This is a genomic window from Achromobacter sp. Root170 (assembly GCF_001428165.1).
GTDB lineage: Bacteria > Pseudomonadota > Gammaproteobacteria > Burkholderiales > Burkholderiaceae_B > Achromobacter > Achromobacter mucicolens.
In genome coordinates, this window is sequence record NZ_LMHN01000017.1 from 1 (window position 1) to 56,699 (window position 56,699).

A 56,699-nucleotide genomic window follows, 5' to 3' on the forward strand; every position below is an offset into this window, starting at 1 on the left:
TCGGCTCCCTGCTTGGCGCACCACTGCAGCAGCGTCTGCACGCCCGCTATCGAGTTGGGTACGACCTTGGTCTTGCGTTTGTTGGCATCGCTGCCAAGTAGCGCGCAATCYAGCTTCGCCTTAGAAACGTCAATTCCGAGAAAAAACATAAACCTAAGCTCCCTTGCCAATACCAAAGAAGCCCGCTGCGCCCACTTGCCTTGTACATACAGGGTCCAAAGCCCTAGGCTACCGTCCAGTGTCCAGCCGGCTCAGAGGTGCGGAACCGAGGCGTAATCTGAACSACAAAGTCCAGGCTCTAGGTGTCTGAACACGCTCATCGGTCCGCTTGTAGCGATAGCTAATCACTACAGYGGCCAAGATACAGATACCGTCTTGACCGTCAAGCGTTCAGGCGTAGTCGGGCCGATACGGTGTCCGAGTTTTAAGCACGCCGAAGCACAGATGCACCAGCTTTCTCATGGCCGCGCCTAGCGCGGCCATTTTGCTCTTTCCAGCTGCTAAGAGCCGCGCGTAAAGCGCACCAACGTGTGGGTTGAAGCGCTTGCTGACNGAGGTGCGGAACCGAGGCGTAATCTGAACGACAAAGTCCAGGCTCTAGGTGTCTGAACACGCTCATCGGTCCGCTTGTAGCGATAGCTAATCACTACAGCGGCCAAGATACAAGGTGTCTGACACCCTTCGGAGATGATCGTCAGCTAGTAGCGGCGTCTCAACGGGTGTCAGACACCTGGCTAAGTTGCCGCACAGCCGCCCGTCGACTCGCGCTCGACGATCTGGAAACCCACGTCGATGATGCGCTCCTGCGTGCTCTCGCCGCGGCAGCGCGCCATCAGGATGCGCGCGGCCTGCGCGCCGATGTTCGCGCCGTCGACCTGCACGGTGGTCAGCGACGGCGCCAGATGCGCGGCAAAATCAGCGCCGCCAAACCCGCAGACCGCCAGGTCCTGCGGCACGCGCAGGCCGCGCACGCGCGCTTCGGTCAGCACGCCCTCGGCAAGCGCGTCGGCGCTACAGAAAATGGCCTGCAGGCCGGGCGCCTTGTCCAACAGTTCGGCGGCGGCGCGCCGGCCGGACGCCACATTGCTGGGCGCCGGTACCACGGCCGTGGGCACGTCGTGGCCCAAGGTTTCCAGAAAGCCCGCGCGGCGCACGGCGGCGCGCTGGTCGTCGCCGGTTGCCAGCCCCACGTTGCGCCATCGCTTGGACAGGAAGAATTCGGCCACGGCGTTACCCACCCGCCGGTGCGAAAAACCCACCAGCATGTCGAGCGGGTGGCCGGTCAGGTCCCAGGTCTCGACGACGGGGATGCCGATTTCGCGCAGGCGGTGCGCGGCCGGTATGTCGCTCAGCAGGCCGGCGACGACGACGCCGTCGACCCGGCGTCCCGCCATGGCATTGAGCAAGGCTTCCTCGCGGCCGCGGTCATAGCCCATCTGTCCCAGGATGAGCTGGTAGCCGTCGCGGTCGAGCTCGGCGGTCAAGGCCTCGATGGTGGGCAGGAACTGCGGCACCGAGATGATCGGGACCAGCGCCGCGACGGTGTGGCTGCGCCGCGACTTCAGGCCGCCGGCCAGCAAGTTCGGGATGTAGCCCGTTTCCGTCACGGCCTGCTGGACTTTCGCGATGGTGGCCTCGGAGACGCGCCCCGGGTTGCCGAGCGCGCGCGAAGCGGTGATGAGCGACACGCCAGCGGCGCGGGCGACGTCATGCAGGGTGATGGACTTGGGCTTCATGGGATGGAAGGATAGTACGGGTATGTACGGATCGCGACGCGGCTTGCCGTGAATTTTGGACAACGTTATCATGACCGCCAGCTGCCACGTTCTCATCGCCGCCGCCAGCAAGGCTCCGCATCCCGGCGCTTTTTATTTGGCCCGGAATGACAACGTTGTCCATTGGCTTGGACATCCAAGCGCCTGCTGCCCGCAATGCCCATTCAAGACACCTGGAGACTCCCATGACCGCCCCGATCCCCGCCGACCGCATCGCCTGGATGCGCATCTCGTCCTGCTATCTGCCGCTGGCCACCCCGATCAGCGACGCGAAAGTGCTGACCGGCCGGCAAAAGCCGATGACCGAGGTCGCGATGCTGTTCGTCGAAGTGCAGACCGAAAGCGGCGACGAAGGTATCGGGCTCAGCTACTCCAAGCGCGCCGGCGGGCCGGGCCAGTTTGCCCACGCCAAGGAGATCGCGCCCGTCCTGATCGGCGAAGACCCCAGCGATATCGGCCGGCTCTGGACCAAGCTGTGCTGGGCCGGCGCGTCGGTGGGCCGCAGCGGCCTGTCGACCCAGGCCATCGCCGCGTTCGACGTGGCGCTTTACGACCTGAAGGCCCGCCGCGCCAAGCTGCCGCTTGCCAAGCTGCTGGGCGCCTATCGCGACTCGGTCGCTTGCTACAACACGTCGGGCGGATTTCTGCACACGCCGCTTGAGCAATTGCTTGTGAACGCCAGCGCGTCGCGCGAGCGCGGCATTGGCGGCATCAAGTTGAAGGTCGGTCAGCCCGACCGCCAGCTCGATATCCGCCGCGTCGAAGCCGTGCGCAAGCACCTGGGCGACGACGTGCCGCTGATGGTCGATGCCAACCAGCAATGGGACCGCCCGACGGCCCAGCGCATGTGCCGCATCTTTGAACAATTCAACCTGGTGTGGATCGAAGAGCCGCTGGACGCCTACGACCACGAAGGCCACGCCGCGCTGGCCGCGCAGTTCGACACGCCGATCGCCACCGGCGAAATGCTGACCAGCGCGGCCGAGCACAGCGAGCTGATCCGCCACCGCGCCGCCGACTACGTGCAGCCCGACGCCCCGCGCGTGGGCGGCATCACGCCGTTCCTCATGATTCTTTCGCAGGCCGAGCAGGCCGGCGCGATGCTGGCGCCGCACTTCGCGATGGAGCTGCACGTGCACCTGGCCGCCATCTATCCGACCGAACCGTGGGTCGAGCACTTCGACTGGCTGGAGCCGCTTTTCAACGAGCGGCTGGAGATCCGGGACGGCCGCATGCTGGTGCCCACCCGGCCGGGCCTGGGCATCTCGCTCAGCGATCAGGCGCGCGCCTGGACGCGTGAAAGTGTCGAGGTCGGCAAGCGGATCTGATCCATTTTCCCGTTCCCGCCGCGGGCCTTGCGGCGGGACGCATGCAACACCACCGGCGCGACAGACGCCACCCCAGAGGAGACTCGCATGAAAAAATGGTTCACCACGCTCGCACTTGGCCTGGCCGTCACGGCTTCGGCCCAGGCGCAGAACTGGCCGGCCAAGCCCGTCACGATGATCGTGCCATTCCCGCCAGGCGGTTCGACGGACCTCATCGCCCGCACGGTGGCGCCCAAGCTGCAGGAAAAGTTTGGCTCCACCTTCGTGATCGAGAACAAGCCCGGAGCGGGCGGCACGCTGGGCGCCGGGCAGGCCAAGCGCGCCGCGCCCGACGGCTACACGATCCTGGTGTCGTCGCTTGGGCCCTTCGTGATCGGCCCGCATCTGGTCAAGGATCTCGGCTACGACGCGCTCAAGGATTTTGAATACATCACGGTGGCCGTGCAGGCGCCCAACGTGCTGGTGGTCAATGCCAACTCGCAGTTCCGCGACCTGAAGGGCGTGCTGGCGTACCTGAAGGCCAACCCGGGCCGCATGACGTTCGCCTCGGCGGGCAACGGCACCTCGGACCACCTGACCGCCGAACTGTTCTGGCAGGAGACCGGCACGCAGGCCACGCACGTGCCGTACAAGGGCGGCGCACCCGCCATCGTGGACCTGCTGGGCGGCCAGGTCGACGCCAGCTTCAGCAACATCAACACCAGCCTCACGCACATCCAGTCCGGCAAGCTGCGCGCCCTGGCGGTCACGAGCGCGAAGCGTTCGCCCCTGCTGCCGGACGTGCCGACCATGGACGAGTTGGGCCTGAAGGGCGTGACCGTGACGTCGTGGCAGGCGTTTGCGGGTCCCAAGAACATTCCCGCCGACGTTCGCGACAAGCTGCGCGGCGGCATCGTCGAGGCGCTGAACGACCCGTCGGTCAAACCGCGTTTGCTGGAACTGGGCTTTGAGATCGTCGGCAATACGCCGGCGGAATTCACCAAGTTCCAGGCCGACGAGTTTGCCCGGTGGAAGAAGGTGATCGAAGTAGGCAAGATCACGGCGAATTGATCTGGCCCGGGGTGCAGGAGGCGGTCCCCGAGCGGGTGGTCCGCACCGTGTTCAGGCCTGATCGCTCCCGTTCGCTTCCAGCTCGATATAACCTGAAAAGTATCGGCCTTTGGCCCCGTTCCTCTGAGACGGGGCTTTTTATTTATGCCTTGAAGGTATCAATTCGGATTTTCAAAGTATTGGACGCGCAAAGTCGCCGGCTCTTATAAACGCCGTGTGACCACCTCTTCTACACCGCCGTCCATGCCCGCAGCCTTCATCGAACGCATCGAAACCTCTCTCGTCGACCTTCCTACCATCCGCCCGCACAAACTGTCGGTGGCCACGATGTATGGCCAGACGCTGATGCTGGTGAAGGTGTTCTGCAGCGACGGCGTGGTGGGCATTGGCGAAGGCACCACCATCGCCGGCATGGCGTACGGCCCGGAAAGCCCCGAGGCCATGAAGCTGTCGATCGACGCGTACTTCGCGCCGGCCATGATCGGCCAGGACGCCACGCGCATCCAGACGCTGATGGCGCACCTGGGCAAGCTCGTCAAGGTCAATCACTTTGCCAAGAGCGCGCTGGAGACCGCGCTGCTGGATGCGCAGGGCAAGCGCCTGGGCGTGCCGGTCAGCGAACTGCTGGGCGGCCGCCGCCGGGACCGTCTGCCCGTGGCCTGGACGCTGGCGTCCGGCGACACCACGCGCGACATTGCGGAAGCCGAACAGATGCTGCAAGAGCGCCGCCACCGCATCTTCAAGCTGAAGATCGGCGCGCGCGATCCGAAGACGGATATCGAGCACGTGGCCGCCATCAAGCGCGCGCTGGGCGACCGCGGTTCGGTGCGGGTCGACGTGAACATGGCGTGGAGCGAAACGCAGGCGGCCTGGGCGATTCCGGCCTTGGCGCAGGCGGGCTGCGAACTGGTGGAGCAGCCGGTGGCCAGTGCCGCGGCGCTGGCGCGGCTAATGCGCCGGTTTCCGGTGGCGCTGATGGCCGACGAGGTTTTGCAAGGCCCGGATACCGCGTTCGAGATCGCGCGCCAGCACGGCGCCGATGTCTTCGCCATCAAGATCGAGCAGAACGGCGGCCTTTTTGCGGCGCAGCGCGTGGCGGCGATTGCCGACGCGGCGGGCATCGAACTCTATGGCGGCACGATGCTGGAAGGCGCGGTCAGCACGGTGGCATCGGCCCACCTGTTTGCAAGCTTTGCCCAGCTGCAATGGGGCACGGAGCTCTTTGGCCCCTTGCTGATCACCGAGGAAATCCTGGCGCAGCCGCTGGACTACAGCGACTTCGAGCTGACCGTGCCCGCCGGCCCGGGTCTGGGCATCACGCTGGACGACGACCGCGTCAAGCGCTTCACGCGCGATGGACTGGTCAAGGTCACGAACAAGAAACACTGAACACACCAAACAAACAGATAACCCACTGGAGACAGACATGAGCCTCGACGTATTCAACACGAAGGAAGTGCAGGACCTGCTGAAGGCCGCGACCAATCTGGACGGCAGCGAAGGCAACCCCCGCTTCAAGCAGATTCTGAACCGCCTGTTGAGCGACCTTTTCAAGGCCATCGACGATCTGGACATCACGCCCGATGAAGTGTGGGCGGGCGTCAATTACCTGAATCAGCTGGGCCGCGACGGCGAGGCCGCGCTGCTGGCCGCCGGACTGGGACTGGAGAAGTATCTGGACGTGCGCATGGACCACGAGGACAAGCTGGCCGGCCTTGATGGCGGCACGCCGCGCACCATCGAAGGCCCGCTCTACGTGGCCGGCGCGCCGGTGCGCGATGGCGTGTCGCGCATCGATGCCGATCCGGATGCCAACGCCGGTCCGCTGGTGATCCGCGGCATCGTGCGCGATACCGGCGGCGAGCCGCTGGCCAATGCGGTCGTCGAGTGCTGGCATGCCAATTCCAACGGCTTTTACTCACACTTCGACCCGACGGGCGCGCAGACCGACTTCAACCTGCGCGGCGCGGTGCGTACCGGCCCGGACGGCAAGTACGAGTTCCGCACCCTGATGCCGGTCGGCTATGGCTGTCCGCCCCAGGGCGCCACCCAGCAGCTGCTGGACGCGCTGGGCCGCCACGGCAACCGCCCGGCGCACGTGCACCTTTTTGTCAGCGCGGATCAGCACCGCAAGCTGACGACGCAATTCAATATCGAGGGCGATCCCCTCATCTGGGACGATTTCGCTTACGCCACCCGCGAAGCGTTGATCCCGCCGGTGACCGACAAGACCGGCGGCGCCGAACTGGGCCTGAAGGCAGACGCGTACAAGGAAATCGTCTTCGACGTCGTGCTCACGGGTCTTGTGCAAGGCAAGGACAACCAGATCGTCAATCGCCTGCGCGCGTCCGCCCAGGCCTGATCCCGGCAGGCATCGCCGTGACGCGATGCCGCCACCACCCCATACCTCATACCGATAACGGGCTCCGCGCGGAGCCCGGGGAGACTCTCATGGCCTCAACCCTCTCCATTCCGAGCCTGATCGATCAGGAACGGATGGGCGCCTTTCAATGGCGCGTCCTTGCCCTGTGCTTTCTGATCGCGCTGTTCGATGGCTTTGATACGCAGGCAATGGCGTTCACCGGGCCGGCGATCCTGGCGGCATTCAAGCTGCAGCCCGGCGAACTGGCGCCGATCCTCACGGCGGGCATCGTCGGCATGACGGTGGGCGCCATGACGCTGGGCCTGGTGGGCGACCGGATCGGCCGCCGCCCCGCGGCGCTGATCGGCGTGGCGGTGTTCGGGCTGGCGACGCTTGCGACGGCGGGCGCCACGCAAACGTGGCACATCCTTACGCTTCGGTTCATCGCGGGGCTGGGCATGGGCGGCTGCACGCCGATCGTGCTGGCGCTGGCGGCGGAGTACGCGCCGGCACGCCATCGTGGCTCGGTGATCACCGGCGTGCTGCTGGGCCTGCCCGCGGGCGCCATGCTGGGCGGCCTGCTGGCCGCGCGCATGCTGCCGGTGATCGGTTGGGAGGGCATCTTCATTGTGGGCGGCGTGGCGCCGCTGCTGCTGCTCGGGGCGCTGGTCGTGCTGCTGCCCGAGTCGCTGCAATTCAAGGCCATGCGCGGCGACGCGGCGGGCCAGGGATATGTCGTCCGCATTCTGGCAAAGATCTCGCGCCAGCCGCTGCCGGCCGGCACGCGCTTCACGGTGCCGGAAGACGCGACGATCCGCGCCAGCGTCAAGGCGCTCTTTGCCGACGGCTACGCCCGCAAGACGCTGGCGATCTGGTCGGTGTACCTGCTGAACTGGGTGGCGTGGTTCATGCTGCTGTCGTGGCTGCCCACGGTGCTCAAGGCGGCGGGCTTGCCGGCAGACCAGGCCCCGATGGGCACGTTCACCGTGAACCTCGTGTTCATCGTGTGCGCCTTTCCGCTGTCCTACCTGATGCCGCGCGTGTCGACGCGGTCGCTGCTGATCGCGATGTTCGCGCTGGGCATTGCGGTGGCGCTGGGGCTGGGCTACGCGGGCACGGACTGGACGCTGGTATTCATCCTGATCGGCGCGGCCGGCCTGGGCATCGGCGGCCAGCAGCTGGCGCTGAACTATCTGGTCATCGGCGCGTATCCGACGGCGCTGCGCGCCACCGCGACGGGCTGGTCCATCGGCATCGGCCGCGCCGGCGCCATCATCGGCTCGGCCATCGGCGGCACGTTCCTGGGCTGGTTCGGACCGTCGGGCTTTTTCATGGTGCTGGCCATTCCGCTGGCGGGCGCGCTGCTGGCCGTGCTGGCCGTGGACAACCGGTCGTCACAGCCCGCGCCGGGCGAGTTGTCGCGCGCGCATTGAGGGGGAGTCCGCATGAATCGATTTGAAAATCAGATCGCGCTGGTCACGGGCGCCGCGCAGGGGGTGGGACGCGCCACCGCCAAGCGGCTGGCGGCCGAAGGCGCCACGGTCGTCCTCGTCGATCGCGCCGCCGAACTGGGCGAGACCGTGGCCCGCGAGATCCGCGACGCCGGCGGGCAGGCGTCGTTCATCGACGCTGATCTGGAAACCCATGCGGGCGCGCAGCGGATGGTGCAGTACACGATGGACTCGCATGGCCGGATCGACGTGTCGGTGCACAACGTGGGCGGCACGATCTGGATGAAGCCCTTCTGGGAATACACGCCGGACGAGATGCAACGAGAGGTAACCCGGTCGCTCTGGCCCACGCTGTGGTCGTGCCGCGAGGTGATCCCGGTGATGCGCAATCAGGGCCGGGGCGCCATTGTGAACGTGGGCTCAAACGCCACCCGTGGCATTTACCGCGTGCCGTATTCCGCGTCCAAGGGCGGCGTGCACGCCGCCACCGTCTGCATGGCGCTGGAACTGGCCGAATCCGGCGTGCGCGTGAACGGCGTGGCGCCGGGCGCCCTGGACAATGGCGTGCGGGCCATCCCGCGCAACACCGAAGCCCCTTCGGAGCAGGACCGCATCTGGCAGCGGGAAATGTATACGGATTGTCTGGCCGGAACGCCCATGCATCGCATGGGCAGCATGGAAGAGGTTGCCGCGGCGATCTGCTTTCTGGCGGCGCCCGAGGCGTCGTACATCACGGGTCAGGTGATGTACGTGGCGGGCGGGCACGTGGGGTGAGGACGCCGTTCAGGCGGCGTCATGCCGCCTGAACGAGCCGCTCCAGGCTGGCAGCACCCAAGCGGCTGAAAGAGGCCGTCAGCCGGCCCGAGCCCCCGCGCGCCGGCGACGGCGGCTGCGCCGCCTGCGTCAGGCGGCGCACCGCCTTCAGCACTTCATCCGGGTTGGCCGGCTTGCGCATCAGGACCGCGCGTTCGCCGCAGGCTTCCAGCATTTCATGTTCGGGGCGGCCGCTCAGAACCAGCACGGGCGTGTCGTGCAGGTAGGCGTTTTCCCGCATGGCGGTCAGGAGGGCGCCGCCGTCCATGCCGGGCATGGACAGATCGGTGATGACGAGGTCGGGGCGCAGCGCAATCATCTGCTGCAGCGCGGTGAGTCCGTCGGTATGCGTCGTTACGTCATAGCCTTCGCTGCTCAGGAACTCGCTCATCAGGGCGACCAACGTGGGTTGGTCGTCCACCAAAAGGATTTTCTTCATGATTGTCAGTGCCGCGGACGGCTGGGAATTCGGTTGTCTGCGCCATCGGCTGGCCGCGCGGTCACGCGGGCAGGGCCGGGGCATGCCGGGCTAGGCGGCAGCCGCGAGTAGGGGGGCAGTGCGTGCAGGCGAAATCCTAGGGCATGCCAGGGCCGATAGGGTGTCGTAGTTGTATCCATACGCAACCATCTGGCTTCAAGGACCTGTATAGTTCCACAGTTCGAAGGATTTCTATGGTCTTTTTCAATCCGCATAATCCTTCGGACCCTCGCATTGCGCAATTCGCGCGCCTTTCCTGATTTGGTAAATCGACCTCATGCTGAAATCGCCGCAGCCCGCCAGCCGCCTTGCCTTTCCTCGCACGCTGATGGCCGGATTCGTCTTGGCGGCGGTGGCCACGCTGGTCATCGCCTTCGTCAACGTCCGGTCCGCGGACACCCGTGCGCGCGCCGTCCAGGCCATGGACCGTGCCACCGAGTCGCTGCGCCAGCTCAGCCTGTTCAATTCGGCGCTGAAAGACGCCGAGATCGGGCAGCGAGGCTATCTGCTGACGGGCGACCCGTCTTATCTGGAACCCTACGTGCGCTCCGTGCCGCTGATCGAGCAGCGGTTGGCGGTCGTGAAGGAAGCCGCGAATGACAATACCGCGCAGCGCCGGATCGCCAATGACATCGCCGGTATCACGCAGCAAAAGCTCAGTGAACTGAACAACACCATCGAAATGCGCAAGGCGGGCGACGCCGAGGGCGCGATGGCGGTGGTGCGGACCGATTCGGGCAAGGACGCCATGGACCGGCTGCGCGATCTGGTCGGCGAGCTCTACGCCCTGCAAATGGAGCAGATCCAGCGCGAGCGCAATGCGTGGAACCAGGCCTCGACGATCTCGACTTACTACTCGTGGAGCGGCGCGCTGGTGCTGCTGGCCCTGATCGTGGCCTCGGCCGGCATGACCATCCGCGAATACCGCATCAAGGCGCGGCAGGCGTGGGTGACGACGGGCCTGTCCGGTCTCAGCATGCGGCTGCGGGGCGACCTGCGCCTGGATGAAATCGGCAGGCGGGCGCTGGATTACCTGGCCGAGTACCTGCATGCCAGCGTGGGCGCGGGGTATGTCGTCAATGGTGACGACCTGGAGCTTTTTGGCGGCTACGCGCTGCCGCCCGAGCGGCTGCCGCAAAAGATCCCGCTGGCGCAAGGCCTGGCCGGCCAGTCGGCCACGTCGCGCAAACTGCTGCACGTGCGCAATGTCCCTGCCGGCCATCTGGAAGTGTCGTCGGCCACGGGGCGCTCGGCGCCGACCGAATTGGTGGTGGCGCCGGCCATGCAGTACGAGCGCGTGTATGCCGTCATCGAGCTTGGCTTCAATCATTCGGTCAGCGAGAGCGAGCGCAGCCTGCTCGAAGGCGCGTCGGAAATGCTGGCGTCGGCGATCCGGGCGGGCATGGACCGTTCGCGTCTGGAAGCGCTGCTGGCCGAGACGCAGCGCCAGTCCGAAGAGTTGCAGACCCAGCAGGAAGAGCTGCGCGTCAGCAACGAGGAGCTGGAGCAGCAAAGCCGCATCCTGCAGGAATCGCAGGCGCGCATGGAATTGCAGCAGACCGAGCTTGAGCAGACCAACCTCAACCTGGAATCCCAGACCGAACAGCTTCTGCGCGTGCAAAGCGCGCTGACGGACAAGGCGCGCCTTCTGACGCAGGCCAGCCAGTACAAGAGCGAGTTCCTGGCCAACATGAGCCACGAGCTGCGCACGCCGCTGAATTCGACGCTGATCCTGGCCAAGCTGCTGTCCGACAACAAGACGGGCAACCTGTCGGCCGACCAGGTGAAGTACGCCCAGACCATTCACGCGGCGGGACGCGACCTGCTGGCGCTCATCAACGACATCCTGGATCTGGCCAAGATCGAAGCCGGCCAGGCGACGGTGGAGGTCGAAGAGGTGGCGGTTGCCCCGGCCCTCCAGCGCCTCTTGGAGCCTTTGCAGCCGCTGGCCCAAGAGAAGGGGCTGACGCTGGAGCTGGATATCGCTCGCGACGTGCCCGACACCCTGCGCACGGATCCGCAGCGCCTGGGGCAGGTGCTGAAAAACCTGCTGTCCAACGCCATCAAGTTCACCGACAAGGGGTTCGTGGCGCTACGCGTGGCGCGGGCCCCGGGACGGATGGTGTCCTTTGCGGTGCACGATACCGGCATCGGCGTGCCCGCCGAACAGCACGAACTGATTTTCGAGGCATTCCGCCAGGCCGACGGCAGCACGCACCGCAAGCACGGCGGCACCGGGCTGGGCCTGTCGATTTCGCGCGACCTGGCCAAGCTGCTTGGCGGCACGCTGTCGCTGACCAGCACCCCCGGGCAGGGCAGCGTGTTCACGCTGCTGCTGCCGATGAACCTGCTGGTTGTTTCGCCCGCGCCGGCGGCCAAGGATCGGACCGATGCGCCCGCGATGCCCGCGATCCCGGCGCAACCGGCCCCGGCCACGCACGCCGTTCCCGCCACCGCTCAAGCCGACCCGCAAGCGCCGGCTGAGTCCGCCGAATCGGAACCCGCGCAAACGTATGCCCGCACCATCCTCGTCATCGAGGACGACGAGCGCTTTGCCGGCATCCTGTCCGATCTGGCGCACGAGATGGGCTTTGGCTGCCTGACCGCGCATACCGCAACGGATGGCCTGGCGCTGGCGTCCCAGCGGCGGCCCGACGCGATCGTGCTGGACGTGAACCTGCCCGACTTTTCCGGCCTGGGCGTGCTGGACCAGCTCAAGCGCAACCCGGCCACCCGGCACATCCCGGTGCACATCGTGTCGGTGGCGGACTACGCGCAGGAAGCGCTGGTCCGCGGCGCGGTGGGCTACGCGCTCAAGCCCGTCAAGCGCGAGGAACTGGTGCACGCGCTGCACCGGCTGGAAGCCAAGTTCACGCAGAACGTGCGGCGCGTGCTGGTCGTCGAGGACGATGACCGCCAACGCGACAGCGTGCGCGAACTGCTGGCGCGCGACGACGTCGAGATCGTGCTGGCCGCCACCGCCGGCGATGCGCTGACGCTGCTGCGCGACACCACCTACGACTGCGTGGTCATGGACCTGAACCTGCCCGACATGAGCGGTTACGAACTCCTGCGCGAAATGGCCGAGCAGGACAGCGTGTCGTTCCCGCCGGTGATCGTGTATACCGGCCGCGCGCTGTCGCGCGACGAAGAACAGCAGCTGCGCCGCTTCTCCAAGTCGATCATCATCAAGGACGCGCGCTCGCCCGAGCGCCTGCTGGACGAAGTGACGCTGTTCCTGCACCAGGTGGAAGCCGAACTGCCGCCGCAGCAGCGCCAGATGCTGGAGCTGGCGCGCAGCCGCGACACCACGCTGGAAGGCCGCACCGTGCTGGTGGTGGAAGACGACGTGCGCAACGTGTTCGCGCTGTCCAGCATCCTGGAGCCCACCGGCCTGCACGTGGAGATCGCGCGCAACGGACGCGAGGCGCTGGATGCGCTGGGCCGCGCCGGTGTGAACGGCCACCGCGCGGTCGACCTGGTGCTGATGGACATCATGATGCCGGAGATGGACGGCTACACGGCCATGCGCGAGATCCGCGCGCGGCCCGAGTGGCGCCGGCTGCCCATCATCGCCCTGACGGCCAAGGCCATGAGGGACGATCAGGAGAAATGCCTGGCCGCGGGCGCCAACGACTACATCTCCAAGCCGCTGGACGTCGAGCGCCTCTTGTCGCTGGTGCGCGTCTGGATGCGCAAGTAGGCCGGACCGGATCAGGACACAGCGATCACGCCCATGCCGACACAGAACAAGGCGCACATCGAAGACATCGAGCAGCGGCTGCTGCTCGATGCCATCTATCACCGGTATCACTACGACTTTCGCGAGTATGCGCAGGCCTCGCTGAAACGCCGCCTGCGCACCGCGCTGGGCGAGTTCGATTGCAGGACGCTGTCGCAACTGCAGGATCGCGTGCTGCACGATCCGGCCGTCTTCACGGGCCTTCTGCAATACCTGACGGTGCAGGTCAGCGACATGTTCCGCGACCCCAGCTACTTTCTGGCGCTGCGCCGCGAGGTTTTGCCCATCCTTCGCACCTATCCCTCGATCAAGGTGTGGGTGGCCGGTTGCAGCGCCGGCGAAGAGGTCTATTCGCTGGCCATCCTGCTGCACGAGGAAGGCCTGCTGGAGCGGTCGCTGATCTATGCGACCGATATCAATCCGCACGCGCTGCGCGCGGCCGAGCAGGGCGTCTTCGACCTGGACCGGGCGGCGGCCTTCACGGCCAACCACGCGCAGTCCGGCGGACGCAGCTCGCTGTCGGACTACTACACGGCGCGCTATGGCCGCGTGGTGTTCGACAAGTCGCTGCGCGAACACATGGTGTTCTCCGACCACAGCCTGTCCACGGACAGCGTGTTCGCCGAAGTGCATCTGGTGTCGTGCCGCAACGTGCTCATCTACTTCGAGCGCGACCTGCAGAACCGGGCGCTGGGACTGTTCCACGATGCGCTGGTGCATCGCGGATTCCTGGGACTGGGGTCCCGGGAATCGGTCCGGTTCTCGGCGCAGGCCGACGGCTTTGACGACTTCGTGCTGGCGGACCGCATCTACCGCAAGAAGGCCGACCTGTGACCGCACGCGCACCGGACCCTCGTGCCGATGCGCAGGCCGCGGCCTCCTGGGATGCGATCGTCATCGGCGGATCCTCGGGCGCGATCGACGCCTTGAATGTCTTGCTGCCGGCGCTTCCGGCCGGCCTGCGCGCCGGTGTGGTGGTCGTGCTGCACCTGCCATGCGACCGGCGCAGCCTGTTGCCGGACATTTTTGGCTACCGCTGCGCGTTGACCGTGCTGGAAGCCCAGGACCAGCAGCCGATACAGCCCGGGAATGTGTATTTCGCGCCACCCGGCTACCACCTGCTGGTGGATCGGGGGCCGCGCCTGGCGCTGTCGATCGACCCGCCGGTGAATTTTTCGCGCCCGTCCATTGACGTGCTTTTTCAATCAGCGGCCGATTGTTATGGCGATCGGCTGCTGGGCGTGCTGCTGTCGGGCGCCAACGAGGACGGCGCCGAAGGCCTGGCCGCCATCCAGGCGGCCGGCGGCCGCACGCTGGTGCAGTCGCCTGAGTCGGCCCCCGTGCGCACCATGCCGGACGCCGCGCTGGCGCTGGTTCCGGCGGCGCGGGCCCTGACACCCGACGAGATTGCCGCCGTTTTCGCGCAGTTGCCCACGAGGCGGCTGCCCTGAGACCCAACCGCATTGACACCATGATCCCGACATCAGCCCCTTCCCACGACGACCGCATCAAATGCCTGCTGGTCGACGACATTCCGGAGAATCTGATTGCGCTCGAGGCGCTGCTTGCCAGCGACCGTGTCGAGGTGCTGAAGGCCCAATCCGGCCCGCAGGCGCTGGAGCTGCTGCTGCGCCACAGCGACGTCGCGCTGGCGTTGCTGGACGTGCAGATGCCCGACATGAACGGCTTTGAGCTTGCCGAGCTGATCCGGGGCAGCGAGCGCACGCGCCACATTCCGCTGATCTTCATCACCGCAGGCTCGCGCGAGCAGAACTGGCAGTTCCGCGGCTACGAGAGCGGCGCGGTGGACTTCCTGTACAAGCCGGTGGACCCGTACATGCTGCGCAGCAAGGCGAACGTGTTCTTCGAACTGCACGAGCGCAAGCGTGCACTGGCGCAGCAGCTGGAAGAACGCACCGAGGCGCTGCGGGTGAACGAAATGTTCATGGCGGTGCTGAGCCACGACCTGCGTACGCCGCTGCAGGCCATCATCATGGGCGCCACGGTGTTGCAGCGCCGGGGCGACGACGAGCGCGTGGCCAGCCTGGCGCGGCGCATGCTGCAAAGCAGCGAGCGCATGTCGTGCCTGATCGAAGACCTGCTCGATGTGACGCGCATCCGCCAGGCGGGAGGCCTTGCGCTGTCGCCGGAAGCCCTGCGCATGGATGCGCTGGTCGAGCGCACGCTGGACGAGGTGCGCACGGGCTTTCCCGAGCGCCACGTGGAGTCGTTTAGCCGCGGCGATGCGGCGGGTTCATGGGACGGCGCGCGCATCTCCCAGGTCATCGCCAACCTGGTCGGCAACGCCTTGCATCATGGCAGCAAGAACGCGCCGGTTCGCGTCGAGGTCAATGGCGAGGCCCCGTGCGAGGTGGTCGTGACGGTGTCCAATGGCGGCACCATTCCGCCCGAGCTGCTCCCGCACCTGTTCAACCCGTTCCGCAGCGGCGCGCGTCGCCCAGGCGGTCATCACGGCCTGGGCCTGGGCCTGTTCATTGCGCAACAGATCGTGGCCTCGCATGGCGGGTGCATCAGCGTCGACTCGCGCGACGACGTGACGAGTTTCCGGGTAGCCCTGCCGCGGCATGCCGAGCCGGCCGATGCGCCGGTGATCGGCCAGCGCGTCGGCAACGCGACGCCGGCCTGATTTCCGGTTTATTAGCTGTCCCGCCGCACGGCCGCCAGGTCGTCCGGCGTATCCACATCCGCGCACACGCCTGCGTCCTCGACCGCGAGTTGGGTCACGCCGTAACGCGCCAGCACGGCACGCGCGCCCACATCGCCCGACAGCGCCGCCAGCGCCGGCCAGATCGACCGCTGAAAGGCGACCGGATGGCCGCGCTGCCCGCGCCAGGCCGGCGCCACGATCGGATGCAGAAGCGCCGTCTGCGCGACCTGCAGGCAGGTGTCCGGGCGGATCCACGGCATGTCGCCCAGCGCGACGAGGCAGGCTTGGATGTCCGCGCCGGCGGTCTGCATGACGTGGCGCGCGGCGGCAGCCAGGCTGTCGCCCATGCCGTCGGCGCGCGGATCGATCGTCACGACCTCGCACCCGGCCTGCGCCAGTAGCGCGGCGACGCGGTCGTTATCCGCGCGGGTGATCGCCACGACGCGCGTGGTGGCCGCGCGCAGCGTCGCCGCGGCGGCGGCCACCACGGGCACGCCGTCCGCAAGGGGCGCAAGCAATTTGTCCTGCCCCCCGGCGGCGTCGGCATAACGCCGGCCGCGCCCGGCAGCAAGCAGGATGCCCAGGCAGCGCGGGGGCGGCGCGTTGTCCGGATTGGTTTCGAGATCGAACATTTTCTTGTCAGGTTGGCGTGGCGGCCGGGCGATTGCCGTCGCTATCATCGATTGTTGATGACGATCTTATCGGGAATTCCAGGATGCCATGCACGCGGCCGTGCGCATTGTCACGCCCGCGGCTCGCGGCCAGGCACACCGCTTGCTGGGAACCCGCCCTGGATGTCCGGGCTTCGGCCCGCCGGACGCTTACAGGAGTTCCAACCTTGGAAAATCCCACTGATATCAATATGTCGCGGCGCAACCTGCTCAAGGCAGGCGCCGCGTCCGCCACCGCATTCGGAACGCCTGCCATGTCCGCTGCCCAGAACACCGCGCCGCCGCAAAGCCTGAAGGCCACCGTCACGCTGACCGTGAACGGCAACACCCACGAATTGGCGTTGGACCTGCGCACGAGCCTGCTGGACGCGCTGCGCGAGCACCTGCACATGACCGGCACCAAGAAAGGCTGCGATCACGGGCAATGCGGCGCCTGTACGGTGCTGCTGGACGGCAAGCGGATCAATTCCTGTCTGACGCTGGCCGTCATGCACGATGGCCAGCAGATCACCACCATCGAGGGGTTGGGCACGCCGGGCGCGCTGCATCCGCTGCAGGCTGCGTTCGTCAAACATGACGGTTACCAGTGCGGCTACTGCACGCCGGGGCAGATCTGCTCGGCGGTGGGCATGCTGGACGAGGCCGCGCGCGGCATGCCCAGCCACGTGACCGGATCGCTGAACGAACGCCCGCTGCTGTCACCCGAGGAAATCCGCGAACGCATGAGCGGCAACATCTGCCGATGCGGCGCCTACGCCAACATCCTGGATGCCATCGAAGACGTCGCGGAGGGCAAGGCATGAGAGCCTTCACGTACGAGCGTCCCGGGACCGACGCCGAAGCGGCCGCCAGCGCCGCGCGCGAGCCGCGCGCCCGGTTCATCGCCGGCGGCACCAATCTGCTGGACCTGATGAAGATCGAGGTGGAAACGCCTTCGCATCTGATCGATGTCAACGGCCTGGACCTGGACCGGATCGAACCGGCCGGCGACGGCGGGCTGCGCATTGGCGCGATGGTGCGTAATGCGGATCTGGCGGCCCACGAGACCGTGCGCCGCGATTACGAGGTGCTGGCGCGCGCCCTGCTGGCGGGCGCCTCGGGACAGATCCGCAATCGCGCCACAACCGCCGGCAATCTGCTGCAACGCACCCGCTGCCCCTATTTCTACGACACCAATCAGCCCTGCAACAAACGCGTGCCCGGCAGCGGCTGTTCCGCAATCGGCGGCGTGACGCGGCAACTGGCCGTGATCGGAGGCAGCCAGGCCTGCATCGCCACGCATCCCAGCGACATGGCGGTGGCGATGCGCGTTCTGGACGCGAAGGTCGAGACGGTGCGCCCGGATGCAACGCGGCGGGTCATTCCCATTGCCGACTTCTACCGGCTTCCGGGCGACACGCCGCATATCGAGACCCATCTGGACGCGGGCGAACTGATCACCGCGGTGGTGCTGCCCAAGCCCCTGGGCGGCAAGCACTTCTACCGTAAGGTGCGCGACCGCGCGTCGTATGCGTTTGCGCTGGTGTCGGTGGCCGCCGTGGTGCAGGACGATGGCGCCGGGCGCGTGGCGCTGGGCGGCGTGGCGCCTCAGCCGTGGCGCGATGCGTCGGCCGAAGCGCAGCTGCCGGATGGCGCGGCGCGCGTGACCGATGCGCTGCTGGCGGGCGCCGCGCCCACGCCAGACAACGCCTTCAAGCTGACCCTGGCGCGGCGCGCGCTTGGCGCCGTCTTGACGCAAGCGAGGACGTAAGGCCATGAAATTCGAGACTCCCGCGACACAGAATCCCATCGACCAGCTCAAGATCGTGGGCCAGCCCGTCGATCGCATCGACGGGCCGCTCAAGACGAGCGGCCAGGCCCCGTATGCCTACGAGCATCACGACATCGCGCCGAATGCGGCGGTCGGCTATGTGGTGGGCGCGGCAATCGCCAAGGGCGCCATCACCGCCATGGACACCGATCTTGCGCGCCGCGCGCCGGGTGTCCTGGCCATCGTGACCGCGCAGAACGCCGGCAAGCTGGGCAAGGGCAAGATGAACACGGCCACGCTGCTGGGCGGCCCGGAAATCCAGCACTATCACCAGGCCATTGCGGTGGTGGTGGCCAACACGTTCGAGGAGGCGCGCGCGGCCGCCAAGCTCATTCGCGTGCAGTATGCGCGGGCCCCGGGCGCGTACGACCTGGCGGCATTGCGGGACAACGGCGCCTCGGGCAAGCACATTCCCAAGACAGACACGGGCGACTTCGATGCCGCGTTTGCAGAGGCGCCCGTCAAGATCGACTCCACCTACACCACGCCTGACCAGTCGCACGCCATGATGGAGCCGCACGCTTCGCTCGCCGTCTGGAAGGGCGACAAGCTTACGCTGTGGACGTCCAACCAGATGATTGCGTGGGGGCGGTCGGACGTGGCGCGCACGCTGGGTATCCCCAAGGAAAACGTGCGCCTGATGTCGCCCTACATCGGCGGCGGTTTCGGCGGCAAGCTTTTCGTGCGCGCGGACGCCTTGCTGGCCGCGCTGGCCGCGCGCGAGGCGGGCAGGCCAGTCAAGGTGGCGTTGCCGCGTCCGCTGGTGATCAACAACACCACGCACCGGCCCGCCACGATCCAGCGCATCCGGCTGGGCGCGGGGCGGGACGGCAAGCTGACGGCGATTTCGCACGAAAGCTGGTCCGGCGACCTGCCGGACGGCCAGCCGGAAGAGGCCGTGCAGCAGACCAAGCTGCTGTATGCCGGCGCCAACCAGCACACCGCGCTGAACCTGATGACGCTGGACCTGCCCGAGGGCAACGCGATGCGCGCGCCCGGCGAGGCGCCGGGCATGATGGCGCTGGAGATCGCCATCGACGAGATGGCAGAGGCGCTGGACATGGATCCCGTGCAGTTCCGCGTGGTGAACGACACCCAGGTCGATCCCACCGATCCGTCGCGGCCGTTCTCGCGCCGGCGTTTTGTCGAATGCCTGCAGACCGGCGCCCGCCACTTCGGCTGGGACAAGCGTGATCCCAAACCCGGTGCGCGGCGGGAAGGGCAGTGGCTGATCGGGCTGGGCGTGGCCAGCGCCTTTCGCAACAACCTGGTGACCAAGTCGGCCGCGCGCGTGCGGCTGGACGCGACGGGCCGCGTGATCGTCGAGACCGACATGACCGACATCGGCACCGGCAGCTACACCATCATTGCGCAGACGGCGGCCGAAATGCTGGGCGTGCCGCTGTCGCGCGTGGTCGTGCGCCTGGGCGATTCGTCGTTTCCCGTGTCGGCGGGCTCGGGCGGGCAATGGGGCGCGAACAGTTCGACCGCGGGCGTCTATGCGGCGTGCGAGAAGTTGCGCGCGCGCGTCGTTGAACAGTTGGGATTCGATGCGGCGGGCGCGGTGTTTGCCGACGGGATGGTCACCGATGCCGGCGGACGCTCCGCGCCCCTGGTGCGCGCGGCGTCGGGCGGCGAGCTGGTCGCGGAAGACGCAATAGAGTTCGGCGACCTGGACAAGAAATTCCAGCAGTCCACCTTCGGCGCGCACTTCGTGGAAGTGGCCGTGGACGCCGCCACCGGCGAGACCCGCGTGCGCCGCATGCTGGCAGTCTGCGCCGCGGGCCGCATCCTCAACCCCAAGACCGCGCGTAGCCAGGTCATCGGCGCCATGACCATGGGCGTGGGCGCGGCGTTGATGGAGGAGCTGGCCGTCGACCATCGCCTGGGGTATTTCGTCAACCACGACCTGGCAAGCTACGAAGTTCCCGTTCATGCCGACATTCCGCGTCAGGAGGTCATCTTCCTGGACGAGGACGATCCGGTGTCGTCGCCGATGAAGGCCAAGGGCGTCGGCGAGCTGGGCCTGTGCGGCGTGGCGGCGGCCATCGCCAATGCGGTGTACAACGCGACCGGCGTGCGCGTGCGGAACTATCCGGTGACGCTGGACAAGCTGCTGGACGGGATGCCCGTCGACGCGTGATGCCGTGGCGCCATGCGCTATGCTGGCGCGATGACGAAACACGACTATCAGGACGCGCTGCGCCGCGCGCTGGACGCGCACACGGCGGCCGCGCTGCACACGCTGGCCGGCATGTTCGCGCGATTGCCCGAGAAGGCGCGCGAGATCCAGTTCGGCATCTTTCCGGACCAGGGCGGCGAAGGGACCTTTTCGGTGGTGATCGGTCTGGAAGGCCCGGATCTGTATGTGCTTAACAAAGCCATCGAGGGCTACCGCAATCTCTTTGACGTGGTGCACGGAGAAGCAGGACTGGAGCCGCCGCTGCCCCTGTTTTCCACCGAGCCGGCGTTCTGCGTGCAGGACGCGATAGCCGACGTGGCGGCCGATTGGGTCGAAATGCTATGGGACCAAGCAGGCCGCGCCGTGTCGCCCCTGCCGGCGATGGTCTATGCCCATGACGACTACGGCACGGATCTGCCGCGGGCATTGAGCCGGGCATAGCGGCGAAGTTACTGGCGGACAAGGCGGGGCGGCGGAGCGTCGTCGGGCCCCAAGCGAAACATTCGAAACAACCCATTACGGCTGGTTTGCCCGGAATGCGCTTTGGCGGCGCGGTTCTACGTCACGCTGCCTGCCACCAACTGTTTCAGCGGCCAAACCGGATGTTGCGAACCGTTCCCGAGCCGGTAGGATGCGCGCACATTGCCGTCTTACCGACCCAAGGATCGATCCCATGTCCCTGCCGCGCCCGCGCCTTGCCCTGTCTGCCCTGACGCTTGCCCTGACTCTGTCGGGCTGCGTCACCATTCCGTCGTCAAACGGCGAGGGCACGGCGGACGATCCGCGATACGGCAAGCTGGTCGACCTGATCGGCGAGGCGATCAAGGCGGACATGGCCGTGGTGCTGGTCGCTGACCTGATGCCGCACGCCTCGCTGAAGGACGCCATGCTGATGACGACCTGGACCGGCAACACCGTCTGGATGTTCGAACCGGACCCGCGCATCACCTTCGGCCGCAAGTTCCAGAACAACTCGCTGCAGCGGGACAAGGACACGACCTACCTCTTCAAGGCGTTTGAAGTCCACATCCTGCCGCCGGGCAAGTACCTGCTGACAGGTGGAGACGATTACAAGCTCAATGCCACGTTGAATCAGATCGGCGCGCGCCCCGGCGCGGAAGGGTCGGGCCGGGGCGCCAACGGCACCGCGTATCTGTCGCCCGAGCTGTACCGCGAGTTCTACAAGGAAACGAACTGGCACGAAGGCACCACGGGCTCGCGGACCAGCACTCAGAAAGTCTGCACGGCCGTGCATCGCGGGTCGGGCGCCTGCGTGGCCTGGGGCGAGCAGCAGGTCACCGAAACCACGCCGGGATCGCGCGCCGGTTACTACGAAGACACCACGTCGCGCGACATCCCGGCCATCAAGGTGCAGTCCCGCGTGCTGCCCAAGCTGGCGCTGGCCAGCTTCACGCTCAAGGGCGGGGATCTGGTGCTCAGCCAGCGCATGCACATGAAGACGCCCAGCTACAAGTTCAAGCAGTCCGCCTGCCGCGCGGTGGATCCGAAGATGATCGAGTGCCCGCTGGAAGACTTCACGGTCTACACGTGGCCGGCGCCGATGGATTTTGCGCAGAAGTACTTCGCGCAGCGCACGAACCTGACCGACGCGCAGCGCGAATTGCTGTCCAAGCTCAAGCCGATGCAGATCACGCCCTTGGGCAAGCAGGGCATGCAGGATCCGGTGTGGGGCGTGCCGCTGTCGATCGGCAAGGGCAAATAGGGCAGCGGATTGCGACCAATGGCGGATGGTCGTAGTCATTCCGGCTACTTGAGCAGCTAAAAAACTGCGCATAGATTGACCGAAACCGCTTCGTCCTCGCGCGAGCCGGTCGAATGGATGGTCCGTAGCCCAGTTCCTTCAGTGGTGCGTTTGCTCTGATTCCTTCAGGGAGCCCATTCTTGGACGTCCACCCCGCCTTTCTCACGCGTGCGCGCTCGCGCACCCGTGCTTTCCCCTTGGCCATGCGCACAAAGGCAGCTCCGCCCTTCGGCGGCACGCTGCCCGCCGTTTGCCGTGGTTTCCCTGACCCTGATCTGTGGAGCGTGCCCCGCCACATCGACACCGAATGCGCAGTAGCTTGAAGAACATCGTCGTGCTTGTTGGAAGTCCCCGAAGTGAACTTCGTCAGACCCATCCATTGGAGCGATAACAATGAAGCTAACTCGCCGCAAACTGAACGCAGGGGGATTGGCCCTGCTGGCTGCAGGATCGCTGGGACCGGCGTTCCGGGCCTCGGCAGCCGCCTCCGAAGGGCTGGTGGCAAACCTGCCGGAAGCCGACGACCGTTTCGTCCTGGCCACCGAAGCCTACATCTACGCCTACCCGCTGGTGACCATGGAGATGACCCGCCGGGTGATCACCAACGTCGCCGAACCTAAAGGAACGCGCGCCCCGATGGGCCAGCTCATCAAGCTGCGCGAGTATCCGGACGCCAAGTTCCGCGACGTGACGGCGCCGAACGCCGACACCCTGTACACCACCGCCTTTTTCGATGTCGGCGACGAGCCCTGGGTCATCAGCCTGCCCGACATGAACGGCCGCTACGCGCTGTTTCCGCTGCTGGATGGATGGACAACCGTGTTCGACGTGCCGGGCAAGCGCACGACGGGCACCGGCGCGCAGACCTTCGTCGTGACGGGGCCGGGCTGGGAAGGCGCCGTGCCGCAGGGCATGAAGCAATACAAGTCGCCCACGAGCATCGTCTGGCTGCTGGGCCGCATCTATTGCACGGGCACGCCGGAGGACTATGCAGAAGTGCACAAGCTGCAGGACCAGGTGAAGATCGCGCCGCTGAGCGGCTGGGGCAAGGCGTGGACAGCGCCGCAGGGCAAGGTGGATCCGGCCATCGACATGAAGACGCCGGTGCGCGACCAGGTCAACAACATGGATGCCCACGAGTACTTTGCGTTGTTTGCGCAGTTGCTCAAGCGCAATCCGCCGACCGCGGCGGACGCGCCCATGGTGGAAAAAATGGCCACCATCGGCATCGTGCCTGGGCAGGATTTCGACAAGTCCAAGTTGCCTGCCGATTTTGCCAGGCGGGTGCCCGAGACGGGATTCGCGCGGATCATGGCGCATTTCCGGTCCACCGATGGCGACATCCAGCATATCGACGGCTGGGGTTTCACGACCAAGACGGGGACCTACGGCACCAACTACCTGCAACGGGCCTTGGTCACCGCCATCGGGCTGGGTGCGAACCGGCCGCAGGACGCCGTCTACCCGACCTCGTTGCGGTCGGCCAACGGGGCGATCCTGCGCGAATACAACGGGTCGGAAAAGTACGTGTTGACGTTCAAGAAGGGCCTGACGCCGCCCGTGTCGGGGTTCTGGTCGCTGACCATGTATGACCAGAACTACTTCTTTGTCGATAACCCGCTGAACCGCTATTCCATCAGCGAACGCCAGCCGCTCAAGCGCAAATCCGATGGGTCGATCGATCTGTTGATCCAGAACGAATCGCCGGGGCCCGAGCACGAGTCGAACTGGCTGCCGGCGCCCAAGGGCCGATTCATCCTGATGATGCGCCTGTATTGGCCCAACGAAAGCGACCCGTCGATCATCAACGGGTCGTGGACGGTGCCGCCGGTGCGGCGGGTGAGCTGACGCGGTTACGGCGGCAGGACGCGCCCTGCGTTTGGGCGGGGCGCCTTTTTTTCGACATGCCTTCGGGCCTCGGGGATCTCGCGATGAAAAAGCACATCACTGTCTGCCTGGCATGCGCAGCGGTCCCGCTAGGGGCCACCATCGCGGCCGAAACCCCATCGGCGCCCGCTTCGGCTGCCGCGGTTTCCGACGAATGGAAATTCTCGGTCTCGCCGTATCTGTGGGCGCCGGCGCTGTCGGGCACCGTCACGCATCGCCGCCTGCCGACGGTGGACATCAATGCAAGCTTCGACAAGATCCTGGACAACCTGGATTTTGCCGCCATGCTGATGGGCGATGCACGCAAGGGCCGGTACAGCATCTTTGGCGATCTGTTGTACGTGAAGGTCGGTGCGCAAGGCGACACCCCCAGGGGAATCCTGGCCAGCAGTGTGGACGTGAAGAACGAATCGTTCACCGGCCTGATCGGCGCGGGCTATTCGGTGCTCGACCGGTCGGAGCACAGTCTGGACGTGGTGGGCGGCCTGCGCGTCTGGTCGGTGGATTCGGACGTCACCTTCAAGGGCAGATTCACGGACGGCCGCAAGCACAGCGAAAGCGCCACGTGGGTGGACGCCATGGTGGGCGTGCGAGGCACCTATAACTTTCATCCCAAGGCCTATCTGACGGGCTGGGGCATGATCGGCGCCGGGGGCGCGCAGGCGGACTGGGACCTCGGTCTTGGCGTGGGCTACAGCTTCAACAAATCGGTGTCGGCGACGGTGGGCTACCGGGCAATGGGCGTGGACTACGAGCGCAACGGCTTCAAATACGACGTGGTGCTGCAGGGGCCCATTGCAGGGGTGACCATCCGCTTTTGACCGCTGCGCCGGGCAACCGGTTGCTCAGCGCAGGTCGGCCACGTTGACCGTGCGGGCGCCGCACGCCTGCACCAGTTCGGGGTCATGGCTGGCGAACAGCACGACGCGCGTCTGTGCCCAGGTTTTGAAGACGTCGGCCAGCACGCCGCGCGCCTGGGCATCCAGCCCGTTGCTGGGACCGTCGGCCACGACAACCGCCGGGTCGCCCAGCGCGGCGGCCGTCAGGTAGACCTTGCGCCGCGTGCCCGTGGACATCTGCTCGAAACGCTTGTCCAGATGCGGCTCCAATCCCAGCCGATGGGCCAGGTCCAGCACGGCGTCGTCCAGCGCAACGTGCTTGGCTGCCGCCACCTGCCGCAGCAGGCCGCGGCCCGTCTGCTCGGGAAATGCCATGCAGTTGTCCGGCACATAGGCCAGACGGGACTGCGCCGCAAGCGGCGCGTCGCGCAGCGAGTGCCCGTCGATTAGGACGTCGCCGCTATCGGGCGCCAGCGCGCCGGCAATGATGCCCAGCAGACTGGATTTTCCGGTGCTGTCTTCTTCGCAGAGCGCCACGCAGCCCGGCGCGAAGGCGTGCGAGAGGCCCTGGAACACGATATGGTCGCCGTAGCGCTTGCTGAGGTTGTCGATGCGTAGCATGCGGCAAGTGTACGAGAGGTTTATTGTCATCAAAAGCCGCCGGTAGCATCGACGGCCAACATTTCTAGCCGGAGACTTCATGACTGCGCCCATCCCCACGTTCCCCCATGCCCGCGTGACGCGCGATTCGCGCGGCGTCTACACCCTGCAGATCCACGACGCGAAGAGCCTGAACATCCTGGCCTCGGCCGTCACGCTTGGCTTGACCGAGGCCGCGCGCTGGATTGCGGCGCAGGACGACGCGCGCGCGGTGGTCATCCGCGGCACGGGCGACAGGGCCTTCGTGGGCGGGGCCAACATCCATGAAATGGCCGAGCTGGACCCGCAAGGCGCGCGCGCGTTCATCACGCGGCTGCGCGACCTGTGCGACGCCGTGGCGGATATCCCGGTGCCGACCATCGCAAGGTTGCCAGGATTCTGTCTGGGCGCCGGCATGGAGCTGGCGGCCGCCTGCGACATCCGCCTGGGTTCGGCGGACGGCGTGTTCGGCATGCCCGAGGTGCGCGTCGGCATTCCGTCGGTGATCCATGCGGTGCTGCTGCCCGCGCTCATCGGTCAGGGTCCGACCAACTGGCTGCTGCTGACCGGCGAGACGGTGGACGCCGCGCAGGCGCGGGACTGGGGCTTTCTGGAATTTCTGTGCGAGGCCGGCGAGCTGGACGCGCTGGTCGAACGCACCGTGGCGGCGATCGCGGCCAGCGGGCCGGCCGCGGTGCGCTCGCAGAAGGCCTTGCTGCGCTATTGGACCGAGTCCTCGATCCAGGCCGGTCTGGACCGCAGCGTGGAGGCCTTCGGCGAGGCGTTCACCACCGATGAGCCGCGCCGCTACATGGCGCCGTTCCTGGCGCGCAAATCGCAACGGAAGGCCGGGTAATAGGCGGGAACGCTGCCGGCCCCCTGGATGTGCGCCCTTGCGGGAACGCAGTGTGCTGACCCGCAAGCATTGCCACCACGCAAGGAGCCGTCATGACTGCCCAAATGAACGATATGGAACGCTGCATCGATAGTTGCCTGGCCTGCTATCGGATGTGCGTGAAGACCGCCATGAGCCATTGCCTGGAGGCCGGCGGCGAGCACGTCGAGCCTCACCACTTCAGGCTGATGATGGGGTGCAGCGAGATCTGCCGCACCGCAGCGCACGCGATGCTGGTGGGCGTTGAAAACCACAAGGTGGTGTGCGGCGCCTGCGCCGCAATTTGCGATGACTGCGCGGCCAGTTGCGAGGGCATGGACGGCATGGCCGACTGTGCGCGCACGTGCCGAGAATGCGCCGACATGTGCGGAAAGATGGCCGCTTGAGCGGCTATGTCCCGCGCGGCATCTGGCCGGATGGGCCGCGTGTGCCAATCACGGCGTGCCGGGGCCCGAGCACGGGCCCCGGGTCCGGCTATTTACCGAGATGTTCGCGCACCGCGGTAGCCGACGGTCCCACGGCCTTGACCGCCTCGCGCAGTTGGGCCTCGGTGACGCCAAGCGCCTGGGTCCAATAGCGCAGCTCGTGCGGCTCGTTCACGTTTATCCGGGAGCGGTCCTGCGGGCCGCGCTTGCTCAGGTCGTCTGACATGGTTGGGTCCTCCGGGTTGTAACGCCCGGAGGGCAGCAAGCGGCGTGCCTGCGCGTCGCGCCCGCCCTGTCACTGCACGCGGGTTGGCGTGGCCACGCGTGAGGTTTGCGCGGGCATGCGCTCGACCGTCAGCGCATCCGGTTCCGACGCGGACGGGCGCACGACCACGGCCTTGCCGGCGCTGGCCGCGCCCAGGTTGGGCAGGTCGGCCGGCCGCGCCGCCACGGACGCGAAGGGGCCGCCGCCGGTGGCGGGCACGCCGTCCAGCGTCAGGCTGGCGGACCACGTGCCGCCGCGGCGCGAGAGCACCTCGTAGCGCTGCGGTGCGCCGGCGGCGCGGGCGACCACATACAGCGCGCCGTCGATGAGGCTGATGGCGGGCGGCGATGCCGCTTCGGCATCCATCTTGGCGAGCTTGCCGTGTTCGAGCAGCCAGAGGTGTCCGCCCGAGCGCTCCAGAATGGCAAGCACGACGTTGCCGGCGGTATCGGCCTGGATGGCCGGTCGGCCGATGAAGGGCACGCCCAAGTCCGCCGGCGCGCTCCAGTCCATGTCCAGGTCGGTGGTGTCGCCCGCTTCCACCAGTTTGGTCAGGTGGTTGTTGGCGCGCTGGCGGAAATAAAGCTCGACCCGGTTTTCATGGTTGCGGATGGCAGCCAGGCCGCCCGCGGCTTGCGGCGCGGCCACGCGGCGCCAGCCTTGCCATTCCGACCGGTGGCCCTTGGCGGCTGGCAACTGGCGGGTATAGAAAAGCTCGCCCTTGGCGGCAATGGCGAAGACGACATAGCGCCCGTCGGCGCCGCGCGCGGCGGCCGGTGAACCGGTGACGCCCTCTAGTGGCGGAAGCGCCTGCCACGTGCTCCAGCTGCCGTCGATGCCGGACGGGGTGATCCAGTGCAGCAGCCCGTCGTAGCCCAGCGCGACGGCGGCGGCTTCGCCACGGGGCGCCACCGCCGGGATCTGCGTGACGCGCAAACCGCCCAGCGCCTGCCAGCCCTGCCACGTGCCGTCATGGCGCTGCTTGTTGGCCCATACGCCGCCCAGCGGATCGCGCGCCATCAGGCCGGCGGTGCCGTCGGCGTGGGCAAACGAGACCACGGGGCCGGTGGTGCGTCCGCCCAGCGTGTGCCAGCGCTTTTCGGCCGAATCCCAGCTGTTGACGGCCGCATTGGTTTCGCCGGCGGCGAACACGACGAGTCCGCCTCGCCCGTCCGGATACACCTGCGGCGCGACGTCCTGACGCGAAACGTAGTAGGCGCGCTGGACCCACGCGGCGGCGGGGCCGGCTGGTTCCTTGCAGCCGGTGGGGCCGGCGCAATAGTGGTAGTCGTTCCAGGCGTAGTGCTGAAAGATCACGGACTTGCTGGCGATTTCCGCGTCGGCAAGATTGGTGGCGCGTTCCTGGCTGGGGTAATCGATGTATCCCGTCTCGGCGTAGTTGCCGGGCGCGCGCACCATGGCCTCGCGCGCCAGCCGCGCGCTGGCGATGTGGTCGGGGTGGCCGTGGCCGGCGCAGCGCCAGCACAGCTGGGTGTAGGGCACGCTGATCGTGTCGTCCAGGTGGCGAACCGTGGTGGGGCCGTACTGGCGGATCATCTCGGCCAGCGTGTCGACGAGTTGTTCGCGGGTATAGACCTCGGCGTGCGGTCCCAGCGTGTCCACGTTCTGGCCGGGTTCGGATTCGGTGCGGCTCAGCGGCGTCAGGCTGCCCCAGCCCTTGCCCAGCCACGGGTCTTTCAGCCGCATGTGCCAGAGCTGCACGCGCGGATTGCCCTGCAGCGTGAAGCGCGCGATCTGGCGGCCCGCGACGATGCCGGTGTCTTCCTTCCAGGCGTCGGGTTCGCGCGCCATGTAGGCGTAGGCGGCGCGCACGCCGCGCTCGCGGCCCAGCATGTAGCCTTCGCCTTCGCCCGCGTCGCTGGCGGTCAGATAGACGACGCGCACGCAACCGCCCGCCTCGATGTTGGAGGCGACGTCCGGGTTCATGAAAAGCAGGTCGTCATCCAGATGGGCGACGAAGGCCAGGTCCTTGATCCCGTGGCACTGGGCCAGCGTCGGAGGAGCGGCCCAGGCCTGGGCGGAAAAGAGGGCTGCGGCCAGGCAGCAAAGCGCCTGGCACAACGGGCGCAGCAAGGCAGTCAAAGCGGGCATAAAAAAAGCGCTGCATGTTGGAGGTGCAGCGCGTCTTGAGGTGGTAAAGAGTGCGGAAAGTATAGCTGCGACGTGAACGCGGGCTGCAATAGGCGCTTGCCCGGTGTGGCGCGGGGCCGACGATTTGTGACAGGCTAAATGGGGGACGTGTTCAGCGCGCCGATTCGGTGCTGACGACCAGCTTGTCCGCCCGCGCGGTTCGCGCCCGGCGTTCCAGCATCACTGCCCACAGCCACAGCGGCATGCTGGCGATGGCAAGCAGGCTGCCCACCCAGCCGGTGGAGGTCCAGCCGAACCCGGCCGCGATGGCAAGGCCGCCCAGGAACGGGCCCATCGCGTTGGCGGTGTTGAAGGCCGAATGGTTGAGCGCGGCGGCCAGCCCCTGCGCGTCGCCCGAGACGTCCATCAGGCGCGTCTGAAGCACGGTGCCCAGCGCGCCGCCCACCCCCACCAGGAACACGTTCAGCGTAATCAGCCAGACGTTGTGGGCCATCAGCGGAAAGAGGGCCAGCACCACGGCCGACCACAAGAGCAGCAGGCCGGCCGTGCGCATGACGGCGCGATCGGCAAAGACCGGCACCACCATGTTGCCCACGGTCAGGCCGACGCCGAAGGCGCTCAGCACCAGCGGCACGGTCGCGGGCGACACCTGGGTGACGGCGGTCAGTGTGTCCGCGAGGTAGGTGTAAATGGAGAACAGACCGCCGAATCCGACGGCGCCAATCGCCAGCGTGATCCAGACCTGACCGCGGCCCAGCGCGCTCAGTTCGCGCAGCGGGCTGGCGTGCGGATCGGCGGCCGTGTCCGGGGCGTAGGCGCGCACGCTCAGCATGGTCAGCACCGCCAGCAGCGACACCAGGCCGAAGCTCCAGCGCCAGCCGATGACCTGGCCCAGCCAGTTGGCCATCGGCACGCCGATGATGGTGGCCACCGTCAGGCCCAGGAACACGCGGCCCACGGCCACGGTGCGGCGGTTGGCCGGCACCATGGAACTGGCCACCAGCGAGGCGATGCCGAAGTAGGCGCCGTGCGGCAGGCCGCTCAGAAAGCGGAAGAACAGCATCCAGTGATAGTTGGGCGCGATGGCGCTCAGGCCGTTGCCGATGGCAAAGAGGCCCATCAGGGCGATCAGCAACCGGCGGCGCGGCATGCGCGCGCCCAGCACCGCAAGGATCGGCGCACCGACCACCACGCCCAGCGCGTAGGCGCTGATCACATGGCCGGCGGTGGGGGCATCGATGCCCAGCGACTGCGAGAAATACGGAAGCAGGCTCATCGTCGCGAATTCGGTGGTGCCGATCGCGAAACTGCCAATGGCAAGCGCCAGCAGCACCAGGGCGGGCCGGTGCTGCGCGGAAACGGTATGGGACATGGAGACTACGGAAGAGGAATGGCGGAATGCTGCGATGCAACAGCGGCATTGTAGAGGGCCGAACCTGTCATTTGCATGTCGGGTCGTTGCGGCATGTCCGTGCGGTGTGAACGGCATCCGGCGGAAGGGTCTGGCGGGCGCCTCGCGAGGATCTTTGCATTTATTGATATTTGTTGCATTACACGGTCGGACATTAGAAAAGTTTCGATGGTCCGGGTGTCAGGCGCTCATTAGATTGAAAGAAAAATCCTTATGCCTCAATTGCTTAGGTGATTTTCTTGAAGCTGATTTTTTGACAACGAGCGCGCACCAGCGCTGGGTGGACACGCCATGAACCACATCTTTTCGACTGTCCTGAATGCAATGCCAATCACTATGCAAACCACGCAGCAAGCCTTGCCTTGCGCCACGCGCCGCCGGCGCAAGCCCGGCAGGGTGCGGCGCGCGGCCTCAACTGCAGCTGTTGCGCTAGCCTGCGCGGGCGGCCTGGGATTTGCGACGAATACCCATGCAAACGGCCAATTGCAGTTATGCAGTACCGACACAATGTCGGGAAACTCCCTCAATTCCGGCACTCCAGTCTATTTGCTAGACTGCCCCGACGGCAGCCCGCTTTTTACCCTGCAGAACATCTATGGCGCCGATACGTTTGACGGTTTAACCGCCGCGACGGCCCGGGTCACCGGCTACGCTGATGGCACGTTGGAACTGAAGGGCGAGAACGGCATCTCCATGCTGAACACCGTCAACATGAACGGAAACCGGATCACGCAGGTTGGTGCGGGCATGCTGACTTCCATCAGCCAGGATGCGGTGAATGGATCGCAGCTGTACGCCACCAATCTGCAAGTGCAGTCCAACAGCGCAGCAATCACGACGTTGGGTACAACCGTCGCGCAGAACACGGCCACGCTGAACACCCTGACCACCAGCCTCAACAACGGCGAGGTCGGCCTGGTCCGGCAGGACCCGGTCAGCGGCGCCATCACCGTGGCCGCCAGCAAGGGCGGCAACGTGATCGACATGGCTGGCACGGACGGCACGCGCACCGTCACGGGCGTGGCCAACGGCGTCATCTCGGCAACCAGCACCGACGCCGTTAACGGCAGCCAGCTTTATGCAATTTCCCAACAGGTCGGTCAGCTCAATGCCGCCAGTGCTTACGTGCGGGCGGATGGCGCCAACGATGGCAGCGACGACGCCGTGGTCGGCGCGGGCACGCAGGGCGCGGCCTTGGGCGCCAACGCCACCGTCAGTGCGTCCAACGGCGTGGCTGTCGGCGCCAACGCATCGGCCACCGCGGCAAATAGCGTTGCGCTGGGCGCGGGCTCGGTGGCCGACCGCGCGAACACGGTGTCCATCGGCGCGCAAGGCGCCGAGCGGCAAGTCACCCACGTGGCCGCGGGCACGCAAAGCACCGATGCCGTGAACGTGGGGCAACTGAACCCCGTGGTAGCCAGCCTGGGCGGCGGCGCGCATATCGATGCGTCCACGGGCGCCGTCACCGGTCCGTCGTATCAGCTGGACGGCCAGACGTATTACAACGTGGGCGACGCGCTGGGTTCGCTGGACACCGGCGTGCGTCAAAACCGCGAAGGCCTGGCCCGCCTGGACAATCGCATCGACCAGACCAACCGCGCCATCGATGAAGTGGCGCGCAATGCCTACTCGGGTATCGCCGCCACGACGGCGCTGACCATGGTTCCGGAGGTCGACCCCGGCAAGCGGTTCGCGCTGGGCATCGGCGGGGCCACGTATCGCGGCTATCAGGCCGTTGCGGTCGGTGCTTCGGCGCGCGTCAATGACCGCGTCAAGGTCAAGGCCGGCGTGGGCATTGCCTCGGGCGGCCCCACGGCCGGTGTCGGGGCCTCGATGCAGTGGTAACGAGGCCTCGGTCCACGCTCACACCGTCACCACGTTCAACCCGCCGTTCGCCAGGCTCTCCGGATTAGCGCCTGACACGAACAACCGGAAATCGTTGTGGGCAAAGTTGCCGATCACCTTGGCCTGCGTGGCGATGAGCGCGCCCGCGTCGCCGTTGGTCAGGAGGTTGTTGCCCGTGACCGCCGCGTCGAACGCCGGGAAATGGCTGTAGGCCTCCAGCGCGTTGTCGGCGGCGCGCAGGCAGCGCCACGCGGCAAACTCGCCGCCGGTCTGGATAATGGTGAGCATGGCGCGCGCGGCCTCGGCGCCCAACCGCATGCTGGGCAGGTGATTGCTTTGCAGGGTCAGCGTGCCGTCGCCTTCCGGCACCATCTTGCCGGTGCGGATGCCGCCGCCCAACAGCTTCAATTGATCCGTCGTCAATTCCGGAAAATCCCCTGATTCCGCAAAGAGCGCAATGCCGCCGCGCAGGCGGTTGTCGCGCACGGTGGTGTCGGCATCGTTGTCTAGCAGCGCCAGTGCGCACGACAGCGGATCGGCCAGCAGCGCGGCGGCCAGCGCGGCGATGGCCGGGCGCAGGCGCTTGGCCACCGGCGTCTCGCGGCCGACCTGCGTTGCCAGCGTGGTCAGCGCCGCCTGGACGCGCGGCGTCATCATCAACGCATTGCCGGCGGCGCCCGCGCGCAGCAAGGCCGCGATCTCGGCGGTCATCGCCTTGCGCGCGTCCATGGGCTGGCGCGACAGCGCCAGGGCGGCGCGATTGTCGTCATCGTCCAGCAGCGCGTCGGGCGCCAGCGCCCGCTTCAGCGCGGCCAGCGTGGGGGCGCGGGTAAAGAGCTGGTCAAGCCGTTCGGCGGCGCCGCGGCCGGCGGCATACAGGCGGCATGCTTCGATGTGCACGCGCCGGCTGCCGTCGACGCGCACCAGGCTGTTGCCGGGACCGGCCGGACCGGTGCAATCGACGCGCGAAAGCCGCAGGTCGGCGCATTGATTGAAGGCGATGGCGCCCGGCTGTCCGCGACGCGCGATCGCGAGGTCGGCCATGGACACGCTGGCAAAGCCGTCCAGGCTGAACAGGCGCTCGTCCAGCATCAGCCGGCTGGCCGGTCCGCAGCCATGCAGCATCAGGCGCACACGCGGCCCCTTGATGATGAGGTCGTCGTCCAGCTTGTGCTCGCCCGGCGTCAGGCACAGGCAGATGTCCATACGGTCCTGGCCGATGAGCGTGCGCAGCGCCTTGTCCAGCGTTGGAAAATCGCCCGCTGGGCCCACGGTCAGGCAGCAGCCGCCGCCATGCGTGCGCCGGCACAGCGCGTCCAGCGCCTCTTGCACCGAGTAGGCCTGTTCGGCGAGCAGGTCCGCGCAGTGGCTCGGGTCGTAGGCGACCTCGGATGCGAGGGCGAGGGAGGCGGTGTAGCGCAGCGGCAGATAGTGGTCGGGCGCGGGTTGGCCCGCCCGCAGCAATTGCGCGGTGGCGCGTTGCACGGGACGGGCGGCGTCGCACGCAAGCGACCAGGCAATCGATGCGATGCCGTCGGCGCCCGTCGTCACGTCCTGGGTGGCGGCGCCATTGGGCAGCCGGCCAGCATCCACGGTAAAGCGCACGACGGCGCCCGCCACCGGCAGGCTGCCGTTGGCCACGCCCGCGCGCAGTTCCGACGGCAACGCCACCACGTCCGGCGTCATCGCGGGGTTGGGCTTGACGCTCTGGCCGTCGCCGCCCGCGTAGTAAAGCTGCGTCAGTTCCGTCAACGCGGGGAAGAGGGGGCGGCAGTCGCTGAAGGCGGTCCACGCGCCGGCCTGCCAGCGCAGCAGCGCCAATCGTGCGAACGCGCGCAGCACGCCGGCGGGCGCGCTGAAGCCGGGCTTGCCGTCGGGCAGTTGCGGCCATTCGATCGACGCGGTGGCGGTGCGCGCGGGAATCAGCCAATAGTCGCCCACGCGCAGGCGTCCGGGCGAAAACTTGATCTCAATGCCGTCCTGTTCCAGTTCCACCCAGCCGGCGTTGGCGCTGTTGATGGGCGCGGGCGTGATCTCCGCAACGCCGTCCCAGCGGCGCACGCGCGGGTTGGCCGGAAAGCGGGCGGCGTCCAGCGCGTGGCCGATCAGGCTGGCCGGATCGATCGTGACCGTGTTGCCGTCGGTGCGCACGACCTGCGCCAGCGGCCCAGGTTGTCCCAGCAGTTCGTGCGTGTCGTCCAGAAACTCCACCCAGCAGCCCGCGGTGATGGCCAGCACGTCGTCGCGGCCGATGCTGGCGACTTCGAACTCGTTGGCCACGGGATCGTCCAGCCAGCGCACGACGCGCGACAGGATGCTGCCGTTTTCGCGGGACCACTTGTAGCGCGCCTTGCCCGCGCCCGCGCCGTCCTGGTGGATCTCGATGCGGTACAGATGGTTTTCCAGCAGGCGGTAGCCGGCGTCGGGCGGCAGCTGGCAGGGCGTCTTGGGCGGCACGCTGGCCTCGGCACGCGCCGCCATGCGGGCGTCGGGCGCGGCGGTCAGGGCGTCCCACGCGGGCAGCGCGGACACGCAGGTCAGGGCCGCGTCCGGTGCGCCCACCTGCATCAGCTTGACCTGCCAGACCGTCTTTTCGCGCGTCGCGGTGTCGGGGCCGCCCAGCGCGACTTCGCGCATGCTGGTGTCGCCGGCCGGCAGATCCAGCGTGCACAGGTGGCGCTGCCACGCTTCCAGATAGGCCAGGTACAGGCCTTCGGGCGGCGGGGCGGCCTGGCCGCCCGAGCCGAACACGACGATGCCGTCGATGTCGGCGGGCGTCAGCGCGGGCGGCGGCAGCGGCAGGACGGACGCGCCGGCGGGCAGCACGGGCGATGCCGTCGGGGGCATGTCGGGCTGCTTGGCCACGGTAGCGGGCTGCGGGTTCTCGCAAAGCAGGCCGTCCAGATACAGGCGGCCTGCTGACAGCGACAGGTCCTTGCCGGCAGGCGCCAGCGCGAAGCCGGGCGCGGCCAGCGGCACGCCCACGGCGCCCACGGTGTCCGCCGTTTCGGTTTCGATGCGCCGGTTCAGGATGTCCTGCTGCTCATTCCAGTCCGAATCCATCTGCACGCGGCCCTGCTGCATGCGGACGGCCCGGTAGCGCCGGGCGGGGTCGAAGGTGAGGCGGCTGAGATCGGCTTTCATGATGTTGTTCCCGAAGACAGAGGGCTCAGTTCACAGGGATCAATCCCGCTTCGAGGCCGAAGCGCAGATACTCGTCCAGCGCCTGTCGCAGATTGGCTTCGCGCTGGGCCTGCAGCAGGAAATTCCAGGCGCCCATCTCGGCGCCGTTGTCCGCGCCCTCGCGGATCTCGGCCGCGCAACTGCGGGCCAGTTGGCCATACGACGGTGAGCCGAACGTGGTGGCGGTGAACGACGGGGCGACACGCGCCGCCGCGCGCTTGGCGGCCGCGCCGGTCAGGTCTTGCATGGCCAGATCGGGCTGGCAGCGGTAGCGGCGCGGCGTGACGGACGGCATGGGCACGTGGCAATAGCGCACGCAGCCCTCTTGCCGGCGGTTGATGGCAAGCGTGCCGCCGAACAACGTGTTGGACGCGTCCAGCCGTCCGGCGGCCACGCGCCCGAACAGCGTGCTGGCCAGGATGCGCAGGGCGCTGTCGTCCACATCGACCGCGGCCGCGGCGCTGCCTTGCGCATCGATGAGGCTTGCGTCGATCTCCACCGACGCAAGCGGCGATGCGCAGCGCACGGGCCCGCAGATGCAGCGCGTCAACCGCAGTTCCAGTTCGGGCGCGGCGCCCGTGTGACGCACGCCGCCGCGCGCCGGCGCCAGCGTGCAGTGGCGCAGCGCAACGGCGCGCAGCGCCCCTTCCAGCCGCAGGCGGCCGTCCAGAAGCAGCCCGTCGAGCCGGATGCGGGTGCTGGCGTTGCCGCGCACGCGCCAATCGCCTTGCAGCACGGGACGGCGCAGCGGCGCGGCCTCGATCGACAACCGCGTGTCGGGCAGCACAAGATCGGGGGCAATGGTCTCGGTGCCGTCGTGGTCGATCACGATGCGCACCCGCTGGCCCGCCAGCACCGCGGCCAGCGCCGCCGTCAGCGTCGGCGTGGCCGCCGAGGGCACGCGCAGGAGGGTGTCGAACGCATTGTCGAACGCGCCAGCCGCGTCATCATTCGCGTCATCGTCATCGGTCGTGCTGCGGGCGTAGGGGCCCGCGCCGATGTCGCCGGGAAAGCCGTAGGCATAGCGCACCTGCACCGATTGCGCGGTGACGCCCGGCGGCAGGGCCAGCCGACCGCGATGCGGATCCAGGCCGACCAGCACGCCGCCCGCGCCGGGAAAGCTGCGGTCCGGCCGCCCGGGCTTGCGCGACTTGAACACCAGGGCAGTGTCGGGCCGGCGCCATGCTACGGGCGCGACGCCGGGGATGGGCGCAAGATTGCAGATCACCAGATGCTCGGCGGGAACCGGCTGGCCGTCCAGCCACACCTGCACGACGGGGCCGGCGGCGCTGTCGGCAAACCAGCCTTGCGGGGGCGCGTCGCCATCGGTCAGGGCCTGGCGGCGCGCTTGCAGTTCCGCATGCAGATCGCGCCAGGACAGCGGTTCGGGCACGTTGATCGGCTCGGCCAGGTGGTCGATGTCGGTCTCGGTGCGCGGCCGGTTGAAAAGGGGCTGGTCGCGGCCCAGCGGATCGATGGTGTAGAAGCCGTCGTGCGTGGTGGCGCGCGCTGCATCGCCGCGCTGCACGGTGTACGACTGCAACCGCCAAAGAAAGAGTGCGACGTTGGGCAGGTTGTAGCGTCCGGCCGGCAGCGCGCGCACGTGGGCGGTGTGCAGCTCGGCGCCGAAGGGGCCGTCCACGCGTTCCATCGCGCGCGAATCGCGCAGGTCGGGCGTGCGCAGCGCATGCGCGCGGGGGTGATTGACGTGCTGCGTGGTGGCGACGCGCTCGAAGCACTCGGACACGCGGCTCGGCCAGCCGGTGGCGTTTGCCGCCAATTCTTCCAGCACCAGCGCCGTGCCCTTGCGGCGGCGCAGCCGCAGCGTGTTGGCCACCAGCGCCCGCGGCGAAAAGGCGGCGCCCACGGGATACAGCGCGCGCACGCCGAGCAGGTCGCCCAGATACGGCACCACCCAGTCCTCGCAGGTTTCGATGAACCAGTTGTCGTAGAGCCGGTCCACGTCGGCGTCCACCAGCGCGCCTTGGCGCGCCAGCACGTCCAGCAGCGCGCGCAGCGGCCCGCCGGCGGCGGCGTCGCGTTCGCGGTAGAACGCCGGCAAGAGGGCCATCAGGGCATCGGCATCCAGGCGGGTGTTCATGTGCGCTCCGACAAGTCGATGCCGGCGGGATCCGGGCGCAGCAGCTCGGCAGGCTGCAGGGCGCCCTGTTGCCAACGCGCGGTGCGCGCCGGTAGCAGGGCGTCCGGACCGTTGCTGCGCCGCGCGCCCGCGCCGTCCAGACCGGCATTGAGCACCAGTGCGTCCAGATCCACCCACGCGACGCCCGGCACGCCCTGCAAGACCGCAAGCACCTCGGCGCCGTGCACCGGCTGGCCGAACGCCCGCGCGGCAAAGCCGAAGGCATCCAGGACGCGCGCGCGGGCGGCTACCAACACGGCCGCCGCTTCAAGGCGCGGATCGATGCCCAGGCCCGCCCGCAGGCCGAAATCCAGGTAGCGGCACGGCGCCACCTTCAGCGGCTGGTAGGGCGGGCGCGCCGCGTCGATGGCCGCGAGCAGGTTGCGATACAACGCGCCGGCCGGATCCAGCGCGGCGCCATCTTCGCCCGCGACGGTCAGGTGCACGAGCCGTTGCTCGCCGTCCCACTGCCATACCGCCTGCGCCTTGCCGATGCCGGTAAAGGCGGCCGCGAAATCCTCGAAGTCGCGCAGCGACACGATGCGGTCCAGCGTGCGCACCCGCAGCGGCGCATTGCGGCGGGCGGCGTCGCCCGCTTCGGGGTCCACGCCGCCGGTCGCGGGCGCGGGGTTGACGACCGCCTTGACGCCGGGCGCGCGCGTTAGCAGCACGCTCAACTGGCCGGGCGCGACGTTGCCTTCACGGCCCAGGCCCACGCGGTAACGCGCCTGGACGTTGCCCGATCCGGACGGCAGACGCGCGCCATGCAGGCCGTCGCCGAACTGCACGGTGGCCCCGCCGCTGTCGTCCACGCGCAGCAGATATGCGCGGTCGTCCGGCGCCAGCGCGGTGATGCGCGGCGCCTCGTCCCACAGCAGGCCGTCTACGCGGACCTCCAGGCTGCTCGCCGCGCCGCTGGCGGTGGGCGCGGGCACGAACGTCAAGGGCTTTTGCTGCAGCGTGAAACGCTGGAAGGCGCGGTTGCCGGCGCCGCTGCCCAGCACCTCCGGCTGGATGCGCATCTGCCGGCTGTCGCCGTGGCTGGCGGGCGCGACGTTGGCGTTGATGCGCACCGTGGCGGGCAGATAGGCGTGCGCCAGGTCGGCGTCCAGCACGAGCGTCGTGCGGCCGCCAGCGCTGTCGTTGCGCTGGATGCGCACGATGTCGCTGGCGTCGGCCAGCGTGACGGTGGCGCGCGCGCCATCCTCGAATTCCAGGTCGGCGCTTGCGCGGTCGCGCGCCACGCGCACATTGGCCACGGCATCGCCGCGCAACAGCCGCTCGCGCGGCGCAACGTTGGCGGCATCGGTTTCGGTCAGGATCAGGCCCGACACCGCCAGCACGCGGTCTTGCGGCAGGTCGGGCTCGTACGACGCCAGCACCAGCGTGTGGCCTTGCGTCAGCCCCGAGGCCGGACGCACGCCCCAGTCCAGCGGGTCGGATTCGCCGTAAGCCGTGGTCTCGCGCAGGGCGTCGTTGAACTGTTCGCGCACGCGCTCGCCCCGCAGCGTGAGGCGCGTGGTCGGTCCCGCCAGCGCAAAGCCCGCGCGCGCGTCGGGGCCCGCGTCGGCAATGCGGTACAGCTCTTCATAGCCCGGCATCGACAGCACGGTCCAGCCGCCGGCCACCCATTTGGGATAGGAGGCGTCCAGGTGCACGGCGTGCACGTCGCCCGGGTACAGGCTGGCCGCGGGAATCGTCTGGCGCGCCAGGCCCGGTCCGGACCACGCCAGCACGAAGGTGGCGTCGCCGCCCGCCTCGTAGTATTCGATGCGGATGTCGTGCTTGCGCCCCGCCACGAGCCGCGCGCTGGCGCTGTATTCGGTGGGAGATTGTTCGCGCCACTGGTCGATGAGCAGGTTGCCGTCCACCCACAGCCGCACGCCATCGTCGGCCGTGACGTGAAAGGTGTAGCTGCCGCTGTCCGGGGCGCGCACCCAGCCCGTCCAGCGCACGCAGAAGTTGTCCGCGGGCACGCCGTCGCCGGGGCCGCCCGCGGCCCAATGAAAATCCAGCTGCGGATCGGTGCGGGTCATCACGCGCTGGCTGAAGGTGCGGCCACGGTAATACTCGCCGTACAGCCCGGCGCCGGGGCCGCTGGCGCCGGGCGGATCGGACACCTCGGCCAGCGTATAGCCCGGCCACTGCGGAAACTGGCTGAATGACGGCTTGGCGTCGTCGGCCATGCCCAGGTAAGCCGCGCGCAGCGTGGCGGGCATGGCGCGCCAATCGGGCGCGTTGTAGCCGAACAGGCGGGCTTGCGCGCGCAGCGCGAAGCAGCGCGGGTTGCGCCCCGCGGGCTGCACGTGCGGCGCGGCGCTGCCCAGGCCCCGCTCCAGCGAGATCAGCGTATAGGCGGGCGCGCCGTCTTCGCCGGGACCGGGCACGTATTCGCGGACCTGTGTCAGGCGGCGGAAGTCCCAATTCTCGTTACCCGGATCGCGCGCGCGCTCGTCGCCAACGATGAGCACGGCGTCGCCGGCCTTCAGGCGCGTGGCCGCGCCGGCCAGGCACAGCGTGCGCGCGCCAAAGCGCGTGGGCGCCGGTTCCAGCCACGCCAGTTCCAGCGCGTTCCAGGCGGCGCGCGCCTCGACGGCCTGCAGGGTTTCAAAGGTCTGCGCGCGTTCGTCCTGCGCGGGCACGCTTTGCGCGCGAGTCCAGGGCTCGATGCGGGCGCGAGCGGGCGCGCCCGGCGCGGTTTCCAGCGAGAACGCCAGCCACGTCGTCGCCGCCACGCCCGGCCGCAGTTCATAGCCGATGGCCCGCGCCAGCGACTGCACCGACCGGCGCTCGGTCGCGGTCCGCAGGTAGCCCTCGTTGCCGATCCGCTCCTGATAGAACGCCAGCACGTCCAGCACGGCCGCCCAGGCGTCGAACAGGGCAATGACGGGGTCATCGCGATCGCGCGTCGTCAGCGCGGCCAGGGCCGGCGAGCGCGCCAGGTCCGCGGTCAGGCTGGCAAGAAAACGGCCGTGTGTGCCGATGCGCAGGCGCAAGGCGGGCTGGCCGGGCGGATTGGCCAGGTCCGACGGCGTGAGCGCGGGCTGCCCGGCGCAGCAGCCGCAGTCGTCGCGAATCGTCATGATCCGCCCTCCACGATGAAGTCGATGCGGCCGTTCTCCGGAAAGTTCGGATCGCCGTCGGCGCGCAGCACTTCCAGCGGCGCGGCCAGCAGACGGCCAGTGTCCAGTTCGCCCGCCGGGTCGCGGCCCCAGCGCTGAAAGCGTTCTGCCCGCGCCGACGCCACGCCCGGCACGGCCATGACGGCGCGCATCAGCGCCGACAGCGCCAGCGGCGTGCCGAAGGTGTAGCGGTCGGGATGAAAGAAGCCCGGCCGGCCCGCGCGGTCCAGGCCCGCGGTGAAAGCATCGCGCAGCGCCGCCTTGACGTCCGCGGCGAAGTGGCCGGGCGCGGCGCAGACGCGCACCAGGATGTCCAGCGGCACATGCACCGGGTCCGAGAACTCCAGGTCCTGTCCGGCCAGCCGGAAGCGTTCCATGAAGGCGCGCAGCGTGGCGCGAAACGGCGCATCGACGGCCAGCCCGCCGCGCCGGTCCACGGTCAGGAAGACGGTGTGCCAGCTGCCCGTCCAGCGCAGGCGGGCCGCCGCGCGTTGGACCTGCGGATGGCGCTGCGCCAGCCGCGCATAGTCGTCGGCGGTGACCGCGCGCTCCTGCACCCGGAAGGCCTCGGGCGCGTTGAGCTTGATCGCATCGGCCGGTTCCGGTGCGGCGCCGCCCTGCGCGGGAAGGGGATTGCGCACGCGTGCCACCCCCAGCATCAGGTCGGGATCGTCGGTGACGAGCGCGCCGATGGCTTCCGCACCCACGTTGCCTTGCGGTCCGCCGCCCAGCCGATAACGTGCCAGCAGGCGTTCGCCGGGCGCGGGCGCGGCGCCATAGCGGTTGTCGCCAAAGCGCAGCCAGGCCGCGCCGTCGTGTTCCATCTCGACGACGAATTCGCGCGCGTCGCGCGCGCTGGCCAGCAGGCTGCGCTGGGGCGACCAAGGCGGGCTGGCCGGGGCGGGCACGTCGCCGGGCTGATCGGCGTCGTCTGCCTGCAGCGACATGCCGCTGGGCAGCGCTCGGCGCGGGTCCTGGGCCAGCGCCGCGCTGGCGGGCAGCGGCCCCGCCACGGCAAGCTCATGCCGGTAGGGCTCGGCGCAGGCCAGGCCGGCATCCGGCAGGCGCGGCCGGTAGGGACGCGCGGCAAACGCATCGCGCGCCGTCGCGGTATCCGGCAGCAACGGCGTCCAATCGCGCTGCATGCCGTGATCGGCCAGGACCACGTTGCCGCGCGCCACCGATACCGCGCGTTTGACCAGCGCGCCGCCCTCGTCGAACTCCTGGCTCACGCACAGCGGGAACGGCAGCGCATCGTCCGGATGCCAGGCGATCAGCAGCAGTTCGGTGCCGGTCAGGTCGTCGCGGCCGGTGCGCGTTTCGGTCAGGCGCACGGCGTGGCGATGCGTGCGGTCCGCATCGGCCTTGCGGCCCGTCAACGGGTCTATCGTCTCTTCGAATACCAGCACGTCGCCGGGCGCAAGGGCCAACGGCGGATCGTTCACCAGCGCCGCCTGCGTCTGGCCGCGCGGCAGGCAGTACGCCGGGTCGGCGAAGTCATGCAGAAAGATGCGGCTGTGCGCGGCGTGCAACAGCAGGTCGTGCAGCGTTTCGAACACTTCGATGCCGGGCGCCGGCAGCCCGTCCAGCGCGTCGCGGCGGCGCACGGGGGCCGCAAGCGCGGCTTCCGGGGAACTGGTCAATAGCGGCGTGCCGGCCGGGATGACCTTGCCTTCGCCCGCCGCGTGGGCTTGGACAGTGACGAAGACCCGCGCGTTGCAGCCGTCATGCAAGGGATAGTCCAAGAGGCGCGCATGACGATGCAATGAGGTTCGGCGGCGCGCGGTGTCCAGGTACGCTTCGGTGGCGGCGGCGTCCTGCGCGTACGACAGGTGGTCGGCCGCATAGGCCAGCGTTTCCACCAGCGCCACGGTGAAATCCGCGGGATTGCGCTCGGTGAAGTCGGGCATGCTTTGCGACAGGCGGTCCAGCATCAGCCGCCGGAAGCTCTCGTAGTCCTTGGCCAGGTAATCGAGCAGCGGCTCGGGCGGCGCGGGCGCATCGCACGCGCGCATATCGGCGCAGTCGAATTCCGACGGGCATCCGGCCTTGAAGTTGATCTCGATGGTGGACAGGCACAGGTCAAAGCCCGGCGCGGGCGCGTCGGGATCGGCGGGGTTCACCAGCGCCAGCGTGTACCACGAGAAGTCGCCGGCCTTGTCCACGCTCAGCCGGATCTCGTTGCCCGACAGCACCGGGTCCGCCGCCGGCGCAATGCCGCGGATGCGCGTGCCGCCTTCGATGCGCACGTGGGCGCGGCCGATGCCGGACACCGGATGCACGCACACCACGCGCAGCGTGCGCTGGTCGGCCGCATCGATCTCGACGAAGGCGATGCCGTTGTCGCCGGGCGGCTGCTGGGCGCGCAGCAGTTGCAGGCGGCGGGGGTTGGCGCTGCGGAACTGGCGGTTCATGGCACGTCCCGGGTAAAGCGCGCCAGCCGCCGTTGCTGGCCCTGGCGCAGCACGTACTGCACGTCCACCTGCAGGGTGGCATCGCTATGCGCGACGTTGACGGACTCCACCGCGATGCGCTCGCCCAGCCACTGCTGCAGCGCACCCTGCACGCTCATCTGTACGGCGGCGGCCAGCGTATCGCTGTTGGGCGCGAACACCAATTGCAGCAGGCCGCAGCCGAAGTCCGGCCGGTTGACGCGTTCGCCGGGCACCGTGAACAGCACCTGTTCGATCATGTCGCGCACGTGCTCGGCGTCATCGGCATCGCGGCTGCGGCCGCGCGCGTCGGGCTCGAACGGAAAGCGCAGGATGGCCATGGCGGTGCGCCTTACATGCCCACGACGCGCGCCTGCGCCTGCAGCGCCAGCATGGGCGTGCCGGTGGGCGTGCAGATCGACGCGCCGGCCTGCAGCGCGGCCGGCTGTCCGCCGATCAGCACACGCGTCGCGCCGCTTAACCACATGCCGGTGACGCAGGGGCCGTTGCCCGAGGGCGGGGGCGGAAAGGCGCAGCCCGCGATCGAATACGTCGACAGGATGGTCACGGCCGGCTGGCCCGACAACAGCACGCGCGGGTTGGGCGACAGGGGAACGGCCTGGCCGCCGTGCGAACACTGCACGGTGGCGCCAAGATGCAGCAAGGGTCCGGGCATGGCTGCGCCTCCTGTGATGCAAAGTCAGGTCACCGTCAGGGCGCCCTGGTTGATGTTGACGGCCGGACCGGCAAGCATCACGGTCGCGCCCTGGCCGTTGGACAGCGTGATGCCCACGTCGCTGATCGAGATCATCGCGCCGGTCTTGGTCTTGAGCAGGATGCCGCCCGTGGGGCCGGGCAGGTCGGAAATCATCAGCGTGTTCTGTCCACCCGTCTGCAGCACGATGCTGGGCGACACCGGCAGCCCCGCCAGCGCCAGCGCGGGCACTTCGGCGGCCGAGCCCCAGAATCCGCCGACCCAGATCGGGTAGTCGGGCTTGCCTTGTTCAAACTCCACCCACACGCCCGAACTGACTTGCGGCACCACGAAGACGCCGCTCTGCTGGCCGGCGAACGGGACGCAGGGCATGGCCCAGCTTGAGACGCCCAGGCCCAGCACGTCGGGCACCTGCACCTGGATGCGGCCCATCTGCATGGGATCGACGTTGTTGATCACCACGCCGCGGAATTTGCCGTAGTGGCGTTGGGGGTCTGTCATGGCGGCACCAGGGGCAGGGTCGAGATCAGGCCATTGCGGGCCAGCGAGAATTGCTGGCGGAACTCGCCCGCCTTGAGCGTGCTGTCCACCCGCTTGACGTAGTACAGGCCGTCGAACGCCAGGCCCGCGCCGCGCACGCCCACAAGCTGGCGCGACTTGAGCACGTGGCCGTAGCGCAGCACGTTCAGCGATCCATCGGCGGTGACCGCGTCGGCGGTCGTGCCGGCGGCCATGGCCAGGCCGCGTCCCAGCGCGGCGGCCGGCGACAGCTTGGCCGTGTCCTTGAGCAGCGTCAGCCCCTTGGCCAGCGGCGGCAAAAGACCCAGCGGCGGGCTGGCCAGGCTGATGTCGGGAACCGGCAGGGGGATCGGAAACTTGGTCAGGGGGTTCTGGATGAAAATGACGGGCAGCGCGGCGTCCGACTGGTTCACCGAGAACGACAGCGACTCGACATTGCTGTGCACGTCCATGCCCAAATTGAGCGCCGGCTGCACCGGCCCCAGCCGGATTTCGGGGCCCCAGTACGCCACGTTGGCGCCGGGCAGCGGCCCCGGTTCGATGTAGAACACGTGGCCGACTTCCGCGGCCAGCTGCCGCACGTAGGCCAGGTCCGTGCCTTCATGCAGGGGAATGCGTTCGACGGGGATCGGCACATCGGTGAACGGCGACGGCACGACGAGCGGCAGCATGCCGTACAGCGCGTAGCGGCCGATGATGGCCGCGACACGCGCGGGCGGCGGCATCGCCGGGTAGGGCAGGCCGCTCATGTCCTGCTTGTCCATCGCCACCGTCAGGTCCTCGCCCGTGACGGTCAGGCGCGATTGGCCGGGCGCGTTGCCGTCGGTGATTTCCTGGCGCGTGACCAGCCCGTCCATCAGCACGGTGGGCAGTCCGTTCAGCGTGGCGATCAGGATGACCCGCAGCCACGGCACCTGGCCGCCCGCGATCACCAGCAGCGTGTGCAGCGGCGAGCGGTTGCTGACGGTGAACGACAGCTGAAAGCCTCCCGGGCCGTCGGCCGACGACGACACCTCGACGCGCTCCAGGCCATCCATGATGGGCCGCGGTGCGGGCACGGGCAGGCCGGGCCCCACCAGTAGCGTCAGGTGCACGCCGCTAAGCATCGCCGCCTCCGAATTGGCCATTGAATGGCGCGCCCAGCGCGGCGGGCAGCGTCACGCGCAGGCTTCGGCCGGGTGTCTCCAGCGCGGCCGGGCGTGGCGCGTCGTTGCCGTCCGCCAGACGCCAGAACTGCAGCGGATCGCCCAGCGCCGCCGCGGCCAGCCGGTCCAGCCGGTCGCCGGGGGCGACGGCCACCTCGCCGACCGCGGTAAGGGCCGCCGGGTCCGGCAGGAAGCGGCGGCGCAGGCAGACGAGCGGCCGGCCGTCGGGCCCCGGCATTTCAGCGGTGGGCACGCCGTGATACCGGCTGTTGGCGGGAAAGCGTTCCACGCTCATGGCAGGGACTCCAGTCCGACGGAGCCCAGGTCGCCCAGCCCTGCCAGCGCGGCCAGCCGTTCCTTGCGCTGCTGATACACCAGGTACAGATGGCCGCCCTTGTCGCCGAAGCCCAGGTCGCCGACATGCAGCACGCGCAGGCCCAGCGAGACCTTGGCGCGGATCGGATTCAGGCGCGCGTCGAAAGCCTCTTCGGTGATCGAGAAATCGGTCACGCGCACCGGCACCACGCGCTCGCGGCTCCAGACGAAGAGACTCAGCGGCGCGACCGTGGGCGCGATCTCCAGCGTGCCCAGATTCGCGATCTGGTTGTTGCGGATGAGCGCGGCGCTGTCCGGGTAGACGATGGTCTCCAGCGCCGCCAGCTGCGCGTGGATGCCGGTGTCGCGCGCGTCGCGGTGTTCGTCCGGAAACTCCAGCTGGTCGGTCGCGTCCAGCTCGGCGTCCAGCCGGATCGTCTCGGCCGGCGGCCCCTTGAGCCGCAGCGGCTCGCCCGCCGCGCCGCCGTCATCCACACTTTGCGGCTGCAGCGATCGCGTCAGCGTCTCGGGGTTGTACTGCAGCGAAATCACGCGCTGCACCGCCCCGCTGGACGGATCGATCAGGATGATGCCGCCGCGCAGCAGGCGGGGCGAAAGCGGTCCGCTCATGGGTAGGCCTGCGGCTCGGCGGCGTTGCGCACGGCGGTGATGCGCTGCGCGCCCACCAGCGATTCGGGCCAGTTGCGCGCCGCGCTGAACAGATCCGGGCGGTAGTCGAACTCCAGCACGAAGCGCGATACCGGCACGCGCGCCACGCAATCGATTTCGACGGCGCGCAGTTTGCCCGGCGGCTCGTCGACCATGGTGACGTCGGCATAGCGCGTCTGGCACAGGTCGAGCACCTCTCCCACGGTCTTGCCAATCCAGTCTTGCATGACGGCTCCTAGATGAGGCTCATGTTCTTGGGGACCGCGCTGGCGGCGTCGGGCCGGCAGGCGCGGTAAAAGCAGACGCCGCAGCCGTCGATCGATGCCCGCACGCCGGTCTCGACCTTGGCCTGGAACGTGCCGGTGGCGGCGGCAAAGGCGTCGTTCCAGCGCGTCTTGAAATCGACGTTGCGCTTGCGGCAGTCGTACACCGCTTCGTAGTCCTGGATGTTCAGCGCGTAGTGGCAGCTACCCGCCCCGATGTACTTGACCCAGCCCTGGTTGCCGGCCATGAAGTTGGCCACGTCCGCGCCGGAAAACGCCACGCCCAGCTTGGATCCTTCCGAGCTGCTGTAGGGATGGGTGTGGTACGTGCCGAGGGTGTAGTCGCCTTTTTTCTCGGCGGGCAGGCTGATGCTGCCGCCGCCGCCCGAGCCCGTGCGGATGACGCGCTTGCCGTCCTTGTCGGACACGATGCGGCCGCCGTGCTCCTGCACGGTGTCGCCGCCGTGCCCAGACTTGGACCAGGCGTCGTTGACCGCGTCGTACACGTCGTCCGGCATGGTGTGCGTGCCGGGGCATTTGCGTGCTTCGGCCTCGGCCACGCGCAGGTCGCCCATGCCGACGCGCTGCACGGTTTGCGCCAGTCCTGGCGCGGCGATGGGCTGGGACAGGCTGCGCGCCGCGCGGTCGGCCTGCGCCTCAAGCGGCGAGTCGGCCGCGCCCAGTTCCAGCGGCAGCCCGGGGCGGTAGCGCGCCTGCTGCTGCACCACGTGCGCCAGTTCATGCGCCAGTAGTTCGCGGCCCTGCCGCGTGCGCGGGGCATAGCGTCCGGCCCCGAAGGCGACGTGCGGGCCGACGGTGTAGGCCTGCGCATGCAGCGCGCGCGCCGAGTCCGCGGCCCGGGCATCGGCGTGGATGCGCACGCGGCCGAAGTCGTGGCCGTAGCGCTGCTCGAATTCCGCGCGGTCGGCGGCGGCCAGCGGCTCGCCGGGGCTGCGCAGCACGTCCTCGACCTGATCGGGCACCGCCGTCTTCGCGCGCCCGCCCAGCGGCAAGGCCGTGCAGCCGGACTTGCCGCCGCTCTTGCCGCCGCATCCGCAGGCGCAGCGGCGCAGCACCAGGCGCGAGCGCGGCGGCGCGGTGTCAGGTTGCGGCGTGAACAAAGCCGTTCGCATGGCCAGGCTCAATGCTTGAGGTGGAATGTGTCGGCGATGGCGCGCCCCGCTTGCGCGCCGGCCTGCTCCGGCTGCGGGCCGTCCGCCACGGTGCGCACCTGATCGGCGCTGCCATCGGCGGCGGCGCCGTTGTGCTGCGCGGCGCGCCGCACCAGTTCGTGCACCAGCGCGGCCACGAACGCATTGCGCTGGGCGGCGTCGTGGCTCGGCAGGCTGAGCGCGCGGATATGCAGATGGATTGCGGATTTCATGGCCATCCCCTCGTTTCGGCGTCGGCCAGGGGCCGCTCGCGTTTGGCGGCTTCGGCGTGCGCGGCTTGCAGCACGTGAGCCATGGTGACATCGGAGCCGGCGTCGGCGGCCAGGAAGGCCGCGTTCAGCGCGACGTTGCGGATGCTGCCGCCCGTCAGGTTCAGCCGCGCCAGCTGGCGCGGATCGAGGTCGCGGGTGGGCGTGGCGGCCGGGAACACGCCGCGCCAGATGCGCGCGCGCTGGTCCTGGTCGGGAAACGGAAACTGCACGACAAAGCGAAGCCGCCGCAGGAATGCGCTGTCCAGGTTGGACTTCAGGTTGGTGGTCAGCACCGCCAGGCCGCGGTAGGACTCCATGCGTTGCAGCAGGTAGCTGATCTCGATGTTGGCGTAGCGGTCATGGCTGTCCTTGACCTCCGACCGCTTGCCGAAGAGCGCGTCGGCTTCGTCAAAGAGCAGGATCGCGCCGCCGTCCTCGGCGGCCTCGAACAGGCGCCGCAGGTTCTTTTCGGTTTCGCCGATGTACTTGCTGACGACAGCGGACAGGTCGATGCGGTACAGGTCCAGTCCCGTCTCGCGCGCCAGCGCTTCGGCGGCCATGGTCTTGCCGGTGCCGCTTTCGCCGGTAAAGAGGGTGGCAAGGCCCAGGCCGCGCGACTGCGCGGCGGCAAATCCCCAATCCTGGTGAACGCGGTAGCGCTGGCGCAGATGCGCCGCGATCTGGCGCAATACCGCCAACTGCGGCTCGGGCAGCACCAGGTCGTTCCAGCCTGCCGCGGGCGTCAGGCGCTGCGCCAATCCGTCCAGCCGGCGGCGGCTGGCCTGCGCACAACCCTGCCACAGCACGGCGGCCGGATCGGCGCCGTCCGCCAGCAGCGCGGGGGCGAGCGCCGCGGCGGTGAGCTGCAAGGTGCGCGAGTCCAGTCCAAACTGGCTGGCGGCATGGTCCACCGCCTGGCCCGCACGCGCGGCTGCCTGCGTACCCAATGCCTGCCGCCACAAGGTTCGGCGGTCCGCCTCCTGCGGCCGGGTCACGGGGTAGTGACGCGACGCCGCGCGCAAGGCGACCGGCTCGCGCATCCCCACAAGGCACAGGCCGCCAGCCTGTTCCACCAGATGCCGCGCCGCGGGCGGCAAGCCGTCGGACGCGTCGACATACAGGCCGGCGCCCAGCAGCACGGCCTCGCGCTGCCAGAGCGTCAGCATGGCGTTGCGCTCGGCCGCGTCCGCCGGCACGTCTTCGGCGGCCAGCGCCAGGCACGCCAGCCCGGCGGCATGCGCGGCGCGCGCCGCCACGTCCTCGTGCGCGCCGGCATCGTCGCCTTCCAGCACGAACACCGGCAATGGCGTGCCTTGCGCGGCGGCCACCTGCGCGGCGATCTGCTGCGACGCCTCCTCGTGCGCGGGCGCGGCGTGGGGCAGGGGCAGCGCTGGACGCAACAGCGGGCGAAGACGCGCGTCGGGTTCGTTCAACCCGGCCAGGTAGTGCAGCACGCGTTCGTCGATGCGCAACCGCGCGGTGCTCAAGTCGGTGGTGTCGTCCACGTCCAGCAGACGCCAGCGGCGCAGCGGGCGTTGCGGCGACAGCGCGCTCCAGTGCGCGCCTTCAAGCTCGGCCAGCGCCAGCGCGAAGCTGGCGTGGCGCTGGCCGCCGCTGCGGCCGTTGGCGTGGGCGCAAAGGTCCGCCAGCACCGCGTCCATCTCGATGCCGGCGCACAACAGCAGCAGGTCGCGCTCGAACGTGGACAGGCCGAAGATGGCCGTCAGCTGGTCGATGGCGGCGTCGCCGTCCATGGCGGCGCGCGCCTGGGCCAGCTGTTGCGCGCCGTGCCGGGGCGGCCGGCTGCCGGGCTTGCGCAGCCGAGTGCGCAGCCGCGTGAACTCCGCGGCCAGCAATTGCTGGTTGGCTTCGGTCCAGCCGGTGGGCGCGCGCGCGTTCATGGCAGCTCGATCTGGCGGTCAAGGTAGCGGACGGGGACCGACTCGCGGTCCACCAGCGGGCTTTCGATGCCGTCCACCCGCAGTCGCGCCAGAAAGCGCGTACCTGCTGGCGGCGCGTCGCGCCATTCGAAGATGAGCGCGCTGGCGGGCGCGGCGGCGGGTTCGGCGGGCAGTTCCCGGTCTCCCAACAGCAGGCTGGCGGCCTGGCCGGGCAAGAGCGGGGGCGCGATGCCCAGCGTCATGCGTACCGTGCCGGCGTTGCGCGTGGCCGAGGCCGGCGGCAGTACGGGTTCGGGCGCCAGCACCAGCGCAAGCTGATTGCTGTCGCGCGGCAGGCCGGTATCGGCGGCCTGCACGTGGGCATGCACGCGGTACAGGCCGACAGGCAGGTCTGCCGGCATCGTCAGCCGCAGCCAGGTATCCGTGCCGGCCTCGACGGGCACGTCGCGCTCGGCGTCCAGCGTGGCGTGGCGCAGCGTCACCCGCCGCGCCAGGCCGTCCAGATGATGCCCCACGAGCGTCACGAATCCGCCGGGCACGGCAACCGGTTGCCTGCCCGCCGGTTGCACGGACAAGAGCGTGGGCAGCGGCGGCGTCAGGCCGGGAAAGACCAGCACGCCCCGGTCGCGCGGCGTGCCGGGAATAGCCTCGCCGCGGGTCAGCACGGGCAGGGCGCCGCGCGCGGGCCGGCGCGATTCGATCAGCACCACCGACACCTGGAACGCCGCGGTCGGCCGGTAGTGGGCCTGTAGCGCGGACCACAGGCGCGACATCTCTTCGGCGCCCAGCGCCGCAGGCGTGATCTTCAACAGTTCGATCTGGCTGGCCAGGTCCGCGCCGCGCAGGCTCTGGTACACCGTGGGCAGGATGGCGCCATCGACCACGTCCGGATCCAGCGCGCGGCGCACGGCCTCGCGCGGCAGCACGGCCGACTCGTGCAGCAGTTGCAGCGCGTAGCCCAGCAGCACTTCGGCCTGCAGTTCGGCGCGGCCATAGGCCGTCAGCAGGTAGTGCAGATCCAGGGCCAGCGGCGGATTGGCGATGCGGTCGCCGGCGGCATCGCGCGACGGCAGCGCCGCGTTGCGCCATGCGGCGTTGGGCGTGACCTGATGCAGGAACAGGTTCAGCTGCGGGTCTTCCTGGTTGTCCAGCGACACGGCGTCGGGGGCCAGCGCGGAAACCTTGACGCCCGCGCCCAGCGTGTCCGTCACGGCGTGGTCGATCATGCCCGAGTCGAGCAGGTCCTTGATGACGGCGGTGACCGCCGCGATGGCCAGCGCGTTGCTCATGGCAGCCCCGCGCGCCGTGCGGCCAGGTAGTCGCGCAACGAGAGCGCGGACGATCGCGGAGCGGCCGCGGCACGCGGCGGCGGGGGCGCGACCTCAAGGCGGTCGATGGTGATGTGCACGTCGGGCGCGGATGATTGCTCGACGGGACGAGACGCAGGGGATGGGGCGTCGCGCCGTGCGGCAGGGAAGGGTAGCGATTCTGCGTCGGCCGCATTACTCGCAGCCGGTGCGTAGGCGACATCGGTAATCGCCTGCGCGGCGTGCATCGGTGTTGCGGACTCGGTGCGAGCGGGCGGCGCCAGGCTTGCGGAAACGGGCCGCTGCGCCTCAATGGAGATTGAATCCTGATCGCCCGGATCGGGCAGGAACGCGCTGCGTAATGGCGGGGGCGCCGCGTCCGTGCGCTGCGGCGCGCCGGACGTTCGCATACCGGCATCGGTTACTGGCGCGTTCGCAATGAAGTGCCTCTGCGGCATCGCCGCTTCGCGCCCGGAGGCACGTGCATGCACGTCCGCCGCCTCGTCGGCATGTTCGTATGCGCCGAAAGCCGCCCCTTGTGAAAACCGCTGCCCCAGACCGTTCCCGGCGTCCTCCAAGCCACGCCCGGCCTGCGCTGCCGAATCGCGCCCGGCAAGGTGAGCTTCCTGACCCTGCCCATCCGCGCCCAACGGATCCCGCGGCACGACGCCATGCAGCGCCGCCGTCAGCGGCGAAGGCGCGCTGCGCAGACGCGGGGCGGTGCCCAGGCTGCGGCTGGCCAGCTGGCGCAGGAATCCGCTCATGGCATGGCCTCGCTGTCGGCCATCGCCAGGTAGGCGGCGCGCCGGGCCGGGCCCAGCGCCAGCACCTGCGGCTCGGTCCAGCCGTAGGCGCGCGCCAGGCGATGCACGTCCCTCAACAGGCCGCGCGCGCACAGGCTGATGTCGTCCCACAGGCAGATGTCGGCATCCAACGCCGCCGTCCAGGCGTGGGCGCAGTCGGCGCAGCGCAACGACAGCGCGATGTTGGCGGCGGGGTCCAGCGCTTCCATGCGCGCCTCGATGTCGTCCAGCGCCGCGCCTTGCGGCAGGCTGGCCTCGGGCGGTGCGCCGACGCGGCACGCGCGCAACAACAGGGCGAGCGCGGCTTCGCTGTCGGCGGCCATCGCCGCGTGCGCCTGGTCCCGGCTGCTGGGCAGGCGCCAGGCGGCGCCGTGCGCGTCGAACATGGGCTCGGCGGACCCGCGCTCCGGCGGCGCGGGAAGTGTCTCGATCAGCGCGGCCAGGTCCAGGTCGAACGCCATCGCCGCGCCGCATGCGGGGCAATCGGCGCAGGCCGGCAGCCGCGCGCCGAACGTCGCGCGCCGAAGACGCAGCAATGCCAGCGTCCGCCATCCGACCGGCCGTGACGCCACCTCCTCGCCGGGCATCGCCACGGCCAGCGCGCGCAGGCCACGATCTATCGGGTGGCGGTCACGGCCTGCCTCCCACAGCGCAAGAATCTGCGAATCGATCAGGGCGTTCATCGCGGCGCTCCATCAAGCCGGCTCGACAAAGCTCGGTTCGGACGGCTCGGCAACTTCGTAGTCGCGCTCCCATCCTTCGTTTTCCAGCTTGATGGTCTGAATCGCGACGGCGTTGGCGTTGGCGTCCAGATCCGGGATGGCCTGGTATTCCGACACCCAGCAGCGGAACACCTTGTAGGCCAGCACCAGTTGCCCGGCTTCGTTGTAGACCTCGATGATGATGTCCTTGCGAAAGTTCTTCAGCGACACCTCGCTGCCCAGCCCCGAGCCAAAGTTCCACACCTTGTTGGCCCACTGCTCGAACTCGCGGTCGTGCGTGACGCCGCGCTCCAGCGTCACCGCCTCGTATTTGCTGCGGCCGGGGGACTTGCGCCCGCTGGACGGGTCGCCGCCTTCGCGGTGCTCGACCACTTCGGTGGTGCGCTTGAGCGCCGACACCTTGCTGATGCCGGCCACATAGCGGCCATCCCACTTCACCCGGAATTTGAAATTCTTGTACGGGTCGAAGCGCTGCGGATTGACGGTGAACTGCGCCATGGCAATCTCCTGGTAACCCTGGTCGGCGGGCGTGGCGGGCCGCAAGCGGCGCCGCCGCCCGCCGGGCTCAAGCCTGTATCTGGCCGGCCAGTTGCTGAATGCTGATGACGACGAACTCGGCGGGCTTGAGCGGCGCGAACCCCACCAGGATGTTGACCACGCCACGATTGATGTCGTCCTGCGTGGTGGTTTCCCGGTCGCACTTGACCAGATAGGCCTCGCGCGGCGAACTGCCCTGAAAGGCGCCCTGGCGGAACAGCGTGTTCATGAACGCGCCGATGTTCAGGCGGATCTGCGCCCACAGCGGCTCATCGTTGGGTTCGAACACCACCCACTGCGTGCCTCGGTAGAGCGATTCCTCCAGGTACAGGGCCAGGCGCCGCACGGGCACGTACTTGTACTCGGAGGTGAGCTGGTCGGCGCCGCGCAGCGTGCGCGCGCCCCAGCAGACCGCGCCGTACACCGGGAACGTGCGCAGGCAGTTGACCCCCAGCGGGTTCAGGCTGCCGTTCTCGCCATCGGTCAGCGTCGTGGCCAGCGAGACGACGCCGGTCAGGTTGGCGTCGGTGCCCGCGGGGGCCTTCCATACGCCCCGGTTGCCGTCCGTGCGCGCATACAGGCCGGCAACGGTGCCGCAGGGCGGCGCCAGGCGCGGCTTGCCGTTCTTGAGCGGATCGGACACGTACGTCCACGGGTAGTAGACGGCCGCGTGATCGGACTTGGGCAGCGCGGTGCCGTTGGCCACCGACACCATCGAGGCGGGGTCGGTCGCCGTGGGCGGCGCGTCCACGATCATGAAGGCGCGCCGCTCCTCGCAGTACGACGCGGCGTCGGCCAGGACGCCGCCGTGCGTGATGGCGGGCAGGCAGAGCAGGTTGAAGATGTCGGCGTCTTCCAGCGCATACAGCCCCTGGCGCAGCGCACGGCTGCCGATGAACGCGGCATAGACGTCGTCCGGCCCGTAAGGCGTTTCGGTGCCGCCTTCCAGCAGCGCGTCGACCGGCGGGGGCGAGGCGACGGCGCCCGCCATCAGATGCAGCGACGCCGCCAGATCGTTGGCCGGGGCTGCTGCCACCGCGATGGTGGAGCCCATGCCGCGCGAGCCGCTGGCCAGCACCAGCGTGCTGCCCTGCACCCGCGCCGTGAAGTCGCGGAAGGCGGGCGTGCCCGGGCGCAGCGCGCGCACCGCGGCCTGCAATCGCGCCGCCACGTCTTCCAGCTTGGCGGCCAGCGACCCGCCCGCGGCGGCGGCGTCGCCCACGCTCACGAGTTCCGGGCCCAGGCCATCCAGGGTGATGCGCAGGCTGGTGTGGGTGGCGTCGGGCAGCGCGTCCAGATCGGTCGCGCCGAACGTGTCGCTCGTCAGCGTGGCCGCGTCGGGGGTGGGCGCCGGGCGGATGATGGCCGCGCCATCGGTCTCGACACCGCCTGCCAGCGACCCCAGCATCAGCACGCCCGCGGCGTTGTTGCGCGCGCCGGGCAGCACGCGCACGCTGGCGTTTTCGCCGCCCGCGCCGGACGTCATGACAAGGGTGTTGCCGCTGCGCGCCGCCGTGAAATTGGCCAGCGCCGGACGGCCCATCGCCTGCGCCCGCACCTTGGCCTGGATCGCGGCGGCCAGCGCCGTCAGGCGCTGCGTTGCGGTGCCGCCCGCGATGTCGCCGGGCAGCGCGATGCTGACGCCGACGGGCTCCAGTCCGTTCACGGCCACGCGGAAATCGGTGTGCGTCGCGTCCAGCAGCGTCTGGACGTCGCCCAACGTGCCGCTGACGCTGGTGCCCGCCGGCAGCGCGTCCAGCGCGCCCTGCGACAGCATCCGCTCCAGCCTGACAAGCTGCGACACGCCCTGCACCAGGTCCAGCAGATAACGCGGGTCCTTGGCGTTCAGAGACACGTTGGCATAGCTTTCCGCCCGCCCATCGCTGGCGCGGATGAACTGGATGTTGAAGGTGCTGGACGGCACGGCAGTGGCGTGGTCCACCCGCACCTGGATGCTGTTGCCGGACACGCCGGGGTCCAGCGCCCGGACCGTCAGCACGTCCACCGCCGTGGCGCTGCGCAGGACGCGCTGCGCGGGCGATGCTTCCTTGACCACACGCACGACCCAGGCATCCGTGCCGCCGTTCACGAAGAACTGGCGGACGGCGTAACCAAGCTCGGAGTCGTCGGCAAGCCCGCCAAAGGCGCGCTCATAGTCGGAGAAGCTGAATATCCGGACCGCCTTGTTGACGGGACCGCGCGGGGCCGCGCCCAGGAAGGCGGCAACCGAGGTCGCGACCCCGGCAATCGTGCGAACGCCGCTGGGAATTTCCTGGATGTAAACCCCGGGATGGGACAGGGTAAGGGCCATGAGCTGCTCCTTCGCGCGGCTGTCCGGACGGGAGGTCCATGCCGCAGGAGAGGCTTAGAGAGCCGCCAGCGCGCCGTTTGAGTGCGGCAGGAAGGGCTGGCGATTCGCGCGAGGCTTGCGCGGGGTGGCGGGCGTTGCGCCGCTCTAGTTGGATTGCAGCGGAAAGGCAATCGGGCAAAAGCAGCAAGCCCTGGTAGGAACGAGTTATAGAATTTCTGCCTGATGCGATCAATAGCTTTTTAGCGGCATTAACGATCTGTTTCTTATTCAGGGTGCGGTCAGCTCGGGTCTTCCGGCAATTGAATGCCGGGGCCCGCAGGCGTATAACCCGAAGCGGCGGCACCCGCTTTCTCGCTTGCTCATTTGCGCAGCGGGACACCCCGGCCGGCTGTGCAGGCGGTCCGAACCTCAAGGAGCGTGATATGCATTGCGTGTCCCGATTGCTGCACCTGCAAGCCTGGTTTTTCCGCTTGCCCGCCGCGTCCCGCGCTACCGGCCGCCGCCGGCGCATCGCACGCCTGATGCTGGGCGTGGCGGCTGGAACGACGCTGGCCTTCGGCGCCGCCGCGCAGCCGCAAAGTCCCGGCCAGCCCGGCGCCTCGGCCGCGACCCCGCCGGGCGCGGTCCAGTCCGCCGCCGCGCAGGCCGGCGCCGGCCAACCCCAATCCGACTCGTCCGCCGCGCGCGCGCTGCAATGGCCGCGCAGTTTTTCCGCGCCGGACGGCGCGCGGGTCGAGCTCTACCAGCCGCAGATCGACACCTGGACCGCCGACCGCCTGTCC

At 68.7% G+C, this 56,699-nt stretch carries 46 protein-coding genes and 4 pseudogenes (1 of these 50 running past the window's edge); 23 read left to right on the top strand and 27 right to left on the bottom strand.

What is annotated here, in order from left to right; translation table 11 throughout:
- Window positions 1-390 precede the first annotated feature (390 nt).
- Both ASD87_RS26710 and ASD87_RS20775 read right to left on the bottom strand, forming a co-directional pair.
- A pseudogene (locus tag ASD87_RS26710) lies at window positions 391-552 on the bottom strand (IS110 family transposase); the annotation flags it as partial.
- Between the two features lie 182 nt (window positions 553-734).
- Window positions 735-1,736, bottom strand: a complete 1,002-nt coding sequence (locus ASD87_RS20775; RefSeq protein ID WP_056326040.1) for a LacI family DNA-binding transcriptional regulator — start codon at window positions 1,734-1,736, stop codon at window positions 735-737.
- 224 nt (window positions 1,737-1,960) lie between these two features.
- On the opposite strand from ASD87_RS20775, the gene ASD87_RS20780 reads away from it, so the two are divergent.
- The 6 genes from ASD87_RS20780 (at window position 1,961) to ASD87_RS20805 (ending at window position 8,740) form a co-directional block, all read left to right on the top strand.
- A complete protein-coding gene (locus ASD87_RS20780; RefSeq protein WP_056326043.1) occupies window positions 1,961-3,103 on the top strand; it encodes a mandelate racemase/muconate lactonizing enzyme family protein in 1,143 nt (380 codons plus the stop codon).
- An 87-nt stretch (window positions 3,104-3,190) separates the two neighbouring features.
- Complete coding sequence (locus ASD87_RS20785; RefSeq protein ID WP_056326045.1) at window positions 3,191-4,153, top strand: tripartite tricarboxylate transporter substrate binding protein; 963 nt, start codon at window positions 3,191-3,193, stop codon at window positions 4,151-4,153.
- A gap of 243 nt (window positions 4,154-4,396) precedes the next feature.
- Window positions 4,397-5,542: a muconate/chloromuconate family cycloisomerase gene (locus ASD87_RS20790; RefSeq protein ID WP_056326047.1), complete on the top strand. Its 1,146-nt coding sequence runs from the start codon at window positions 4,397-4,399 to the stop codon at window positions 5,540-5,542.
- 37 nt (window positions 5,543-5,579) lie between these two features.
- Complete coding sequence (gene catA / locus ASD87_RS20795) at window positions 5,580-6,515, top strand: catechol 1,2-dioxygenase (RefSeq protein WP_056326050.1); 936 nt, start codon at window positions 5,580-5,582, stop codon at window positions 6,513-6,515.
- A 134-nt stretch (window positions 6,516-6,649) separates the two neighbouring features.
- Window positions 6,650-7,948, top strand: coding sequence for an MFS transporter (locus ASD87_RS20800; protein WP_056326951.1), 1,299 nt, complete (start codon window positions 6,650-6,652; stop codon window positions 7,946-7,948).
- 12 nt (window positions 7,949-7,960) lie between these two features.
- Complete coding sequence (locus ASD87_RS20805; RefSeq protein WP_056326053.1) at window positions 7,961-8,740, top strand: 1,6-dihydroxycyclohexa-2,4-diene-1-carboxylate dehydrogenase; 780 nt, start codon at window positions 7,961-7,963, stop codon at window positions 8,738-8,740.
- Window positions 8,741-8,759: 19 nt separating this feature from the next.
- Here the strand turns inward: ASD87_RS20805 and ASD87_RS20810 are convergent, their stop codons facing one another.
- The gene (locus tag ASD87_RS20810; RefSeq protein ID WP_226846992.1) at window positions 8,760-9,218 is read right to left on the bottom strand and encodes a response regulator; all 459 of its coding nucleotides are present in this window, start codon (window positions 9,216-9,218) and stop codon (window positions 8,760-8,762) included.
- A 316-nt stretch (window positions 9,219-9,534) separates the two neighbouring features.
- On the opposite strand from ASD87_RS20810, the gene ASD87_RS20815 reads away from it, so the two are divergent.
- From ASD87_RS20815 to ASD87_RS20830, 4 genes are read left to right on the top strand one after another with little or no spacing between them, the layout of a single operon-like run.
- Window positions 9,535-12,960, top strand: a complete 3,426-nt coding sequence (locus ASD87_RS20815; RefSeq protein ID WP_056326055.1) for a response regulator — start codon at window positions 9,535-9,537, stop codon at window positions 12,958-12,960.
- 33 nt (window positions 12,961-12,993) lie between these two features.
- Window positions 12,994-13,833 carry a protein-glutamate O-methyltransferase CheR gene (locus ASD87_RS20820; RefSeq protein ID WP_056326058.1) on the top strand — a complete coding sequence of 280 codons (840 nt, stop codon included), beginning with the start codon at window positions 12,994-12,996 and terminating at the stop codon, window positions 13,831-13,833.
- Window positions 13,830-14,450, top strand: coding sequence for a chemotaxis protein CheB (locus tag ASD87_RS20825; protein WP_056326061.1), 621 nt, complete (start codon window positions 13,830-13,832; stop codon window positions 14,448-14,450). The genes ASD87_RS20820 and ASD87_RS20825 overlap by 4 nt, the downstream gene beginning before the upstream one ends.
- 20 nt (window positions 14,451-14,470) lie before the next feature.
- Window positions 14,471-15,646: a response regulator gene (locus ASD87_RS20830; protein WP_056326063.1), complete on the top strand. Its 1,176-nt coding sequence runs from the start codon at window positions 14,471-14,473 to the stop codon at window positions 15,644-15,646.
- 11 nt (window positions 15,647-15,657) lie between these two features.
- Here ASD87_RS20830 and ASD87_RS20835 read toward each other — a convergent pair whose 3' ends face one another.
- Window positions 15,658-16,299, bottom strand: coding sequence for an NTP transferase domain-containing protein (locus ASD87_RS20835; protein WP_056326066.1), 642 nt, complete (start codon window positions 16,297-16,299; stop codon window positions 15,658-15,660).
- 206 nt (window positions 16,300-16,505) lie between these two features.
- Here ASD87_RS20835 and paoA point away from each other — a divergent pair, with 206 nt between their 5' ends.
- The 7 genes from paoA to ASD87_RS20870 all read left to right on the top strand — a co-directional run bounded on the left by paoA (window position 16,506) and on the right by ASD87_RS20870 (window position 24,800).
- Window positions 16,506-17,141, top strand: a complete 636-nt coding sequence (gene paoA, locus ASD87_RS20840) for an aldehyde dehydrogenase iron-sulfur subunit PaoA (RefSeq protein WP_056326068.1) — start codon at window positions 16,506-16,508, stop codon at window positions 17,139-17,141.
- Window positions 17,138-18,088 carry a xanthine dehydrogenase family protein subunit M gene (locus tag ASD87_RS20845; RefSeq protein ID WP_056326071.1) on the top strand — a complete coding sequence of 317 codons (951 nt, stop codon included), beginning with the start codon at window positions 17,138-17,140 and terminating at the stop codon, window positions 18,086-18,088. Before paoA ends, ASD87_RS20845 begins: the two co-directional genes overlap by 4 nt.
- Window positions 18,089-18,092: 4 nt before the next feature.
- Window positions 18,093-20,291: an aldehyde oxidoreductase molybdenum-binding subunit PaoC gene (gene paoC, locus ASD87_RS20850; RefSeq protein ID WP_056326074.1), complete on the top strand. Its 2,199-nt coding sequence runs from the start codon at window positions 18,093-18,095 to the stop codon at window positions 20,289-20,291.
- Window positions 20,292-20,321: 30 nt separating this feature from the next.
- The gene (locus ASD87_RS20855; RefSeq protein ID WP_056326955.1) at window positions 20,322-20,771 is read left to right on the top strand and encodes a DUF6389 family protein; all 450 of its coding nucleotides are present in this window, start codon (window positions 20,322-20,324) and stop codon (window positions 20,769-20,771) included.
- A gap of 232 nt (window positions 20,772-21,003) precedes the next feature.
- Window positions 21,004-22,053, top strand: coding sequence for a hypothetical protein (locus tag ASD87_RS20860; protein WP_056326076.1), 1,050 nt, complete (start codon window positions 21,004-21,006; stop codon window positions 22,051-22,053).
- A gap of 432 nt (window positions 22,054-22,485) precedes the next feature.
- Window positions 22,486-23,940: a DUF1254 domain-containing protein gene (locus tag ASD87_RS20865; RefSeq protein WP_056326078.1), complete on the top strand. Its 1,455-nt coding sequence runs from the start codon at window positions 22,486-22,488 to the stop codon at window positions 23,938-23,940.
- Window positions 23,941-24,023: 83 nt separating this feature from the next.
- Entirely contained in the window at window positions 24,024-24,800 is a 777-nt protein-coding gene (locus ASD87_RS20870) for a hypothetical protein (RefSeq protein ID WP_056326082.1), read from the top strand.
- Between the two features lie 24 nt (window positions 24,801-24,824).
- Here ASD87_RS20870 and ASD87_RS20875 read toward each other — a convergent pair whose 3' ends face one another.
- Window positions 24,825-25,439 (bottom strand): ATP-binding cassette domain-containing protein, encoded by a 615-nt coding sequence (locus ASD87_RS20875; RefSeq protein ID WP_056326085.1) that lies wholly within the window; start codon window positions 25,437-25,439, stop codon window positions 24,825-24,827.
- Window positions 25,440-25,518: 79 nt separating this feature from the next.
- On the opposite strand from ASD87_RS20875, the gene ASD87_RS20880 reads away from it, so the two are divergent.
- Together ASD87_RS20880 and ASD87_RS20885 are read left to right on the top strand one after the other, a co-directional pair.
- The gene (locus tag ASD87_RS20880; RefSeq protein WP_056326087.1) at window positions 25,519-26,313 is read left to right on the top strand and encodes an enoyl-CoA hydratase; all 795 of its coding nucleotides are present in this window, start codon (window positions 25,519-25,521) and stop codon (window positions 26,311-26,313) included.
- 92 nt (window positions 26,314-26,405) lie between these two features.
- Window positions 26,406-26,738 carry a four-helix bundle copper-binding protein gene (locus ASD87_RS20885; protein WP_056326090.1) on the top strand — a complete coding sequence of 111 codons (333 nt, stop codon included), beginning with the start codon at window positions 26,406-26,408 and terminating at the stop codon, window positions 26,736-26,738.
- A gap of 88 nt (window positions 26,739-26,826) precedes the next feature.
- Here the strand turns inward: ASD87_RS20885 and ASD87_RS26715 are convergent, their stop codons facing one another.
- The 3 genes from ASD87_RS26715 to ASD87_RS20895 all read right to left on the bottom strand — a co-directional run bounded on the left by ASD87_RS26715 (window position 26,827) and on the right by ASD87_RS20895 (window position 30,526).
- Entirely contained in the window at window positions 26,827-27,003 is a 177-nt protein-coding gene (locus tag ASD87_RS26715; protein WP_081100949.1) for a DUF3606 domain-containing protein, read from the bottom strand.
- A gap of 69 nt (window positions 27,004-27,072) precedes the next feature.
- Complete coding sequence (locus ASD87_RS20890) at window positions 27,073-29,154, bottom strand: PIG-L family deacetylase (RefSeq protein ID WP_056326093.1); 2,082 nt, start codon at window positions 29,152-29,154, stop codon at window positions 27,073-27,075.
- A gap of 151 nt (window positions 29,155-29,305) precedes the next feature.
- Window positions 29,306-30,526, bottom strand: coding sequence for an MFS transporter (locus ASD87_RS20895; RefSeq protein ID WP_056326096.1), 1,221 nt, complete (start codon window positions 30,524-30,526; stop codon window positions 29,306-29,308).
- Between the two features lie 750 nt (window positions 30,527-31,276).
- On the opposite strand from ASD87_RS20895, the pseudogene ASD87_RS27650 reads away from it, so the two are divergent.
- The 3 pseudogenes from ASD87_RS27650 to ASD87_RS27660 all read left to right on the top strand — a co-directional run.
- Window positions 31,277-31,669, top strand: a pseudogene (locus tag ASD87_RS27650) (hypothetical protein); the annotation flags it as partial.
- Window positions 31,670-31,780: 111 nt separating this feature from the next.
- Window positions 31,781-31,976: pseudogene (locus ASD87_RS27655) on the top strand (hypothetical protein); the annotation flags it as partial.
- A 194-nt stretch (window positions 31,977-32,170) separates the two neighbouring features.
- Window positions 32,171-32,410 (top strand): annotated as a pseudogene (locus tag ASD87_RS27660) (YadA C-terminal domain-containing protein); the annotation flags it as partial.
- An 18-nt stretch (window positions 32,411-32,428) separates the two neighbouring features.
- Here ASD87_RS27660 and ASD87_RS20905 read toward each other — a convergent pair.
- From ASD87_RS20905 to ASD87_RS20995, 19 genes are all read right to left on the bottom strand, one after another.
- Window positions 32,429-35,554 (bottom strand): DUF6519 domain-containing protein, encoded by a 3,126-nt coding sequence (locus ASD87_RS20905; protein WP_056326101.1) that lies wholly within the window; start codon window positions 35,552-35,554, stop codon window positions 32,429-32,431.
- Window positions 35,555-35,579: 25 nt separating this feature from the next.
- Window positions 35,580-37,694 (bottom strand): phage tail protein, encoded by a 2,115-nt coding sequence (locus tag ASD87_RS20910; RefSeq protein WP_056326104.1) that lies wholly within the window; start codon window positions 37,692-37,694, stop codon window positions 35,580-35,582.
- On the bottom strand, window positions 37,691-40,816 hold the full coding sequence (locus ASD87_RS20915; protein WP_056326108.1) for a putative baseplate assembly protein: 3,126 nt from the start codon (window positions 40,814-40,816) through the stop codon (window positions 37,691-37,693). The genes ASD87_RS20910 and ASD87_RS20915 overlap by 4 nt, the downstream gene beginning before the upstream one ends.
- Window positions 40,813-43,269 carry a hypothetical protein gene (locus ASD87_RS20920; protein ID WP_056326110.1) on the bottom strand — a complete coding sequence of 819 codons (2,457 nt, stop codon included), beginning with the start codon at window positions 43,267-43,269 and terminating at the stop codon, window positions 40,813-40,815. The genes ASD87_RS20915 and ASD87_RS20920 overlap by 4 nt, the downstream gene beginning before the upstream one ends.
- Window positions 43,266-43,628: a GPW/gp25 family protein gene (locus ASD87_RS20925; RefSeq protein WP_056326113.1), complete on the bottom strand. Its 363-nt coding sequence runs from the start codon at window positions 43,626-43,628 to the stop codon at window positions 43,266-43,268. Before ASD87_RS20925 ends, ASD87_RS20920 begins: the two co-directional genes overlap by 4 nt.
- 11 nt (window positions 43,629-43,639) lie before the next feature.
- On the bottom strand, window positions 43,640-43,963 hold the full coding sequence (locus ASD87_RS20930; RefSeq protein WP_056326115.1) for a hypothetical protein: 324 nt from the start codon (window positions 43,961-43,963) through the stop codon (window positions 43,640-43,642).
- A 24-nt stretch (window positions 43,964-43,987) separates the two neighbouring features.
- On the bottom strand, window positions 43,988-44,503 hold the full coding sequence (locus ASD87_RS20935) for a phage baseplate assembly protein V (RefSeq protein WP_056326117.1): 516 nt from the start codon (window positions 44,501-44,503) through the stop codon (window positions 43,988-43,990).
- The gene (locus tag ASD87_RS20940) at window positions 44,500-45,648 is read right to left on the bottom strand and encodes a hypothetical protein (RefSeq protein WP_227741290.1); all 1,149 of its coding nucleotides are present in this window, start codon (window positions 45,646-45,648) and stop codon (window positions 44,500-44,502) included. The genes ASD87_RS20935 and ASD87_RS20940 overlap by 4 nt, the downstream gene beginning before the upstream one ends.
- A complete protein-coding gene (locus ASD87_RS20945; protein ID WP_056326123.1) occupies window positions 45,620-45,961 on the bottom strand; it encodes a hypothetical protein in 342 nt (113 codons plus the stop codon). Before ASD87_RS20945 ends, ASD87_RS20940 begins: the two co-directional genes overlap by 29 nt.
- Window positions 45,958-46,611 carry a hypothetical protein gene (locus ASD87_RS20950; RefSeq protein ID WP_056326125.1) on the bottom strand — a complete coding sequence of 218 codons (654 nt, stop codon included), beginning with the start codon at window positions 46,609-46,611 and terminating at the stop codon, window positions 45,958-45,960. Before ASD87_RS20950 ends, ASD87_RS20945 begins: the two co-directional genes overlap by 4 nt.
- Window positions 46,608-46,877 (bottom strand): hypothetical protein, encoded by a 270-nt coding sequence (locus ASD87_RS20955; protein WP_056326128.1) that lies wholly within the window; start codon window positions 46,875-46,877, stop codon window positions 46,608-46,610. The genes ASD87_RS20950 and ASD87_RS20955 overlap by 4 nt, the downstream gene beginning before the upstream one ends.
- A gap of 8 nt (window positions 46,878-46,885) precedes the next feature.
- Window positions 46,886-48,046, bottom strand: a complete 1,161-nt coding sequence (locus ASD87_RS20960) for a DUF4157 domain-containing protein (RefSeq protein ID WP_156403485.1) — start codon at window positions 48,044-48,046, stop codon at window positions 46,886-46,888.
- An 8-nt stretch (window positions 48,047-48,054) separates the two neighbouring features.
- Window positions 48,055-48,297 (bottom strand): hypothetical protein, encoded by a 243-nt coding sequence (locus tag ASD87_RS27015; protein WP_142053526.1) that lies wholly within the window; start codon window positions 48,295-48,297, stop codon window positions 48,055-48,057.
- Window positions 48,294-50,237, bottom strand: a complete 1,944-nt coding sequence (locus ASD87_RS20970; protein ID WP_056326135.1) for an ATP-binding protein — start codon at window positions 50,235-50,237, stop codon at window positions 48,294-48,296. The genes ASD87_RS27015 and ASD87_RS20970 overlap by 4 nt, the downstream gene beginning before the upstream one ends.
- On the bottom strand, window positions 50,234-51,526 hold the full coding sequence (locus ASD87_RS20975) for a DUF4255 domain-containing protein (RefSeq protein ID WP_056326137.1): 1,293 nt from the start codon (window positions 51,524-51,526) through the stop codon (window positions 50,234-50,236). The genes ASD87_RS20970 and ASD87_RS20975 overlap by 4 nt, the downstream gene beginning before the upstream one ends.
- A complete protein-coding gene (locus ASD87_RS20980; RefSeq protein WP_056326140.1) occupies window positions 51,523-52,308 on the bottom strand; it encodes a hypothetical protein in 786 nt (261 codons plus the stop codon). The genes ASD87_RS20975 and ASD87_RS20980 overlap by 4 nt, the downstream gene beginning before the upstream one ends.
- Window positions 52,305-53,030 (bottom strand): hypothetical protein, encoded by a 726-nt coding sequence (locus ASD87_RS20985; protein WP_056326144.1) that lies wholly within the window; start codon window positions 53,028-53,030, stop codon window positions 52,305-52,307. Before ASD87_RS20985 ends, ASD87_RS20980 begins: the two co-directional genes overlap by 4 nt.
- Window positions 53,031-53,042: 12 nt before the next feature.
- Window positions 53,043-53,567, bottom strand: a complete 525-nt coding sequence (locus ASD87_RS20990; protein WP_056326957.1) for a phage tail protein — start codon at window positions 53,565-53,567, stop codon at window positions 53,043-53,045.
- 67 nt (window positions 53,568-53,634) lie between these two features.
- Entirely contained in the window at window positions 53,635-55,917 is a 2,283-nt protein-coding gene (locus tag ASD87_RS20995) for a phage tail sheath subtilisin-like domain-containing protein (protein ID WP_056326146.1), read from the bottom strand.
- A 422-nt stretch (window positions 55,918-56,339) separates the two neighbouring features.
- Between ASD87_RS20995 and ASD87_RS21000 the strand changes: the two genes are divergently transcribed.
- Window positions 56,340-56,699: the start of a carbohydrate-binding family V/XII gene (locus tag ASD87_RS21000; RefSeq protein ID WP_235512779.1), read on the top strand. It continues 2,241 nt past the right edge of the window; the window shows 360 of its 2,601 coding nt (coding positions 1-360); it begins with the start codon at window positions 56,340-56,342; the stop codon falls past the right edge of the window.

What these genes read in the sequence shown, in the direction of transcription:
- ASD87_RS20775 (WP_056326040.1), bottom strand. Translation starts at nt 1,736, where the DNA reads ATGAAGCCCAAGTCCATCACCCTGCATGACGTCGCCCGCGCCGCTGGC.
- ASD87_RS20780 (WP_056326043.1), top strand. Translation starts at nt 1,961, where the DNA reads ATGACCGCCCCGATCCCCGCCGACCGCATCGCCTGGATGCGCATCTCG.
- ASD87_RS20785 (WP_056326045.1), top strand. Translation starts at nt 3,191, where the DNA reads ATGAAAAAATGGTTCACCACGCTCGCACTTGGCCTGGCCGTCACGGCT.
- ASD87_RS20790 (WP_056326047.1), top strand. Translation starts at nt 4,397, where the DNA reads ATGCCCGCAGCCTTCATCGAACGCATCGAAACCTCTCTCGTCGACCTT.
- catA (WP_056326050.1), top strand. Translation starts at nt 5,580, where the DNA reads ATGAGCCTCGACGTATTCAACACGAAGGAAGTGCAGGACCTGCTGAAG.
- ASD87_RS20800 (WP_056326951.1), top strand. Translation starts at nt 6,650, where the DNA reads ATGGGCGCCTTTCAATGGCGCGTCCTTGCCCTGTGCTTTCTGATCGCG.
- ASD87_RS20805 (WP_056326053.1), top strand. Translation starts at nt 7,961, where the DNA reads ATGAATCGATTTGAAAATCAGATCGCGCTGGTCACGGGCGCCGCGCAG.
- ASD87_RS20810 (WP_226846992.1), bottom strand. Translation starts at nt 9,218, where the DNA reads ATGAAGAAAATCCTTTTGGTGGACGACCAACCCACGTTGGTCGCCCTG.
- ASD87_RS20815 (WP_056326055.1), top strand. Translation starts at nt 9,535, where the DNA reads ATGCTGAAATCGCCGCAGCCCGCCAGCCGCCTTGCCTTTCCTCGCACG.
- ASD87_RS20820 (WP_056326058.1), top strand. Translation starts at nt 12,994, where the DNA reads ATGCCGACACAGAACAAGGCGCACATCGAAGACATCGAGCAGCGGCTG.
- ASD87_RS20830 (WP_056326063.1), top strand. Translation starts at nt 14,471, where the DNA reads ATGATCCCGACATCAGCCCCTTCCCACGACGACCGCATCAAATGCCTG.
- ASD87_RS20835 (WP_056326066.1), bottom strand. Translation starts at nt 16,299, where the DNA reads ATGTTCGATCTCGAAACCAATCCGGACAACGCGCCGCCCCCGCGCTGC.
- ASD87_RS20845 (WP_056326071.1), top strand. Translation starts at nt 17,138, where the DNA reads ATGAGAGCCTTCACGTACGAGCGTCCCGGGACCGACGCCGAAGCGGCC.
- paoC (WP_056326074.1), top strand. Translation starts at nt 18,093, where the DNA reads ATGAAATTCGAGACTCCCGCGACACAGAATCCCATCGACCAGCTCAAG.
- ASD87_RS20855 (WP_056326955.1), top strand. Translation starts at nt 20,322, where the DNA reads ATGACGAAACACGACTATCAGGACGCGCTGCGCCGCGCGCTGGACGCG.
- ASD87_RS20860 (WP_056326076.1), top strand. Translation starts at nt 21,004, where the DNA reads ATGTCCCTGCCGCGCCCGCGCCTTGCCCTGTCTGCCCTGACGCTTGCC.
- ASD87_RS20865 (WP_056326078.1), top strand. Translation starts at nt 22,486, where the DNA reads ATGAAGCTAACTCGCCGCAAACTGAACGCAGGGGGATTGGCCCTGCTG.
- ASD87_RS20870 (WP_056326082.1), top strand. Translation starts at nt 24,024, where the DNA reads ATGAAAAAGCACATCACTGTCTGCCTGGCATGCGCAGCGGTCCCGCTA.
- ASD87_RS20875 (WP_056326085.1), bottom strand. Translation starts at nt 25,439, where the DNA reads ATGCTACGCATCGACAACCTCAGCAAGCGCTACGGCGACCATATCGTG.
- ASD87_RS20880 (WP_056326087.1), top strand. Translation starts at nt 25,519, where the DNA reads ATGACTGCGCCCATCCCCACGTTCCCCCATGCCCGCGTGACGCGCGAT.
- ASD87_RS20885 (WP_056326090.1), top strand. Translation starts at nt 26,406, where the DNA reads ATGACTGCCCAAATGAACGATATGGAACGCTGCATCGATAGTTGCCTG.
- ASD87_RS26715 (WP_081100949.1), bottom strand. Translation starts at nt 27,003, where the DNA reads ATGTCAGACGACCTGAGCAAGCGCGGCCCGCAGGACCGCTCCCGGATA.
- ASD87_RS20890 (WP_056326093.1), bottom strand. Translation starts at nt 29,154, where the DNA reads ATGCCCGCTTTGACTGCCTTGCTGCGCCCGTTGTGCCAGGCGCTTTGC.
- ASD87_RS20895 (WP_056326096.1), bottom strand. Translation starts at nt 30,526, where the DNA reads ATGTCCCATACCGTTTCCGCGCAGCACCGGCCCGCCCTGGTGCTGCTG.
- ASD87_RS20905 (WP_056326101.1), bottom strand. Translation starts at nt 35,554, where the DNA reads ATGAAAGCCGATCTCAGCCGCCTCACCTTCGACCCCGCCCGGCGCTAC.
- ASD87_RS20910 (WP_056326104.1), bottom strand. Translation starts at nt 37,694, where the DNA reads ATGAACACCCGCCTGGATGCCGATGCCCTGATGGCCCTCTTGCCGGCG.
- ASD87_RS20915 (WP_056326108.1), bottom strand. Translation starts at nt 40,816, where the DNA reads ATGACGATTCGCGACGACTGCGGCTGCTGCGCCGGGCAGCCCGCGCTC.
- ASD87_RS20920 (WP_056326110.1), bottom strand. Translation starts at nt 43,269, where the DNA reads ATGAACCGCCAGTTCCGCAGCGCCAACCCCCGCCGCCTGCAACTGCTG.
- ASD87_RS20925 (WP_056326113.1), bottom strand. Translation starts at nt 43,628, where the DNA reads ATGGCCATCCTGCGCTTTCCGTTCGAGCCCGACGCGCGCGGCCGCAGC.
- ASD87_RS20930 (WP_056326115.1), bottom strand. Translation starts at nt 43,963, where the DNA reads ATGCCCGGACCCTTGCTGCATCTTGGCGCCACCGTGCAGTGTTCGCAC.
- ASD87_RS20935 (WP_056326117.1), bottom strand. Translation starts at nt 44,503, where the DNA reads ATGACAGACCCCCAACGCCACTACGGCAAATTCCGCGGCGTGGTGATC.
- ASD87_RS20940 (WP_227741290.1), bottom strand. Translation starts at nt 45,648, where the DNA reads ATGGCCAATTCGGAGGCGGCGATGCTTAGCGGCGTGCACCTGACGCTA.
- ASD87_RS20945 (WP_056326123.1), bottom strand. Translation starts at nt 45,961, where the DNA reads ATGAGCGTGGAACGCTTTCCCGCCAACAGCCGGTATCACGGCGTGCCC.
- ASD87_RS20950 (WP_056326125.1), bottom strand. Translation starts at nt 46,611, where the DNA reads ATGAGCGGACCGCTTTCGCCCCGCCTGCTGCGCGGCGGCATCATCCTG.
- ASD87_RS20955 (WP_056326128.1), bottom strand. Translation starts at nt 46,877, where the DNA reads ATGCAAGACTGGATTGGCAAGACCGTGGGAGAGGTGCTCGACCTGTGC.
- ASD87_RS20960 (WP_156403485.1), bottom strand. Translation starts at nt 48,046, where the DNA reads ATGCGAACGGCTTTGTTCACGCCGCAACCTGACACCGCGCCGCCGCGC.
- ASD87_RS27015 (WP_142053526.1), bottom strand. Translation starts at nt 48,297, where the DNA reads ATGAAATCCGCAATCCATCTGCATATCCGCGCGCTCAGCCTGCCGAGC.
- ASD87_RS20970 (WP_056326135.1), bottom strand. Translation starts at nt 50,237, where the DNA reads ATGAACGCGCGCGCGCCCACCGGCTGGACCGAAGCCAACCAGCAATTG.
- ASD87_RS20975 (WP_056326137.1), bottom strand. Translation starts at nt 51,526, where the DNA reads ATGAGCAACGCGCTGGCCATCGCGGCGGTCACCGCCGTCATCAAGGAC.
- ASD87_RS20980 (WP_056326140.1), bottom strand. Translation starts at nt 52,308, where the DNA reads ATGAGCGGATTCCTGCGCCAGCTGGCCAGCCGCAGCCTGGGCACCGCC.
- ASD87_RS20985 (WP_056326144.1), bottom strand. Translation starts at nt 53,030, where the DNA reads ATGAACGCCCTGATCGATTCGCAGATTCTTGCGCTGTGGGAGGCAGGC.
- ASD87_RS20990 (WP_056326957.1), bottom strand. Translation starts at nt 53,567, where the DNA reads ATGGCGCAGTTCACCGTCAATCCGCAGCGCTTCGACCCGTACAAGAAT.
- ASD87_RS20995 (WP_056326146.1), bottom strand. Translation starts at nt 55,917, where the DNA reads ATGGCCCTTACCCTGTCCCATCCCGGGGTTTACATCCAGGAAATTCCC.